A 42,613-nucleotide genomic window follows, 5' to 3' on the forward strand; every position below is an offset into this window, starting at 1 on the left:
AATAGATTTGACTAAGTTTAATTGCAATTTCATGGTTGATACCTTTATTTTTAAGTTGACTGGAAGCAGGTTTTTTTTCTTCACATATTCAATCTAAACGGAAACACAAGTTAATGCAAGTAGTTTTGATAAAGATTCGATGAAGATTCAGGATAGGCTGATGGGATTGAGGCAAAACGCCTAAATTGATGAGTTCTAGCTAGCTATTTCCTATGGCGTGCATCAAAAAATAGGGGTGATTCCACCCGGATTTTATTCCTGACTTTTCTCTATTTCAAAAAGCTATAACCCAGCTTCCTTACCAGGGTTTTCACACAGCATAATTACTGATAAAAGTGTTTCAAAGCTCTAATTTATGCCCTTGAAAAGATTTTGATCCGTTAATGTACGGTATAAAAGTTTAAGTGATAGCTTGATTGCTGGGTAAAAATAGGTAAAAACCGATGGTGACATTTGAAGCTGCGGAATGTGGGCTATAACTCAGGAGACAATCTTGCAGCATATTCGGTGCGTCGATTCTCGCTTTCGGATTCAGCAATCAGCGCCATTTAGACTTATATGTTGCACCATTACCAAGAACCGGCTCTAGGGCCCGTTCCACAAAGAATGAGTTTTCTTGTGGGGAGTCGGGGTCGGGCAGGAGAGGGCGCCCAAAACAGGCTTATTGATGATGGTGCAACATTTCAGTTTGGAGAGGAATGGTTTCGGTGCTCGTTATTATCTGTGATGCCGGAACTTTGACCGACTAAAGGGACGACTCGACTTTCTGGGACATAGTTTTCGGAACGCCTCTACCGTCAGGGCTGTTTCATTCTCAGGAAAACGAGCCTTTTGTACGGGTCGTGCCAAGAAGGCCGACCCGACCCATCCACGATTTGTTAGGCGTTTCATGGATTGGGGCAGCCACGGGGGGCCGTCCCTACAAGAGAATGAAACAGCCCTGCGTCTACAGAAGGCGCGGTGGTCGTTATCTAAAAATGTTGGGACTAATAATTCTATTTCTGGGTCTGCTTTCCCTAAAAATTTGTTAATATTATTTTTCCGAAAAAGCTCTATTCCAAGATTTAACGGGCGATCGGCAAGTAGAAATAGTTGACGCAGTAAGGGTTTGAGTAGCTTGCGATCAAAAGAAGGTGTGCGTGCGATCGCTACTTTTGAGACTTTCTACACGGTCGAATGAAGATCGTTGGCGATCGCTACCATCAAAATTGTCAATAGACTTCTGATAATTGCTACTCTCTTGAGGGAGGTTCAAGAGCCTAAACCCTATAAATATCAAGGTTTCAGTGGCATTGTCACCCCGTCAATTCCCAAATGCAATTTGGCACTGTTTGAGGACAGCAGGAGGAACCGCCGCAGTCAGCAAAAATTTTCCCAGCCGTTGATTGAAGGTTCTCCGAGACGATCGACTCATTTGACATCTAAATTATCAGCGATCATCTGAAAACACGATGATCAGCAACAACTCAGCTAAAACATCTCGCGCTAAACTGTTAGAGAACTGACAAGCTTACCCAGCAAAAGTTCAAGTGGATTTGATTATGGGCAACCGTTTTGCTCAATCCCAAAGCCTTTTTCTGCGAAAACACCCTGAAAATCCGATCTACTGGTGGGCCTGGTGCGACGAAGCCTGAGAAAGGGCCTGGAGGGAAAATAAACTGATTTTTCTGTCAATTCGCTACTCTAGCTGCCACTCGTGTAGGGTGATGGAAGGGGAAGCATTTTGCGATCGCGCGCTCGCAAGCTGTAAAATACCTTGAGCATCCTCTGAACCGTAAACTTGACTTATGTGAGTTTCATGAGTTGCCATAACGAGTTTTCGATAATTTCCGAAATTATTTCTCTCATACATATAACCGCAGTTAAACCGTAGGTAGGAATAGGTGGCGGATTTCAACACCCTTTTAAGAACAGGCAAGATGCCTGTTCCACAATAAGTAGACTCTGTTGTGGAACAGGCATCTTGCCTGTTCCCGATCCAGGTACAAAATACAAATAACTAACCCAAAGTATACATCCAGCCATCCCTCGCGCAAATCCTCACAATTCCGTCCCAAACTACAGGCGTCGCTTCAAATGACAAACCCGGCTTAAATCTCCCTGATTCTATTACTTTCAAACGGTAAAACTCCCCTTTAGCATTTTTCAAAGCATTCCGAGCCCCCGGCTTCGCTCGTTCCCAATTCAAATTGAACAAATAAACACCGTTGTATCCCGCACTGATCAGTTTATTGCCATCAGTAAAAATCGGAGTCGAAATTGAAGAGCCAATGGCTTTTTTAAATACTATTATCGGAGTATCGTAAGACTGGTTTCGCCAAGGCACAGAAGTTTTTTGGCCTGTAATCATATCTTGTGAACCGATGTACAAATTGCCGTCGATCGCATTTGTGGCAAACAGCGCCGGAAACTCGCCTGAATTGTACTCGTCATTCAACGCCACAGAGCCGATTATCCCGCCTTCCCAGCTAGAAAGTCGGCGATTTCCGGTAGGTAAAAACCATTCGACGCTGGCATTCGGTTCCTTGTTGGGATTCAGCTTCAATACTCCACCGTTGCCCTGAATGTATTGTTTTTCAATGGCACAAAACAGTTTCCCTGATTTAGAAATTACAGCACTTCCATCCAAATCTGAACCAGTATAAAAATCCCAAACTATCTTTTTAGTTTCAATACTAATACCGTAAATATGACCGGAACCAGCAGCTATAAATATTCTATCTTTCAGCCTTGATGGCGATGACTCCGCTACCAAGTTTCCGCCGTGTTTGCTGATATCTCCGGCAGCATAAAGCTGTACTTCCGACAAGATACTTGGCTGCTTGATGCCTTGTTTGGTTTTTGTCTGGCTTGTGGAACTATCGAGAAAATAGCCGATCGCATTTTCCCCCGCATTGAACAAAACGCCACCGCCGATGTCCAAAGCGCTGCTGTCATTATCGCGGCTGTAGCTGGGCGTTTTCCTGATGTCCAATTTCCAAAGTTCCTTGCCAGTTCTAAAAGATATTGCCCTAAAACTCGGCACTACTTTTTTGCCACCACCGCCACTGCGGCTTCCCTGCAAAATTACAATTCTGTTTTCGGCGCTCGCTTTTTCATCGATATAAATTGTTGAGGAGCCTTTGATTATATCATCAAATTTATAGCGCCAAACTTCTTTATTAGTAGCAATATCTATTTTTCGCAAATTGTGGTCATAAGCACCTATAATTAAATAAGTTTTTCCCCCATCTCTGGTAATTGTTGGCTGTCCTGTCCAACCGGCACCGCTCCAAACTACAGACCGCCTTCCCAGAACAGTCCGGCCACTGCCGAGTTGAAATTTGTCGATTAACTTCAAGCTTTTCGGAACACCTCTGCCGTAGAACCGACGCTTGTCGTTACCTAAAAATGTCGGGACTAATAATTCTATTTCTGGGTCTGCTTTAGCCAGGTAATTGTTAAGATTAGTTTCTAATAAAGCTTGCTCCGAGGATTCTGTTTGGATCAGTTTGATAACAGCAGGAGGAACAGCAGCACTCAGCAAAAATTGTCCGAGCTGTTGATTGAAGGTTCTCCGAGATGATAAGCTCATATTGGATCGAGATAATCAGCCTTAATATTAAAACATAATTATCAGCGACAACTCAACTAAAACATCTCGCGCTAAACTGCTAGAGAACTGACAAGCTTACTCAGCACGAGTTAAAGTGGATTTGATTATGGTCAACCGTCTTGCTCAATCCCAAAGCCTTTACCTGCGGAAACACGCCGAAAATCCGATCGACTGGTGGCCTTGGTGCGAAGAAGCTTTGGAAACGGCCCGAAGCGAAAATAAACCGATTTTCCTGTCAATTGGCTACTCTAGCTGCCACTGGTGTACGGTGATGGAAGGGGAAGCATTTTCCGATCGCGCGATCGCCCAATACATGAATTCGCATTTTATACCGATAAAAGTCGATCGCGAAGAACGCCCGGATATCGACAGCATTTATATGCAAACCTTGCAAATGATGACCGGTCAAGGCGGTTGGCCGCTCAACGTTTTTCTGACTCCAGACGAGCGAGTTCCCTTCTACGGAGGCACTTATTTCCCTGTAGAACCGCGCTACGGACGGCCGGGATTTTTAGAAGTTTTGCAAGCAATTCGCCGCTTTTACGACACAGAAAAAGGCAAAGTAGAAGCCTTCAAAGCAGAGATTTTAGGCAACCTCCAACAGTCGGCAGCGCTTTCAGGAGTGACCGTCGCATTAAATCGCGACATCTTTCAAAAAGGCTTAGAACTCAACACCGGAATTATTGCCGGTAGCAACCCCGGCCCCAGTTTTCCGATGATACCTTATGCTGAGCTAGCACTGCGGGGAACGCGATTTAATTTTGAATCAAAATACGACAGCAAACAAGTCTGCACTCAGCGCGGATTAGACTTAGCATTGGGCGGCATTTACGACCACGTAGGCGGCGGATTTCACCGCTATACAGTTGATGCGACTTGGACTGTACCACACTTTGAAAAAATGCTCTACGACAACGGTCAAATTGTTGAGTATTTAGCAAATTTGTGGAGCGCGGGAATACAAGAACCAGCTTTTGAAAGTGCGATCGCGGGGACAGTAGAATGGTTGAAGCGAGAAATGACCGCGCCAACAGGCTATTTTTATGCCGCACAGGATGCTGACAGCTTTAACACTTCTGAAGAACTTGAACCGGAAGAAGGAGCATTTTATGTCTGGACTTATGCCGAACTGGAACAACTGTTAACTGCTGAGGAATTAACAGAAATTAAAGCACAGTTTACTGTTAGTCGCAGCGGCAATTTTGAAGGTCAAAATGTATTGCAGCGCCGCCATCCAGGAAAACTGAGCGACACGGTAGAATCGGCTTTGGCTAAACTATTTCAAGTTCGCTACGGTGGCAATCCCGATACTGTAAAAACCTTTCCGCCCGCCCGCAACAATCAGGAAGCTAAAAACGACAGTTGGCCGGGCAGAATTCCCGCCGTTACTGACACGAAAATGATTGCTGCTTGGAATAGCTTAATGATTTCGGGTTTAGCCCGCGCTGCGGCGGTTTTTGGAAATTGGGAATATCTGGAATTAGCTGTGACTACTGCTAATTTTATTTTAGACAATCAGTGGACGGATGGGCGGTTTCAGCGGTTGAATTATGACGGACAATCTGCTGTAACCGCGCAGTCGGAAGATTATGCTTTGTTTGTGAAAGCTTTGTTGGATTTGCACCAAGCGAGTTTGACTTTAGGCAAGGGGGAAGAGGCGAAACAGTTGCCGAATTCTCAGTTTTGGTTGGAGAAAGCTGTGCAGGTGCAAGAAGAGTTTGATGAGTTTTTGTGGAGCGTGGAATTGGGAGGATATTACAATACTGCTAAGGATGCTAGCGAAGATTTGTTGGTGCGGGAACGCAGCTATATCGACAATGCAACTCCGGCGGCGAATGGAATTGCGATCGCCTCTTTGGTTCGTCTCGCACTGCTGGGGCAGAATTTGGAATATCTCGATCGCGCCCAGCAAGGTTTGCAAGCTTTCAGCAGTATTGTACAAGATGCTCCGCAAGCTTGTCCGAGTCTACTTTCGGCGATCGATTGGTATCAGCATTCTACCCTGATTCGCACGACTCCCGATCGAATTTCTGGCTTGATTTCCCAGTATTATCCGACTGCTGTCTGTCAGATTGAGGCTGATTTGCCTGAAGGTGTTATCGGGTTAGTTTGCGAGTGTTTAACTTGCAAGGAACCTGCGAAAAGTCAAGAGCGGCTGTTGGAGGAAATTTTGCAAAGTCAAACACGGGTTTAGTACCAATACTGTCTATATTATTGAACCGCGAAGACGCGTTAGGCGAAGTCGCGCGTAAGCGCTAGAACGCGAAGGAAGAAGGGGGAAGCAGAAGGAAGAAGTAGATTATCTTCTACCGGGAAGGAATCGCATTTTCAGTCTGCCCCTCAATCTTCCAAAACCTCAGCTAAGTCTTCCATTGTCAAGTCGCTTGGACTTAGCTTTACTGGTTAGACGGTGCTTGATGACGGTAGCGATAGTTAGACTTTGGACACTACCTAATCTCACTCTGTCGGCTGAATCTCAGTGGCTTCAGCCCGCTTGAGTGTCAAAAAATGCAAATACTTTCCGGCGGCAGTGTAACTCGAACGCTGTCGCCGACTTGGTATCGCTGCAAGTCATCTCTGTGCAAGTTTTGTCGGCGAAGGGCGATCGAACTTTTAGCAGTCAACCGCACCGTATAGCGCGTATCAGTGCCAATATAAATAGCCTCTTCTACTATTCCCGGCCAGCTATTTTCATCGTCATAATTAGCCGGATAAATCGCAGCTTTTTCTGGACGCAACACCAGGGTGACAAATTTCCCAGCGGGCATATCTTCTGCTGTCGTAACTAACACGGGCAACTGCTGGTCAACCAACACGATTATTTGACCGTTTTGTTTTTCTACTACTTGCCCGCTTAAAAAATTGCTGTCGCCAATAAAATCAGCAACAAACCGCGTTTTAGGATATTCATAAATATCAACCGGTGTACCGACTTGTTGCAGTTTCCCTCCATCCATCACTGCAATTCTGTCCGACATTGTTAGTGCTTCTTCCTGATCGTGAGTTACATAAATAAACGTAATTCCCAATTTTCGCTGCATTTTTTTTAATTCTAACTGCATCTCTTTACGCAATTTTAAATCCAGCGCTCCCAGGGGTTCATCTAACAGTAAAACAGACGGCTGTTTGACTAATGCTCTTGCTAGTGCTACTCGCTGCTGCTGTCCCCCTGACAGTTGGCGGGGATAGCGTTTTCCTACATCGGTTAACTGTACTAATGCTAAGGCTTCAGCAACACGATCGCGAATTGTTTTCTGAGGCAAATTCTCCATTTCCAACCCAAAAGCGGCATTTTGTGCTACTGTCATGTGCGGAAATAAAGCATAGTTTTGAAATACCGTATTTACTGGGCGGTGAAATGGCGGGCGATTTTGCATCGGTTGGCCGTGAATGTAAATTTCGCCCGCTGTGGGAATTTCAAAACCAGCGATCATTCGCAAAGTTGTAGTTTTGCCGCAGCCAGAAGGGCCGAGTAAAGAAAAGAATTCTCGATCGTAAATTTGCAGGTTGATGTTGTCTACAGCTAAAAAATCGTGACTGCGGACACTTTTAAATACTTTGGAAACTTCTAAAACTTCGACAGCGTGCATTGTGTTAGTATGTCTTAGTTATGACTAATAAAAATTTGAACTCGATTCCGGTTAAATAAACATAAATTATCTAGGGGCTGGTTCATCAAAATCTCTAATACAAACTAAAAATTTAAGTAAACCCGCCCCGGCGGAAACCTCTGTGATAGCGTTTCTCAAGCGTGCTGAGGTATGCCCTATGCCTTATGCGAGATAGTACCTCATATTACTGACAAAGGTTATATATCTACTTTCCAGCCCCCGCTTTAACTTCCGTCCAAGCTCGATCGTACAATGCAGTTGCTTTCCCGACATCCTCCAATAATTTCATTTTGCCAAAGACTTCAGCCGGCGGGTAAATTTGAGGATTTTTCAAATCTTTCGCGTCGATTAAACCTCGATCAATTGCTGCTTTATTTGGCGATCCGAAGTGGGTAAAATTGGAAATTTGGGCGCCTACTTCTGGCTGCAAAATATAGTTAATAAATTTCTCCGCTAACTCTTTATGGGGTGCACCTTTGGGAATTGCCATGTTGTCAGAGAAGATAATTGTTCCTTCTTTGGGAATAGCGTAGCGGAGATTGGGATTTTCTTTCATAACTTGGAAAACATCGCCACTCCATTCCATTGTCAGATTTACTTCTCCTTGATCGAGCAGATTTTGACCAGTATCCGGGACAAAAGCAGCAATGATATTTTTACTTTTAATCAGCAAATCGCGGGCTTTGTTAATTTCTTCGGGATTGGTTGTATTGGGGTCAAATCCTAAATACATTAAAACTCCTGCAAATGTGTATCTTGCATCGTCTTGCCACGCGACTTTTCCGGTATATTTCGGGTCGAACATCGCCGCCCAACTGTTGATATCGCCCTTGGTTGTTTTGACGTTGTAGCCAATTCCCATTGTTCCCCACAGGTAGGGCAGGGAATATTTGTTTCCCGGATCAAAATTTTGATTGACAAACTTAGGTTCTAGGTTTTTTTGATTGGGAATATTATTTAAATTCAGCGGTTCAATTATATTTTCTGCGATCATGATTTTCACCATGTAATCGGCGGGAAATATTAAGTCGTAACCGGGGTTTCCCTGTTTGAGTTTGGCGTAGAGTGCGTCGCTGTTCTCAAATGTGTCGTATTGAATTTTCACATTGTTCTCTTTCTCGAATTGGGCGATCGCTTCTGGGGCGATATAACTGGCATAGTTGTAAATGCTGAGGACTTGCTGCTGGTTAGCACCTGTGGGGCTACAGCCCAAAGCCACCGTTGCACTCATCACAAACAAAATTAGGAAAGTCAGCAGGCGTTTCATAGGTTGTGTTAGTTGCAGATGACAATGATTATGACACAAAAAGAAAAATTTTTAAGTTTTCTGAACTTTTAACGATGATAAAACCAGGAATAAGGAAGTGAACAACATCAAAGTTGAAATAGCATTAATCGCTGGCGTTACTGCAAACTTTATCATGCCGTAAACAAATAGCGGCAGCGTCACCGAACCGACGCCGGTGGTAAAGAAGGTGACGACAAAATCGTCCAGAGACAGAGTAAAAGCCAACAGTGCCGCACTGAAAATAGCGGGCCAAATCAGAGGGAGGGTGATGCGCCAAAAAGTCCGCCATTCGTTAGCGCCTAAGTCAAAAGCTGCTTGTTCTAATATCGGATCGAGTTCTGCCAAACGTGCCCTGATAGTAATAGTCACAAAGGAAATATTAAAGACAACATGACCGATAATTACGGTAGGTAAGCCGAGATTGAGGCGAATTCCCGTGAGATTTTCTAGGATCCGAAATACTAGGGTAAAGAAAACTAGCAGCGAAATGCCGATCGTAATTTCGGGCATGATAATCGGCAAAAACACTAAAGCCTCTACTGCTTTGCGTCCTGGGAAATAAAAGCGTTCGAGTGCTAGCGCGATCATTGTACCAAAAATTGTGGCTAACACAGTCGAAATAGCTGCAATTAGCAAGCTGTTGTTGAGGGCTGTCAAGATTCCGGCGCTGCTACTTGTAGCAATAGTCGCGCCTGCATTGCTAAACAAACTGCGGTACCAATCGAGAGTAAAGCCCCGCCAAACGGCATTGAATCGGGAGGCATTAAAGGAGTAAATAATTAAGATGAGAATTGGCAAGTAAAGAAAGGCAAATGCTAGTGCAGCTTGTACCCAAAGCCACTTTTTGCCGATCGCCCGCACGAGCAAGTCTAGTTTTGTTTTAGTCATCAGTCATTAATAATTAGCACATTTTAACCTAAATGCAGAGTGCACCGATTAATTTACACCTTACCTTATTGAGGTTCGTCAGACACGCGGAAGTAAATTAACACAGGAATCAATATGATTACCGTCAACAGCATAGAAAGCGCCGATCCAAAAGGCCAGTCGCGGGCTTTCATAAACTGATTTTGAATCAAATTTCCCACCATAACTGTTTTAGAACCACCCAATATATCCGGTGTGATGAAAGCGCCGACGGCGGGAACAAAAACTAGAATCGAACCTGCCACAATGCCACGAGTTGTTAATGGTAAAAATACGCGCCAAAAAGTGCGAATATCGTTTGCCCCTAAATCATGAGCAGCTTCTACCAATGAAAAATTGAAGCGTTCTATGCTAGAATATAAAGGCAAAACCATGAAAGGTAAATAGCCGTAAATAAGACCGATCGCCACAGCGAAAGGCGTAAAAAGCAAGTTTAACGGTTCGCTAATAATTTGCAGGCTTTGCAAGGCTGTGTTAACGACTCCTTCGCTGCGTAAGAGTATGATCCAGGCGTAAGTTCTCACTAAAAAATTAGTCCAAAATGGAATAATTACCAGCAAAAGCAAAGCATTTCGCCAGCGGGGAGAACGGGTGGCGATGAAAAATGCTAGGGGATAGCCAACTAACAAGCAAGCGGCCGTTGTCAAAAAAGCCAGCCAGAGCGATCGCCCAATTACTCCTAAGAACAGTCCGCTGAACAAACGCTGGTAGTTGCTGAGAGTAAATATCCAAGTAACGCCCCCGTAAGTACCGCGTTCTAAGAAACTGTACAACAGTACAATTAACACGGGCAAAATGAAGAAAACCATCAGCCATGCCGTAGCGGGAAATAAGAGCAGCAACAGGTTAGTTTGCTGGCGGTTTTTGACACTCATTATTCACTCAAGCGAAATTTAGCACATAATCCAACACATTTTATATCAAATCCGGATTTTATGAATTATGTCATCATTAATAAATTATCAAGAGGTACGCAATGTCAGCAGAATCGTCAACCCCAAAAATAGTCATCGTCGGTGCAGGATGGGCCGGTTTAGGCGCTACCTATCACCTAGCCCAGCAAGGCTATGATGTCACCCTGCTAGAAGCAGGCCCTTATCCGGGTGGGTTAGTTGCGGGGTGGAAAACCGCCGGCGGCCGTTCCGTAGAAGCAGGTATTCATGGCTTCTGGTATCCCTACAAAAATATCTTTTCCTTAGTCAAGGAGTTAGGCCTCGATCCCTTCACGCCTTGGACTCGTTCTTGTCAGTATTCACCCGCCGGATTGGAAGTAGAATCGCCGATTTTTCAGGACGAACCGCGGCTTCCCACACCGTTAGGAACCTTTCTTTACACGCGATTTAAAAGGCTGCCATTAGTCGATCGGCTTTCAGCCTTACCCTTACTCTACGCCGTCCTAGATTTCGACAATTCAGACGAAGCTTGGCACAGGTACGATCGCGTCACAGCCCGCGAATTGTTCAAACAGTTTGGTGTTTCTGCAAGGCTATACCGCGATGCTTTTGAACCGATGTTATTAGTAGGTTTATTTGCACCAGGAGAACAGTGTTCTGCTGCCGCCGCTTTGGGAATGCTCTATTATTTCATATTAGCCCACCAACCGGATTTTGATGTAGTTTGGTGTCGCGGAACAGTCGGAGAAAAAATCTTTCGTCCCTGGGTCGAACGCTTGGAAAAACTAGGCGCAAAAGTATTGACACAGCAGCGAGTTACTGACTTAATAGTTGACAGCCACAACCGAGCAACAGGCGTTGTTTGCGGCGAAGAAACCTTCGATGCAGATGCAGTTATTTTTGCAGTTGGCGTCACGGGAATGCAAAAAATTATCGGCAGCAGTCCAGCTTTGCAAACTCGCCAAGAGTTTCGGGAAGTGATGAATTTGGGTGCTGTTGACGTGTTAGCTGTTCGCCTGTGGTTTGATAAGAAAATTGACATTCGCCTGCCTTCTAATGCCTGTTTTGGATTTAGTTCAACCACAGGTTGGACGTTTTTTGATTTAAATGCTTTGCACGACGAATTTCGAGACGAACCGGGAACAGTGGTTGAAGCTGACTTTTATCACGCAAATCAATTAATTCCCCTCAAAGATGAGGAAATTGTTTCCCTAGTTCAGCGGGATTTAGCTACTTGCCTCCCCGCTTTTCGGGAGGCAAAAGTAATTGACAGGAGCGTGATTCGGCTGTCGCGGGCGGTGACGCATTTTGCCCCTGGCAGCTATCAATATTTGTTGCCTGCGGTAACAAGTTATGATAATGTATTCATGAGCGGCGATTGGGTTGTGACCCGCCACGGTTCTTGGTCGCAAGAAAAAGCTTATGTTACTGGTTTGGAGGCTGCAAATTTGGTTATTTCGCGTTTCGGAATCGGAAACAAAGCGGCAATTATTCCCGTGGAAGCTGACGAACCGCACATTCAAATGGGGAGAAAGATTAATCAGTTTACTCGCAGTTTGACTAAAACATTTATTCCAGATTTTTGGCTGCCATAAGAATAAGGAAGTTCGGCAAAGGATTCGGTAACGGATTTAACTGATGTCAGAAAGAAGGAAGAAGGAATTTCTTGCTTGAAGCGGTAAGGTGCGCACTGCGCACCCTACATATAGACTAATAACCAATGATCGATGACTCATGATACTCTTTTCACAAAAAAATGCAACTGTAGACAAGCTCGAAACCCGAATCTTCATCAGTCATAGCCAATCTAAAATCTAAAATCTAAAATGGCATGACTATCGCCAATAAGGCCGGCCCTTCCAAAAAACTCCCACCGTAATTCCTATTAGTGCAGTTTCTGATAAACTTGCTAAAGAAGCAGGTATGGGTAGGAATGATTTTAAAACCAAACCCAAGAGCAGGCACAAAACTAAAACCCACAAACTAATTCGGTTGAGCAAAAATTGTTGTTGCCAATATTCTAAAAAGTACACTGCTAAAGCCCCCATTCCCACTGCTGCTGCAAAAGGTATCAATATCCCGAGGGAGGAACTGTAGAGAAGCGTCAACCCGTTGCGGATTGCCCGCGATTGCGTGAAACCCCAGGCTAAAAATAGCTCCAGTGCAATCACGATTGAGTTGACAAGGGCGGCAATTTGCAGCATTTCTCGCCAAGGTAAAAATTTTAAGCGCCGCAGAAAATTACTCACGATCGGCAGATTAGGTAGGTTGCTTTGATTTTATAACAGTTTTGCCCTTGCGATCGACCTTTGATGACAATTTGTGAAGTAAAATAAAGATATAGAGCAGTCTCTTGACAAATTCACCCAGAGTACCTGCCTATTAGTTGTTGGAACCGTGAAAGGAAAAAAGTTATGGTGGAGAACACTGTCGATTGTGCTGTAGCCTGCGTCAATGGCTGCGTTCTGGGCGACAAGTGCCCGAAGCGGGAATACGCAGAAGCAACGTCCAACTTTATTGAAAATACTTCTCTGGATAAAATGCTAGAAATAGCAGAGGAAGCAGTGAGAAGGAAACGGATGGAACCCCCCAAATGGGTAATTCCTGACTTTCCCGAATAGAATTAGCCTCCCTATTAAAAAGCGATCGCCCTTTTCAAACGGGCGATCGCTTTTTGTATTCCCAATGAAATAGCTGAGCCGAATCAATATATTTCCTGGGATAGAAGCTAAAAGTTTAAATAGCAACTACGATACCAAGTAATTATAGCCATCGACAATTACTAAAAACAATTCAGTTAAAGGCAAATTCGGACATTTTAAATTTAATTGAATAAAAAAACAGGAGCAAGTATCGTGGCACAACAAAAAAAAATCAACGCAAAAAAAACAAAAGAACGCAATAATTTGGGTGACTTACCTCAAGAAATTACCGAATCTTACGGTACCGGCGTCATCGATCAACCGGGGGTGAGCCAAGACGACATAACAACCCTGCAGGACAGCAGTTCGGACTACTCCACCAGTTCCCAAATCGGCGGCGAGGATGGCGATCCGGCTGCGGAACAGGAAAGTGCCACTGGCGAGCAATCGGTGGGCGGAACCGCGCCTACTCCAGACCTGGATATTGTTGACGAACTCGGAGCCGCTGCGGGCATAGAGATAGCCGATGGCGCTATTTTGAACACAACAAATATGCTTGAACATCGAGATGAAAGTCGCTGGGAATTAGACCCTAGTTCTGCAGAAGATTATCAGGAACGACCGGATTTCTAGGTCTATTTGGTATAAAAAATAGGGAGTATAATAGGAGCGGATTCACCAGTATTTATACTTTATACGCCAAGTATTTGTCAATTCGCCCCTCATCACTTTTGGTCTTGCCACACATATCCCAATCCCCGAACAGTATGCAGCACGCGTTTTGACTTACTTGCTCAAAAATTAATTTGTAACTAACGAATATATAGTAGTTAAATAATGTTTGACTCGCCATAAAATTGCAAACGCAGACTTTTTCTCCAACCCCGTCTTCGGTCAGGAATTGACGGCCATTTTACAGCATAAATCATAAGAAATTAAACTCTTTTGCACTGGATTCAATTAGTTAATTACCTCGCTAAATTTTAGTGATTAAAACGTTCAAAATTATATATTCAAATTATAACTTATCGGGGTTGTTTGTTTGAGTTTGGCGCAGATGTGTTTTCACACTCGCTAGGAGTTTTTCAATACTGAAAGGCTAGTAACATATAGGCTCAAAGTGATGCAGGGAATTAGTGGCTAACCGGCACCGACATTACCGCCAGCAGTTTTCATTTCCCTGAAAACAAGGTAACTGTAATTCTTCCATTGCATAATTGAGAAAGTTGTACCTCGCGCAATAGACAAATGCTATAGCAATCCTTGCAGGAGCCGTAATTTTTTGACCCCACCCCAAGCCTCCCCTTATCAAGGGGAGGGAGTAAGAAATTCACAAATGATGCGAGGATGGCTATATATCTTCTGATTTATCAAAATTTCCGGTGAGTTACCCTTCATAAAGCGTGTTTGTAGTCAGGGCTTCTATTCTCTCTATGGAGGCGAATAATCGCTATTAGTCCTGGCTACAAACTTACTGTGCTTAGATCGCCGGGTATGATATTATGTATCGCAAAAACCGGGTTGATGAAGCCAACCCTCTTCAACAAAAAGGTGCTGTATGGAATTTAAAGATTTTCTGGCTTTGCTGCATCCTATTTTAGCTGTAGCGATTGTTTTTCCTATGATTGGTGTTGTTCTCAATATGGCGTGGCAAACTATGCAGCGTCGCAAGCAAATTGCGATCGACACCAAGAGCAAAATTCCACCTGTAGTCGCTTCAGAACACGTCAAAGCAGGTCGAATTCTGTCAGGTTCTGTGGTAGGAGTGACTTTGTTGGGTCTAGCCTACCCGATTTTTGAGCATATTTTGAGCAAGGATGTTTGGAGCAAAAACTCGTTTCAGGTCATTTTCATTCTGCTGATGTTTGTTGCAACTATCGCCTCTTTGGTGATGCTATATCGAGCGACACCCGCTTTATGGCGCGGCATATTTGCGACGCTAACAGGTACTGGTTTGGTAATTCTTGGCACTCAAGATGGCGTTTATCGGCGAACCAATGAATGGTATTGGTCTCACTACTACATTGGCATCGCCGCTGCGCTAATTATGGTTTTCTCCCTTGCCATCATTCAAGACATTTACAAAGACCGCTCAAATCGCTGGCGCACTATCCATGTGATCTTGAACTCGATCGCCGTGCTGCTCTTTCTGGGACAGGGAATGACCGGAACCAGGGATTTATTAGAAATTCCTCTGAACTGGCAGAAACCCTATATTTATAGCTGTGATTTCGCCAATAAGACCTGCCCAAAGCCGTGAGCGATCGCATTACTTCGAGGTTCCAGTCTAAAATTAGTCTAAATTAGAGCAGTAAACCTGGTTTCTGAATGTAACAAAGCCCTGGTAATCGCAGGAATGAGAACGAGAAACCTAGTTTATGATGCCCGGATTGCGTCAGCCCTAATCAGCCACCAATCTTAATCATTGCGAGTCAAACCCTGAAGGCTAACTTGCAAAATCGACAAACCCAAAATTAGCAAAAACAAAACCAGCCCGATCGTACAAGCATAGCCAATTTCCAAATCCTTAAAAGCCCGTTCGTAAAGATAATAAACCACAGTCTTAGAACTATTGCGAGGCCCGCCCTGAGTCATAATATAAACTTCTTCAAAAACCTTAGTAGCAGAAATCGCCGAAATTACGGCAACTAAAACTAAATAAGGCTTCATCAGCGGCACAGTAATATCCCAGTGCTTTACCAAACCATCAGAACCATCAATAGCAGCCGCCTCATAAAGTTCTGCCGGAATAGCTTGCAGCCCTGCCAAATAAATCACCATGTAATAACCCAATCCTTTCCAGATAGTAACCGCCATGACGCTAAAGATTGCTAACTTCGGATTAGCCAGCCAAGAAACAGGAGGTAAACCCAACAATTCCCCCAACTGATTCAGCAGTCCAGTCTCAGCAAACAGCCACTTCCAAGCAATCCCGGCGACAACCATGGAAATCACCGCCGGCGTGTAGTATGCTGCTCGAAACCAGTTCATCCCCTTAAGTTTTTGGTTGCACAAAATCGCCATTCCCAACGGCACAACAACCAATACAGGCACAACGCAGGTGAGATACAGCAGCGTATTCGTCAAAGTTTGCCAGAATGTGCGATCGCCCCACAACCTGTTAAAATTCTTCAAACCCACCCACTGCGGCATTTGAGTTAAATCATATTCGTAATTAGTAAAACTCAAATAAAAAGCTTGCACCGCCGGCCACAAAACAGTCAAACTCAAAATAAATAAAGCGGGAAGCAAAAACAAATAAGGCGTCAAGGAGCGTCGGGAAAAAGTTACAGACATAAATTAGTTATTAGTTATTAGTTATTGGTTGTTAGTTATTAGTTATTAGTTATTGGTTATTACTGGTTCCCAGGTCAAGCCTGGGAACCAGTTATCTCGCTTGTCTGCGGAGGCAGACTTCGTTTGACAAGAAGCGGTTTAAACCCCCGACTAATAAGGGTAAGAAACTAATCAGCCCCTAGAAAAAATTGTTATTTAACTCCCGAAAACAAAGCCTGCCAGTCTCCGGGAGAACTGCCATTTTCCCCCTCTTTCACCTCAAAAGTAACGTTGCAAGCTTGCGGTTGTTCCAAAGCCTGCACACACAATTCTGCAATATCTTCCCGACTAACTTGGCCCCTAATATTGTCTCCTTGCTCAAATATTAAAGCTTTGCCTCCCGGTTCTTCAGTCAAAGCGCAAGGTCTGACAATAGTATAAGGTATGCCGCTCGATCGCACACAATCTTCCCCTTTCAACTTCCAAGTCAAAATCCCCCCCAACATATCATTCATCCTGACAGCAGGCGGTTCTTCTTCCAAGTTAATCCCCGGGCGCCCGGGGCGGGTAACTCCTGCCGAACTCACCATCACAAATCGCGGCAAAGTCTGTCCCCCATAAGCTTTAATAGATTCTAGCTCGATTTGAAAAATACCCGGTGTAAATTTCGGGTTGAGCGCGCCATCATACTCAAATTTGCTCAACATTAACTGAAAAGAAAAAATACTGCTGGCATCAAATTTGGAGCCATCTTTGACAGTTTTGGCGCGAAATACTGGAATTAACTCATCAAAGGGAATGGTGACAGTAATCCAGATATTGTAAACAGTATCAAAGGAATAGCAATAGCCAATTCCATCCCATTTAGATTCGCTGCGAACAATTAATTTGTAGCGCTTACCGTCCCCTTTGACGCGCAGGTAGAGGCCGCTAAATCCTGCGAGATTAAGCGGAGGATCGAAGTTGCGGGTACGCACCGAAGCAAAGCCACCCGAGTTGGCGGTAGAAACATTGCCTGTGAATATAGCAGTATTGTCTGTCAGCCGAATCGAACTTTCGCTGGTGCCACCCATCACGATGTCGTCGAGGGTTCCCCAAGTTTCTTTTAAATCTTGGCTGGGTTTTGTGAAGTCAAAAATTGTTTTTTCGCCTGCTTGAATTAGCTGGCGGCGAACAGCTTGCACTAAATTATTGATGCCTTTGTATTCGACAATTTCGGGAACATCGACAACTTCCGGCATATAAAATTTGATGCCTTGATAGTATTTTTCCCTGGTTGGGGTGTCTCCTTCTATAGGTTGAACTTTAGTGCCGGTACAGCAGATAACTGCTTCCACGCCCTCGGTTACTAACGGTGTAAGCGTCTCTGGCAGAGTAATATCTCCTTCGACTAATTCGAGATTATTGTCGAGAATTTCTGTTGCTCTTTTAGCATCTCTGACGAGGCAGCGTACTTTATATCCGCGCTGTTGCAGCCGCTTGACAACTCGCTTCCCGACGCCGCCGGTGGCACCGGCTACCAGTATCAGTTTAGGTTTGTCTTTTTTACTGTTGCTGCTGCTTCCAAAGAGTTGTTGCAGCCAGCTAATGCTGCCAATGAAGGGAATGACGCCGAAATAAGCCAAGGTTTTGAGAAACCGGCCGGCATCCCATTGGGCGGTTTTTTTTTCAGTCATACTAGCTTCCTCTGAATTGGCTCAAATCTACTTAGCTGCTTTTGTATTTTAATCGAATTTTCGATTTGTGAATTGGGTCGATTTCCTAATTTCGGGATAGCTTCGCTAGCGCGGATTTTTTTTCACTTGACAATGGGTGTGGGATGAGTTTGGCTCAATGGAATCTCAATAATCAACTCAGTTCCCTCTCCGGGGGCAGAAATGCAAGTCAATTTGCCGCCGTGTTGTTCTACGACAATTTCATGGCTAATCGCCAAACCTATCCCCGCACCTTTGCCCACCGGTTTTGTGGTAAAAAACGGCTCAAAAATTTTCTGGCGAACTTTTTCTTCCATGCCCCAACCGTTGTCCTCGATCCGAACTGCTACGGCTTTTTCTCCGGGACAAAGTTCAGTCACAATCCGAATTTGTCCGTACTTAACTGGCTCTTCGCCGCCGCCCTGCGGCGATAAATTATTGTTGACAAAAGCCTCTTCGAGAGCATCAATTGCATTTGCCAGTACATTCATAAATACTTGGTTGATTTGAACTGCGTAACACTCAACCAAAGGCAGAGATCCATATTTTTTGATGAGATGAATTGCTGGGCGATCGGGCTTCGGTTTGAGTCGGTTGCTCAAAATCAGCAAAGCGCTGTCTAATCCGTCGTGAATGTCAACTGGTTTAATCTCTGCTTCGTCAATTCTAGAGAAATTTCGCAGCGACTGAACTATCTCGCGGATGCGGTTAGCTCCTACTTTCATTGAACCCAGCAACTTGGGCAAGTCTTCAACTATAAACTCTAATTCTACTGCTTCTATTTGGGCTTGAATTTCTGGCGAAGGTGAAGGATAGTGCTGCTCGTAAAGCTGCAATAAATTCAGCATTTTGTGACTGTATTCGTTGGCATAACTAAGATTTCCATAGATAAAGTTAATCGGGTTAGTGACTTCATAAGCTACCGCCGCCACCAACTGTCCCAAACTTGACATTCTTTCGCTTTGCACCAATTGAGTTTGCGCCCGCTTAAGCTCGGACATTGCTGTTTTTAAATTAGCAGTTTTTTCGCGTTCTCGGGCGACTGATGCTTCTAATGCTGTATTTAATTTTTCGAGTTTGTCAACTTGGCGCAGCACTATATTAATCATTGCTTTTTTCAGTTCCAATGCAGCGTCTATTTCGCATTGTTTCCAAGGCAACGATTTGTACCTCACATTTTCTTTCCACAGCTCGAAGGATTTCCGAGGAGACAGTCGAGGGTTGCCATCTTCATCGGTTTCAACTGGTTTGTTAGGGTTGCCCGCCCAATTTACTGTCTTAATTACTTCGGGGCGAAACCACAAAATGTATATTTTCTGCGTCGGCGATATTGCTATAGCCAAACACCCGCTAGCCGTGTCTTTAAATTCCTCAGCTTCAGGATAGCATTTGGTCAGCGAGTCTGTATAAAAAATTTCTTTATTTAAATGCTTTTGCACCCACTGAGTTAAGTATTTGAGGGATTCTCCTTGAGGTGTTTGCCCGACTCGATAGCAATTGTCCCCAAATACTATTGCGGCTCCCTGGGCGTTGACTGCTTCTAGCAAATTATGCTGACATTTAACTAACACTTGTGACAAGTTTTCGGACGTGGATATGTCTTCAAAAATCTTGGTCTGAATCGATTTCAAGTGTAATTTGTAGTCGTAGTCTTCGTTTCCTTCTTTTGATTGGAGTTCTAAGGACATTACTTGCCCGATAAATTCGCAAGCTGCGCGCAATTCATAGTTGAGGTGTCTTGGTGTATAGTTGTGGCAAGCAATCAATCCCCACAGTTTTTTGTCTTTGATTAATGAGATTGACATCGAAGCTGCAACGCCCATATTTTGCAGGTATTCTATGTGAATGGGAGAAACGCTTCTCAACACGCTGAAACTGAGGTTTTGAGACTGGGTGGTAAGAGCATTGTTTCCTGAAACAAGGGGGACGGGTTGATAATTAACATCGGGGATCAACCTCAGCCAATTTAACGTATACAGTTGTCGGGCTTGTTTGGGAATATCTGAGCTGGGGTAGTTTAATCCCAAGAAAGGACTTAGGTTTTCTGCTTTAGCTTCAGCGATCACAGCGCCGTTGCCTTCGCAGTCAAATTGATAGAGCATAACTCGATCAAAACCAGATATTTTTCTGACTTCTTCTACAGTTATTTGAGATAATTCTTTGAGATTTGGGGCGCTTTGAATTTTACTGACAGTGGCTCTCACTGAATGATAAAAACTAAAAACAGAAATATTTTCTGGGTTTGTGGCTAATTCTAACTCGACAATCAATACTTCTTCTACTCGGTGGAGGATGCAATCAAATTCTAAATATTGACCTTTGTTTGTGACAGAGAGTTTAATTGGATTAACAGTTTTTAAGTTTTCATTACGCAAACAAAGATTGAGTTTTTTTAGTTGAACTCGATTGAATAATACGCTCAAATTTTTACCGATCGCACTTTCTGCATCAATTCCCAACAAATCTTGCGTATTTTCGCTGACTTGCAGTATTTCTAGTTCAGGTTCTTGTACCACAAGTAGCACCCCGTGTGGCTGAATGTGCCCCGATATATGAATGGGTTCTCTGTCGCAGTTTGTCAAGTCAATTTCTTCGAGTGCGGGAATTGTGATTTGTTGATCCATTTGCTTTGTCTTCCGCTGTAAAATTTGGAGAGAGTTCTATTGATTTGAAATTTGAGAGCAAATTGGCTTTTCCATAATAATCTCATATTGTTCGATCGCATAACGGCTCGATCCCTTAATGGACGGTGAGAATCAATCATCCGATACTCAGCGAATCAAAAATGATTTAGTCGAAAACCAGCCTGCAGTATTTGTTGCTGTTATACCAGCCTCAGCATTCTAGAAATTTTACCGACTTGGCTCTTCTATACTATCGCTTCCCGATGTTAATTATCATAGCAATTGTTGCCATTCTTCAAGTATGTTTAATAATTTCCCAAAAGTTTAATATTTGTGGTAAAATTTTGCCTGCTGGAAAAGGGAGAGAGAAATGCGTCTCCAGAGCGGCCTAGTTACTGAAATATTAAGTTAAGGTAATGGTGACAAGATCTGAAAGTCAAGTCACGCTAAGCTCTTTAAGTATACCCAACAGGCCCGACAATTAGACTGATGATCGACTTCAATACAGTTACTGAATTTTCTCATACCTACTGCATAGCTATCTGTGCCTTTTTAGTTCCGGCAAACTTGCTGACTACTTTGCAAACAGCGATTTTGATAGGACTAAACCGACCTCGAATCCAAATTTGGGCGTCTGTGGTTGTTGCCAGCCTTTGGGCTACAGCAATGATATTTCACGTTTTCACCTGGTTCGCGATCGGGGTAGTCATGCCTCCGACATACATCTTGCTAGTTATGGCAATCACTTGTCTGACAATTAATGTCTGGGCGATCGCTCATCCTGCAAGCATGATGCAATTAATTCGAGTTGGGGTATCAGTGGTTAGGGGAGGTTTCACAAGGAAGAAGGATTTAGTTATCTAAAAGACAAAGATCTAATTATCTAGGAACTCAAAAAGAATTTGGCAGGGGGGTAGTGTGAAATGTTTCAGGGAAAATATTGGTTTCAGAAGAAAGTTTTTCGGGTGGCAAATCGTGCTTCCGAGGGCTGAGTTTTCAGCGGTTATTCCGGTTCGCGATCGCGACAATCTTCTGTTTCCGGGCCGCGGGGATGGATCGTGCAATTGAGCAGGTAGCCACCGTCGCTTCTGCCGTAATAATAGCGGCATCCGATGCAAATTGCGGGAGGTTCGATCGCACTTTGGTAAACCGGATAATCCGCAGTCGCCAGCAGCGAAAAGTCTCGCTGCGTCTGAACATTTCCGATAATAGCGCCGGAGAGTTCGACAGCTTGGCGGATGTTTTCGATCCTGGTGTAAGGCGGCAGATAAATGTCAATACAAAGGCGTATGCCCTGGCTATCCCGATCGTGGCGGGTAATAGTGCCTCCGAGCAAACCGACGCGCGAAGCAATAGCCGAGGAAAATTCGCTCAAAGAGGTGCAGTAACCGGAGAAAACGTGAATGTGTTCGTCCGTAGTAGCTCTCACAGTCAGGCGAGTGGGAATTCGCAATCTCAGGTAAGCGTCGAGTTCGTCAAAAACCGGTTCGGCGAGGGAGAGCATTTGGTTTGCGTCTTCGTGGTTGAGCCCAAAACCCTTAGAAACCTTTGACACGAGGCCTGCTAAAATATCAAAAACTTCGGTTAAGAGCGATTGTAGCCTGCTATCAATGGCGATCGGACATTCTCGGAGCAGCTTTAAATAATCCTCCAACCGATGAGAAATTCGCTGAATGCTGCTAAATCCGAGCATAGCTGCTCCCCCCTTAATCGAGTGCGAGGCTCGGATGAGCTGGTGTATTCTTTGGGGAGCTGGCAGGGTATTTTGCAGATCTTGCAAGCCTTGTTCGATAATTTGGATCTGTTCTGTGGCTTCTTCGATAAAGTAGCCGATGATCCGCTGTAGTTGTTCTGGCAACATAATTTTATTCTCCGAAAGGCACCCGAATATCATTAGTCCATTAGTCATTAGTGATTAGTCAGACATTTGATAGTTTGGAACCAATATTTAAGCGACGAGTTATTTTTGTTTTTAAGCCCTAATCTGTTTTATTCTGACTCACGGCAACGGTAGTGGCAATGTTGAAAAATGTTAACTCTTAACTGTTGACAGTGATTTTTTTTGCTCCGACGGTAGCGGTTGCTACCCCCAACAGCAGCACCGCAGCACCTGCGAGTACCGCCGGCGCCGGCACTTCCCCAAACAGCAAATAACCCAACCAACTCGCCCCAACCGGTTCAAACAAGATGGCAAGAGTTACCAGAGTTGGGGAAATCTGCACTACGGCCCAGTTCAAAATGGTGTGGCCGACTAACTGAGGCAAAGCGGCCGTTAGCAAAATATAAAAATATACAATGTCTGGGTAGTTAGTATAAGTAGTGCCGAAGGCGAAGGGGAGAGGCAGCAAAACGATCGCAGCAACAGTATAGGCGATCGCGATATAGCCACCAATTCCCAGTCCCCGCCGCTGAGCTTCCCGGCCCAGCAGCAAATACAAGCTGACAGCCCAAGAACCAGCCATAGCCAGGAAATCGCCAAGCAGTTGGCTGCTGCCAGCATGGGCTGCGCCCGTGCTTCCGAGGGCGATCGCCATTCCCCCAGTCAGGGCTACAGTAATGCCAGCGATCGACATTTTGCTGAGTTTTTCCCCGAACCAGAAGCGCGACAACAGCGCTACCCACACAGGATTAGTGGTGACGAGGGCAGTCGAGGCGGCGATCGAAGTATAAGAAAGTGAGGTAATCCACAGCGCAAAGTGCAGGGCGAGACACAAACCCGCAGCAGCAGCATAGCGCCGAGCTCCCGGTTGCAAAGCGTTCCACTGAATTTTCCGCCAAGCAGGAAGCAGAATTACAGCAGATAAAGTCAGACGAGAAGCCGCGAGTACCAGACTGAAACCCAAACCGCCCGCGCCTGCTTTTAAGTTAGCCAGCCGAATTAAGATTGAGGAAGTTGAGACGGCTAAAACGCCGATAATTAACACTAGGGCGATCGACCAATTAGGCGTTTGTTTCGGAAGATTCATTATTTAGGCATTGGGCATTGGGCATTGGGCATTGGGCATTGGGAAAATTTACAAAGCAATTTTCTCACAAATTATGAATAATTTCTATTCTCTTCTTCTCCTCTCCTCTCTTCCTTCGCCCCTTCGCGGTTCGTAAAAAAAAAACCATTCCCGAAGCACAAATAATTTTTATACTCAATAATTATTAATATAGACCGCCCCTAAAATTACCTAACCTCTGTTATAGTTTCAATATCGTAAAAAACAAATTACAAACTTACAATTTATAACTATCTATGGCTCCTACAGTTTTGATTACAGGCGCTTCTCAAGGAAGTGGCAAAGCAACAGCAATTTTATTTGCAAGTAAAGGTTACGATGTAGTGATGGTAGCTCGCCAGCCAGAGAGATTGGCAGCAGCAGCGGCTCAAGTGCAGCGAGAAGGCACTTCCGCTGTAGCTATTCCGGGGGATGTTGGCGATATTCATCAAGTGCGCGCGATCGTCCAAAAAGCCCTAGATACCTGCGGCAACATCGATGTTGTGGTTAACAATGCCGGCATTTGTGTCACGGGGGCGACCGAGCACACTACCTCCGAAGACTGGCAGCAATTAATGAATACCAATTTTTGGGGCTGCGTTAACACAATTCAAGAAATTTTGCCACATTTTCTGCAACAAAAAACTGGCACAATAGTCAATGTTGGTTCTATTGGTGGCAAAATGCCTTTGCCTCAAATGACTGCTTATTGTGCCAGCAAATATGCAGTAACCGGTTTAACAGAAAGTTTGCGATTGGAATTAGCGCCTCAAGGTATTCACGTTTGCGCCGTGCATCCGGGCCTGATTAACAGCGATTTTTTAGAAAGAGCTCAATTTCGCGATCGAGACGAACCCGCAGTCGAATCGCGCCGCCAGCAAATGAGCAAAATGCTGAAATCTGAGTGGGCAACTCAGCCAGAAGATATTGCTAAAGCTATCTGGGATGCTGTGAAAAATCAGCGTGCAGAAGTTACCGTCGGCCCTGCTTTTTTGGCATCGGAAGCTTATCGTTTGTTCCCCGGTTTGATGCAGTGGGCAATGGAAAAGGGCAAGTTATAATCCTAAGTGGTAATGGATAATGGGTAATTGGTAAGGTACCCAGGGCGCACCAGACAAATTATTAGTAACGCGCCTGAGTCCTAGTGCCAGATTCCCTTGAATATATACAACTAAAGAAAGAGAGTGTTAAACCCGGCCCGAACACTATAATGGCAAACAAACCAGGAAACACCACCATGCAAATCAAAGCACTAGCAGCTAAAAAAACAGGGGGATTGCTTGAAGAATACAAATTCGATGTGGAACCTCCCAAAGTACATGAATGTCTGATAAAAGTGTTAACTTGCGGCATCTGTCACTCAGACTTGCACATGATTGACAACGATTGGGGTCAATCAAAATATCCTCTCGTTCCCGGCCACGAAGTTATCGGAGAAGTGGCAGAAATAGGGCCCCAAGTGACTCATTTAAAAGTGGGCGATCGCGTTGGTGTGGGCTGGCAAAGGTCGTCTTGTTTGCAGTGCCGCGACTGCTTGCGCGGTAACGAAAATCTCTGCGATGAAAACCAGGGATTAATTGTTACAGGCCCGGGCGGTTTTGCCGATTATTTGATGGTAGATTCCCGCTTTGCTTTTCCTATTCCCAAAGGCATCGATTCCAAAATAGCGGGGCCGCTGTTGTGCGGCGGAATTACGGTTTATGCAGGTTTGCGGAATGCGGGGATGAGTTCGGGGCAAGAAATTGGCATTCTCGGCATCGGCGGTTTGGGACACATGGCGGTGCAATTTGCGAAAAAATTAGGCAACCGCGTTACAGTTTTTACTACTTCCCAAGATAAGGCAGAATTTGCACAGAAAATGGGGGCGGACGAAGCTATTGTAGTAGGAAAAGGCGAAATTCCTCAAGCGCCCAGCAGCAAATTAGATATTTTGTTGAGCACTGTTCCTGCTGCTTTAGATTGGGTTCCATACATTGATTTTCTCGATTCTGACGGTGCGCTTGCTTTTGTGGGGGTTCCGGACGCACCGTTGAGCATTCCCTTGTTTCCGTTGCTGACAAAGCGGCGCCGAATTATGGCTTCGCCGATCGGCGGTCGCGCTATGATTAATGAAATGCTGTCAATTGCAGAGAGGTTTGGGATTGAGCCGATTGTCGAAGTTTTTGCGATCGCACAAGCGAATGAAGCAATGCAAAAAGTACGGGACAATCAAGTGCGCTATCGCGCAGTTTTGACGGTGAGTTAGATAATGCGTAATGGGTAAGGTGCGCTAGGCGCACCCTACTAGGGATATATAACCCACGAATTAAAGCAAAGAATTAGCATTAATAAAACGACCGTTTAAATCGGCTGGGGTCACATTCAAAACAGTACCCAACAAAGCATTCGTAAAACCGAATCTAATATTAGTAGCTTCCACGCGGCCATTGCCATCGGGATCGAGACTTCGCTGCGAGATGCCACCCTTGGCTAACAAACTCGTTCCCCCCGTTATAGTTGAAGGATCGATCAGCAGCAGTCTCGGATCGTTCAAGCTATAACTTACCTCTTCCAAGGAGATATTGCTGCTGGTAAATGGCACACTAATGCCAATCGAATCGCTAGACTTATCAAAATCCACAATTACCGCGTCAGGAACTTCAATTCCCACTACTCTGCTTCCCGCTTGATCGACTCTCAAAACAAATACATCGCTACCTGCACCACCTTGGTAAATATCTACCTCTCTGTCGCCAATTAAAGTATCATTACCGTCACCGCCCACTAACAAATCAACACCTTGTCCTCCGCGCAGCAAATCATTTCCCCCACCCCCATTAAGGAAATCGCTATTTCTATCTCCTGTCAACAAATCCTCGCCAGTTTCTCCTAACACATCGTCATCATCTTTGCCACCGTAAATAGAATCACTGCCGACACCGCCTAACAGGCTGTCTTTACCATCGTTGCCAAAAATCCGTTCTGCATCTGACGATCCCGTGACAGTATCATTCCCGCCCAGCATCCAAAGTCCCCCAGGAAAACTAGCAAGTTGTCCTGGTGCAAGTGTAATATTTTCAGAAGAATTGTCTCCTAACAAACGAGAGATGTCTGAATTATCTGGTGTGAGTACCATATTTGTAAACTTTGTGCAATGTCAGCATGGATATTGTTCAATATTCTACCGTTTAGTAGGGTGCGCCCGAACACCGTTACTTTCTCACTCGCGAGCGAGCAATAGTTGGCGAACCCTACTAGAGATATCGATCGCTCCATCTTGGCACAAGCCTGATGGAAATACCCTAGATTAAAATAAAAGTTAAAATTTGAGCCGATGCCAATTATCTTAGTTGAAGACTTGAGCAAAGTTTATCCAGTAGCGATTAAAGAACCGGGACTTAAAGGAACAGTGCGACACTTTTTTAGTCGCACTTACCGCAATATTAAAGCAGTTGAGGGCGTCTCTTTCAGTATTGAACCGGGGGAATTCGTGGGGTTTCTCGGTGCTAACGGTGCGGGCAAAACTACTACGCTGAAAATGCTGACGGGTTTGATTTATCCGTCTGCGGGTACGGTGAGTGTGTGCGATCGTACTCCTTTCCGCCGCGAAGCAGATTTTCTGCAAAGAATCACCTTAGTCATGGGGCAGAAACAGCAGTTAATTTGGGATTTACCTGTGCTTGACTCTCTGCGAATCAATGCCGCGGTCTACGGCATTCCCGATACAGATTATCGGCGGCGAGTCGGAGAATTGACAGAGATGCTGTCACTAGAAGGCAAGTTAAATCAGGCGGTACGAAAGCTTTCTTTAGGCGAACGAATGAAAGCTGAATTAATGGCGGCGCTGCTGCACCAGCCGGAAGTATTATTTTTAGATGAACCGACTTTAGGTTTGGATATAAACGCACAGTTTAGCGTCAGGCAATTTCTGCGAGAATATAACGAGCGCTATCAAGCAACGGTGCTGTTGACGAGCCATTACATGGCGGACATTACTGCTTTGTGCAAGCGCGTTTTGTTAATCCATGAAGGGCAATTAGTTTATGATGGTAGTTTAGACGGATTGCTCGACAGGTTTGCACCTTATCGGGAAGTTCAGGTAAAATTAGCTAAGCCGCTGGCAAAAGATAGTGCTTTTGCTTACGGGGAGGTAGAATCTATTGAGGGACAATCGGTGCGTTTTTTAGTGAAAAGGGAAGAGCTGACGGTGAGCGTGGCGAAGATTTTGGCGGAGTTGGAAGTGATAGATTTGACTGTTACCGACCCGCCAATTGAAGAGGTAATCGGTCGCGTTTTCCGCACGGGAAAAGTGTAATATTTTTGGCTGGGTTCATTCTCCATAAAAGACAAGATATCTGTTCCGCGAGAGTTTCAATGTTTTGTGCAGCGGGCATCTAGCCCGTTGCTAACACCGAAAAATTAAATCTAAAATTGATATGACAAAATTAATCAAAATTGCTAAAACTTTATTATTTACCTACTACGCTTATATGCTCGAATACCGGGCAGAATTGTTTTTGTGGGCCCTGTCGGGAGCTTTGCCATTTATCTTGATGGGTGTTTGGATGCAGGCGGCCAAGACTGGTCAATTTGGGCTGAATTCCCTCGACTTTGCCCGTTATTTTTTAGCCACTTTCATTGTCAGGCAAGTAAATGTAGTTTGGGTAATTTGGGAGTTTGAAAAGGAAGTAGTGCAAGGCAAGCTATCTAATAGATTGTTGCAGCCTCTCGATCCCGTATGGCACCACTTCGTATCTCACGTTTCCGAAAGGTTTGCAAGGCTGCCCTTTGTATTCGGATTAGTGCTGCTATTTTTTGCAATTTGCCCGCAGTCTTTTTGGCTGCCGAGTTTGGGCAGGTTTTTGCTATTTTTGTTGGTTATCGTCTTGACTTTTTGTTTGCGGTTTCTGATACAGTATACTTTTGCGCTGTTTGCTTTTTGGCTGGAGAGGGCAAGTGCGATCGAGCAATTCTGGTCTTTAATTTACCTGTTTTTATCGGGAATTACCGCGCCACTAGAAGTGTTTCCCGCGCCCGTGCGCGAAGTAGTTTTGTGGACCCCTTTTCCTTATTTGATTCATTTTCCCGCTTCAATCTTGATCGGATTGCCCGTAGATGTAGGGCGCAGTTTGTTGGTGATGCTGGGTTGGAGTGCAGTGTTTTTTGTGTGGAATCGCTGGCTTTGGCGACAGGGCTTGAAGCAGTATTCGAGCATGGGAGCTTAAATAATAATTAAAAATTATAAAACTGTAAGGTGCGTCACACTAAAAATGTCAATCGTTTTGTCAAAAACACTTAGATGACGCACCATTTTTAACTGTGAAGAAAATCTAAAATCTAAAATCCACTGATGCGCCTACTTAAGTCGATCGCACACATCATGCAAAAATGCAATCGAAAGTATTCGACAATTGCATAAACACCCATTTTTTGTATATATAAGTACAAAAGTTTACAATAAAGTCTTATATTAATAAACCCAACTACTGATAAACGGGATAAAAAAGATTCTAATGACAGCCAAAAAAAACCTCATTGTAATCGGCAATGGCATGGTAGGTCACAAGTTCCTAGAGTTAATGGTCAGCTCGGATGCTGCCAAACACTGGAATTTAATTACTTTTTGTGAAGAACCGCGTGTTGCTTACGATCGCGTAAACCTCAGCGGATTTTTCTCTGGCAAAACAGCGGGAGATTTATCTTTAGTTGCACCGGGATTTTACCAAGAAAACGGCATTCAAATTTACATCGGCGACAAAGCAGTAGCCATTAACCGGGAACACAAAATAGTCTCTTCAGCCAACGGTTTAGAAGTTACCTACGACAAAATTGTTCTCGCCACCGGTTCCTATCCATTTGTGCCATCAATTAAAGGCAAAGACGCTACAGGGACTTTTGTTTACCGGACAATTGACGACCTAGAAGCGATGTCAGATTACGCTAAAAATTGCAAAAGTGGTGTAGTAATTGGCGGCGGCTTGTTAGGTCTAGAATGTGCAAACGCGCTCCAAAATATGGGTCTAAAAACTCACGTAGTTGAGTTTGCCTCGCGGCTGATGCCCGTGCAAGTTGACGAGATGGGCGGTGCAATTCTCCGCAGCAAAATAGAAGAGTTGGGGGTTTCGGTTCATACCAGCAAATCTACCACAGAAATTGTCAGCGAAGATGGCAAAGTTACTAAAATGCTGTTTGCTGACGGTTCGGAATTGGCAACAGATATGATTGTGTTTTCTGCTGGCATTCGCCCCCGCGACGAAATTGCCAGAAGTTGCGGTATAGAAGTAGGAGAACGCGGTGGTATCATCATAAATGATAGCTGCCAAACCTCCGATCCTGACATTTATGCGATCGGAGAATGTGCGCTTTATCAAAATCGCATCTACGGCTTAGTTGCGCCTGGGTATACAATGGCAAGCGTAGCAGCAGATACTTTGAGCCGTGCAGCCGATGGCCGGCAGGATTCCCCCGCTACAAGCACTTTTACAGGTGCGGATATGTCTACTAAACTCAAATTATTGGGGGTGGATGTCGCTAGTTTTGGAGATCCTTTTCCCAAGTCGGGCGATGCTAAAGAAATTGTTGTCACTGACACCTTTCAAGGCATTTACAAAAAATTAGTTTTAAATCGAGACGGCAGTCTAATTTTAGGCGGAATTCTCGTGGGAGATGCTTCTGCTTACGGCACTTTGCTGCAATTCATGCAAAATGAAATTGCTCTGCCGCCGCATCCCGAAGATTTGTTAATGCCACCGCGAGAAGGGGGAGCATCAGCGGGTTTTGGAGTAGACAGTTTGCCGGATTCTGCTCAAATTTGTTCTTGCAATAATGTTACCAAAGGTCAGATTTGTGCAGCGATTCGCGATCGCAATTTAATCGATGTTGCCAGCGTCAAGAAATGCACTCAAGCTGGTACTGGCTGCGGCGGCTGCGTGCCTTTGGTCACGGATATCTTTAAGTCGGAGATGAAAAAAGCTGGGTTTGCAGTCAAAAATAATCTCTGCGAACATTTTGAATATTCTCGTCAAGAATTGTACCATTTAGTGAGTTCTCAAGAGATTAAAACCTTTGAGGAGTTGATTGAAAGACATGGCAAAGGTAAGGGATGCGAAATTTGCAAGCCTGCTGTTGGTTCCATGCTGGCTTCTACTTGGAATGACCACATTTTAGAGAAGTCTCACGTCGGTTTGCAAGATACAAACGATTACTTTTTGGCAAACATTCAGCGCGACGGTACTTATTCGGTGGTGCCGCGAATACCGGGGGGAGAAATCACTCCTGATAAGTTGATTGTTTTGGGTGAAGTTGCCAGGGATTTTGGGCTTTATACTAAGATTACTGGCGGGCAACGGATTGATTTGTTTGGAGCTCGCGTGGATCAATTGCCGCATATTTGGCGTCGGTTGATTGATGCGGGATTTGAGTCGGGACACGCTTACGGTAAGGCTCTGCGTACTGTAAAATCTTGTGTTGGTAGCACTTGGTGCCGCTTTGGGGTGCAGGATTCAACGAGTTTGGCGATCGAGGTTGAATTGCGTTATCGCGGTTTGCGATCGCCCCACAAGCTCAAATCTGCTGTCTCTGGTTGCACTCGCGAATGCGCGGAAGCTCAAAGCAAGGATTTTGGGATCATTGCTACGGAAAACGGCTGGAATTTGTACGTGTGCGGCAATGGCGGCATTAAGCCACAACACGCGGTTTTGCTGGCGACGGATATCGATAAGGAAACGCTGATTAAATATATCGATCGATTCTTGGTTTTCTACATCCGCACGGCAGATAGATTGGAACGCACTGCTACTTGGTTGAATAAGCTTGAGGGCGGTATTGAATACTTGAAACAGGTAATAATTGAGGATTCTCTTGGCATTTGTGCTGAATTAGAAGCGCAGATGGAACATTTAGTTAACACTTATCAATGTGAGTGGAAAACGACGATTGAAGACCCACAAAAGGTGCAGCGGTTCCAGCATTTTGTGAATTCCGATTTGCCCGATCCGAGTATTGTTCGTGTTGCGGAACGGGGACAAGCGCGGCCTGCTAACGAACATGAAAAGGCTCTGGTTGGAGTTTCGGAATAACCCCTCCCCAGCCCTCCCCTTGAATCAGGGGAGGGAGCAAGATTTAATCTCGTTCCCAGGCTCTGCCTGGGAATGAAGTCCCGGAGGCTCTGCCTCCTCAAACCGTGAACCAGAGACTCCTTCGGGGAGGCAGAGCCTCGAAACCTACGTTCCCAGCCGGAGGCTGGGAATGAAATTAAAGTAAATTAACAGGAAAAGAAGATGGTTCAATCATTACAAGTTTCCGATACAGTAACAACTTGGGTAGATGTGTGTTCTCTCGATGCGATCGCCCCTTATACTGGAGTTTGCGCTTTAGTTAAAGGCGAACAAGTGGCGATTTTCCGAGTGGGAAACGGAGATGAAGTTTATGCGCTTAGCAATTACGACCCGTTTAGCAAAGCTTTTGTTTTGTCGCGGGGAATTGTGGGCGATCGCAACGGCACTCTCAAAGTTGCTTCTCCCATTTACAAACAAAACTTTAGTCTGGCTACCGGGCAATGTCTCGATGATGAAACGGTAAAAATTCCGACTTTTGCGGTTCGGGTTGCAGCCGATCGCGTCCAAGTAGCTATTAGCTAGATTCAGCGGCTTAATTGTTCGAGCGCCATCCGCCAACACCTAACATTTCTCTGGGTGGTGGCGGATTTTGCATTGGGACGCGACCCCGTAGTTGTGGTATAAAATGGAGTGAATCAGCGACCTACTCCAGGAAGGCTCACCAAACTCTAAACTAATACTGGATATGGTTTCGGATTTTGAATGCAAACAAACTTCACGGGCAGGGTATCGGTATGTTGTTAAAAAAACTTGTTTCCGAAAATAATCCCCAGACTGTAGCAGAGTTAATCCATGCCCAACTCAAAATCGGTCAACTGACTTGGGGGGAACTCAAGGCACAAGTTTTCGGCCAGCACTGGCGGGACGAATCTTTACACGAAGTCCTCGGAGAAATTTCAGCCAAGCTCGACAAAGAAACAGCAAGCGAAATTATAGAATATCTCACCGAGCAAAACGGTCAACCAGAAAAATTTATTAATTTATTTTTAGCTGCGCAATGCCTGTTAAAAAATAAAAATGATGTTAATAAAAAAACCGAAAAAAAACTGTTAAACGCTTTAAAAAAGTTATCGCAATACGGCACGGGTTTCCTGATTCTTTATCAAAGCGCTCAAGAATTGCAGGAAACTTATCAAATTCGCAATCGATCGATCGCGGCGATCGCCCAAACTTGGAAAAACGACCCGCAAACCCTGCCCTGGCTGAAAATACTCGCTCACTCCAGTGACTGCGGCGAAGTCCGAGCCACAGCAGTCGAAGCAATAGCCCGCGGTTGGCCAGAGCAGCCAGAAATTTACCTGATGCTCAAAAACCTCGCCAAATCCGATCAAAGCTGGGCAGTGCGATCGACCTGTGTGCGAGAAATGGCTTGTGGTTGGCCAGACACGAGCGATACATTGCCGCTGCTGGCTGCCTTGGCTCAGTTCGATCAAAGTCCCGCAGTCCGCACCGCAGCACTCGAACAGTTAGCCTCTAATTGGCCCGATCGCACAGATACCTTGCTGCTGCTGAGAACCGCCGCCGAATCCGACGAAAATTTGGGAGTGCGAGTCGCAGCGTGGCAAGAAATAGCCCGAGGTTGGCACAGCCTTTTAGGCACCGTCTCCCTGCTCAAAAACCTTGCCCAGACAGGAAGTTCTATCCTGCGAACAGTAGCGGTGCGGGAGTTGGCAGCGGGCTGGCCTGCAGCAGCCGACGTTTGCCTGCTGCTGAAAACCCTAGCCGAATCCGACAGCAGCAAAGAAGTACGGACAGCAGCTTTAGAAGAATTGGCTTCGCACTGGCCCGGCGAGCCCGACATTTACCCGCTGCTGAAAACCCTAGCCGAGTCCGACGCGAGTTCGAGCGTCCGGCGGGCAGCAGTGCAAGCAATTGCCTCTGGCTGGGCCGGGAACCCCGAAACTCTGACTTTTTTGAAAAATATAGCATTGGGCGATCGCGACGCCGACCTGCGCGAAATAGCCCTAAAACAGATAGCAGCAGGTTGGTCCGACCACCCAGAAACCCTGCCCCTGCTGCAAAAAATAGCTGATTCCGAAGATTACTGGACTGTGCGACAAGTAGTAGTGGAAGCTGTCGCCACACTGCCGTCACCCCGTCTCGAAGTCTTTACTTGGTTGCAAAATGTCGCCGAGTCAGACAGACACCTGAACGTCCGAGAAACTGCCGTGGAAGAGATCGCAAAACGCTGGTCTCACCGGGGCGAGACGCTGCCTTTCCTCAAAAGCCTGGTCGAGTCAGAGCAAGATTCTCACCTGCTGAGCGTGCTGGTGCGGGCGATCGTGCGGGGGTGGCCCGACGACCAGGAAACCTTGCCTTGGCTGAAAATTCAGCTCGATTCTAGCGATGCCCTGGTCCGCCCAACGGCGGTGCTTGAACTCGCTTACAACTGGCCTGACAACCCTGAAACTTGGATGCTGCTGGAGGCAAAAGCAGAGGGCGATGAGAGTCCGGCTGTCAGGCAAATGGCTTTGCAAAAGTTAGCCCGGGCGCGGACAAATCAGTCTCAAACTTTCGAGTGGCTCAAAAGTAGAGCTCAAAACGATGAAGATTCGCAGGTGCGGGCGATCGCCCTGGTAGAGTTAATGCGTGGATGGAAAGACGAGCCGGGAATGTTTGAGTTTTTGCGCGATCGGGCTTTGAGCGATGTTGACAATCAAAACGGTTCTTTTCCTTACAATCCTCGATTTACAGCGCTCGAAGCGATTATCGAACATTATCCCGAAAATCCCGGAGTTGTGCCGTTGTTGCGATCGCTTGCCGTTTCCGACGGCGACGAGCAAATCCGGGCCTTAGCGGGTCGCCGGCTACGCAGTCAAGATTGGTAACATCAAATCTGTTAGCATCGGAATTATTCCTATCTCTGTTCTCTATCTCTGCGTGAATCTGCGTCTATCTCTTGTCATCTGCGGCCCGATAAATTCTCTTTTTTTGACCGCAGATGAGGGCAAATTAACACAGATTAATGCAGATGAATTAGATGGATTCCGGTTGCACCATCTGTGATTTTTGCCTGTTGACTGGACTTTACTATTCCGATGCTACCGGAATTGATATAACTGGAAACAATCCTTTAGGCACTTCAGAAAATTAATCATACCTGCTCTTCCACCCTTGCTAAAGAGTTACCGTGCAATGCTCGCTTTTTAGCGCGGATTAATAAGACTCTGGCGACTTACGAACTGGTGGCAGTTGAGAAACAAGAGGGGCAGATTGCTCAGGCTGTGAATTCTCGCCCGCGGTCAGAGTGAATTGAGCCGGGTGGCGACATCTCGGCTTTGTTTGATATCTGCTGCGGTTATCCGGATGATATCAATTCCGGCTGTGCCGGAATGATCTAGCTATGGTTTTTTGCCACCCGTGAAAACAAGTGATCTCTTTAATCAAAGAAGGTTGCTTTAGAAGAACTTGGCAGCACTGAAATAATATGAATTGTAACAAGGAACTTTCGCGATATATCGAGTTACGACATTAGCTCGTGGTCGAAGCAAAATCTTCTGTAACTTGTCCGGTTGCCAAGAGTCAAATTATTTGGTAGTGCGTCCGTTCAATTGGAGGCGATGCTTGACGATAAAGTTTAGACAACTCTTCTTTCTGAAGTTTGAGGAGACTCCAACTTTAGACGTTTAGGCATAACTTGTCCTCGTTGCACTCTTAAGATTCTTTCAGAATATCATTCCGGCGCAGCCGGAAGAGAAATTAACAGTTAACACTGGGACTAACTCAAACGAGTGACACTCACATGAGTGACACTCCAAAAAGTGACTGTGCATTCACAAATCCCACCAGTTATACCTGAAATATCAAAGACTAAAACTTAAATGTTGAGAAAAACCACATTATGTACACCGAAGAAAGAAGCTTGAACAATGAAACTATGGCTCTCGTCGCCGATACTACTGCTCAATCAAATCTGGCATTTGCTGAAACCACTGGAGTAAACAAACCCACTTTACAAATGGGTTCAACAGGTCAAGCTGTCAAGGAACTACAACAGCTTCTATATCATTGGGGATTTTATTTCGGCCCGATTGACGGTATCTTCGGTGTGCAAGTTCAAAACGCGGTCAAAGGTTATCAACACCGCGTCTTTTTAAAAGAAGATGGGATTGTCGGCCCTATCACTTGGGAAACACTATACTCTGGTGCACCTGTGAATATGCCGATAGTCATGAAGGGCAGTTCTGGTAATGCTGTTAAAATTGTTCAGAATGTCTTAAAAATCAATGGATATTATTTCGGCTCCATTGACGGATTCTTCGGGACAATGACAGATGTAGCAGTGCGACAATTGCAACTCAGCAAGGCTTTACCGCAAGATGGAATTGTCGGCTATAGAACTTGGCACGCCCTGAGCAAGTTACCGCACTAACGACGGGTTGGATTCATATAAATTCCGGTTGCACGAGGGAAATAATTGTTGACTTTTGACTGTTGACTGGTTGCTCGAAAAATGTTTTTTTGACTGTTAACTGTTGACTCGATTTTATTATTTCGATGCAACCGGAAACCATATGATGACGTGGGCTGTTGGTATTTTAATGCTGTATAATTTTGTTTCATTTCACTTGATAATTTAAGCAATATCTAAAGGAGTAAATGTGATGGGTCCTAAATTCAAGAGAAGAATTCTATCAATTGATGGTGGTGGTATTCGGGGTATTATTCCTGCGATCCTTCTCAACTACATTGAAGAGCGCACAGGAAAACGCATAGCAGCAATGTTTGATTTTATTGCAGGCACTTCAACAGGAGGAATTTTAGCACTGGGTTTAACTAGAAAGAACTCAGACTCTAGCATCAATCGTGAGCCAGAGTATACCGCTGCCGAACTTGTAAATTTCTATCGCAAATATGGACAAAAAATTTTTAATGAGTATGTTCCACTGGATTTTGATGATTTGTTACAACCCAAGCACAACCCAAAAGGTAGGCAACAAGTTTTAAAGGATCTTTTAGGTGAAGCTAAGGTTGAAGAGGCATTACGAGAAATTTTTATTCCGAGCTATGATATCGAACTCAGAGCACCAATTTTTTTTACAAGCAATCGGGACGCAGAGGAAATCAAGAGTTTTGAGAGCCGGAAAGTATGTACGGGATTCAAAATGTGGGAAGCAGCAATGGCAACTTCTGCTGCACCGACATTCTTTCCACCCTACCAACTCGAAACGGGACATCATACCGATGAGGGATATTACGCTTTTGTAGACGGCGGAATTATTGCAAATAATCCTTCCTCACTTGCAATGATGGAGGCGATGATTTCTTACAAGAAAAAGACTGGTGAAGAACTACAACGTACTGAGACCCTTGTTGTTTCTTTAGGTACGGGCTCACTAACTAAGAAATATAAGTATAAAGAAGCAAAAAATTGGGGTCAACTAAAATGGGCTATTCCCTTAATTAACGTTGTTCTAGATGGCCAAAGCGAATCGGTTGCTTATGAACTCGATCAGCTAATGGTCACTAAAGGAGATAAAGAAAATAACCGAAACTACTATCGTTTTCAACTTCAATTGAGTAGCGATAATGGTCACGATCAAATCGACAACGCAAGTCCCAGTAATATTGAGTACCTAGAGAACCGAGGTGAAAAACTGATTGAACACAGTAAGAAAGATTTGGATGAGTTGTGTAAGCTTTTGAAGGAAGATACTGAACTATATTCTAATTAACCGCACAGTTAAATCGAGCTCTGGTTGGAAGATTTTTAATGGGGAGGCCCTTTTGTGTGTATTCATTCCCACAAAAGGGCCTCCCAAACCGCACCGCTTCCCCCATTACCTAACAACGATCGCACTCCGAAGCCGTTTTCTCCCACTTAAGCAAGTGTTCCCGAACCACCCGGTCTTGCTTTGCCCGCTGCACGATGCTTGCAGTTTCCGACGCAGAAGAGCAAGTGCGGGTATTAGCCGCTAGCCGCTCTCCGACTTCAAGTGTTAACAATTAACTGTTAATAATCGCTCAAAAGGGCGATCGCATACCGCACCGCTTCCCCCATCATCGAACCGCGAACGCGATCGGACGCCGTTTTCTCCCACGCGAGCAACTGTTCCCGAAAAGCCGGGTCTTGCTTGGCGCGCTGCACGATCGCCTGACTGATGACTTTCTTTTGAATCTGCTCTGTCGGGATACCTTGCTGCTTCAAATAATCCAACAGCCGCTGCACGCTTTCGGAGAATTTATCCGGCGTCTGAGACATCAAAATAAACGAAATTTGGCGCACCATTCGCTGGTAGATTTCCTGTCTTCTGAGCAGTATTTCTTTGTGACTCGGCTCCGCCGGCTCCGCATTGTTACTAGGAACAGCCAAGTCGAGCAAACTCAAAATCTCCGCGTCCTTGGCTAAAACCTTTTCCAACATATCTGGATAAAGATCCAAAATGCGATCGCCCAAAATCTTGCCGTTCACCAAACGGTTCGCGCTCAGCCTCAGTAAATTTTGTTCTCCCGCAGACTCAAAAAATTGAACATTCAATTTGAGTTCGCGGCTTTCCAACTCCACCCGACGCAGCGTAAAAACCAAAGCCTCCCAATTAGGAGCTTCCTCAAAAGACACCTTGACAATAGAACTGTCCTCTTGATGCTGCCGCCCCAATTCCCCCGACTCAAAATCGCGATCGACCGGAAAGCGATTTGCCGCAACTTTCGCAGTATAATCAAACTGAGTAAAAACATAGCTGCAGTCAACTCTCGACAGATCGACATCTTGAACTTGCCAATTTTGAATGCAGCAACCCGTAAGCTGCGCCCCCTCCAAATTCGTCCGAATCAAACGGCACTCAATCAAACAAGCTTCTCTTAAATCCGCCTCACCCAACATCGCATCCATCAAATAAGCGCCACTCAAATCAGCTTTCCGCAAATCAGCACTTCGCAAATTAGCTTCGCTCAAATCAGCTCGCAGTAAATACACTCCTTGCAGGTTAGCTCGCAGCAAAAGTGCCTTCTTAAAACTCGCTTTCAATAAATAAGAACCCGCCAGATTAGCTCGACTCAAATCAGCGTTATCCAGCACCGCCTCAGTCAAATCCGCCCCCGCCAGCACAGCTCGGTGCAAGTCAGCGCCCGTCAGATTTGCCGATCGCATTTGAGCGCCATTCAAGTCAGATTCAATCAAATTTACACCGATTAAAATTGCCGATCGCAAATTCGCTTCCACCAAATGCGCTTCCCGCAAATTAGCACCCGTTAAATTAGCACCAACAAGACTGGCGCGGTTGAGATTCGCCTCCATCAATTCCGCCGCCATCAACTTCGCGCCGTCGAGTTTAGCCCCAGCCAAATTAATCTGATCAGATTTAACTCCTTGAAGATTAGCACCGCCCAAATCCGCTTCGGGGAACGCGGCCCAATTGAGTTCTGCTGCTTCCAAACAAGCAAGGCGCAAATCCGCTTTAGCCAGATTTGCCCCGCTCAAATTTGCCCCGCTCAGATTCGCCCCAGCTAGCCCCGCACTGCGGAGATCCGCGCGGCGCAAACAAGCCCCTATCAACTTGGCATTGCTCAAAAAAGACCAGCTTAAATTAGCGCCGGTCAAGTTAGCACCAGTGAGGTCTATATCTCGCAGGTTAACACCGCTTAAACTAGCGCCGCTGAGGTCAATGTGACCAAAGTTGCGCTCTCCCTGTTGATAGCGCTGTAAAAATTCTTGTGTTTGCATTCCGCAGATTGGGGGGCTGGCAATTTAGCTGTTTTAGGACGCGCTGGTCAATAACTTTAACTGTAAGGTACGCACGGAACACGAGCGGGCTAGGCACGGGGACACTACTCCTACTACATTACTGCAAGAACTCATGTCCTCCGGGTGATCCGTGGGTACTTTACCCCTATAGATGGCACTTCAAAGGATTTGTTGCGTAAGTTCTATTTCTACTACCAGTTTTACAGAATTTTGTAACTTCAAGTAGCCGATTTCATATGTGATACGCTCCCCCGCCGGAGACTGTTTTTACCTAAAGCGCTGCAATTCTTGCTGCAAGTGTTTTCCCCATTTAGTCGCTAGAGGAATTTCTGTAAAAGGAACCTGCACCGCAGCAGCATCTTTCAACAAAAATTCGAGGGCTATTGGACTTCCAGAACTTGGGGGCGACTCTAAATCAACTGCCTGAGAGTTGACTAACAACCGCAGCGACTGCACGTCTTTTAAAGAAAAAGTTTGCAAATTCACAGGCCCGCTGCGAGTAGGTTTTCCCCAAGTTAAACTGTCTTCTTGCTGACCGAGTACAGCATAAATATCGTACTTGGCTTTAGCGAATTGTTCTGCCCAGACGCGATACGCTTCCAGCTTTTGATACTCGTTCCATCCAGCCCAAGCCAGCCCGATAAAGATTGCCAGCAGCGGCAGCCACATTAAACCTCTTTCCATGCAATACCCTTGTTGAAAATAGTCCAGGTTCTGTTTCTCATCTTCTCTAATGATACAATTAATTGAAGTCGTAAAACTTGCTCTGCAATTTAAACTAGAAATTAGAGCAATTTTTGATTGAGCAACAGCCACCGCCGAAAAATACCAAACGCCCGCGTGCGAGATCCCCACAAGTCGCAGCAAGGAAAACTGGCGCTGGCGGTGAAAATTGGGTTATTGTGGTGAACAAGCCTTCCCTAAACGGACGATCGGCCATGAAAAAGTTTTTCCTTCTGTGCTTATTTTTAATCGGGCTCGGCTGGGCGATTTCTAATTTCCCAGGACTTTCTACTCAAGGCACTTACGACTCGATTGTGCTGGATTTCCGCGAAGATTTGGGTGCTGCTGAGATTGCGAAAGAAGTAAATGCGATCGCCCAACAGTACCAAGTCGCACCCCAACTCAACAGCGAATTCTCAGCAGGCGACAATGTATATGTAGTTAAGGGCGATCGCACTTTGCTAAACGCCCTGAGAAAATCAAATTTGGCTAAAGATACCGAATACATTGAACCGAACTACGTCTACAGCGCTTTCGAGATTCCCAACGACCCCATGTATACCAAGCAGTGGAATCTCCGCAGTATCAACGTAGAATCTGCCTGGAACGAAACCAAAGGCAGCGGCACAACAGTAGCGATAATTGACACGGGTATTACTCCAGTCGCTGACTTAAAAGAAACCAAATTTGTACCGGGCTACGACTTTGTAAACGATCGCGCCGAAGCCTACGATGACAACGGCCACGGTACTCACGTCGCAGGTACAGTCGCCCAATCAACTAACAACAATTACGGCGTTGCAGGCATTGCCTACGAAGCAGCTTTAATGCCGCTAAAAGTGTTAGGCGGCAGCGGTGGTGGCACGGTTTCCGACATCGCCGAAGCGATCAAATTTGCTGCTGACAACGGCGCAGATGTCATCAACATGAGTTTAGGTGGCGGTGGCGAAAGTCAGTTAATGGAAGAGGCGATCGACTACGCCCACTCTAAAGGTGTTGTCATCATCGCAGCCGCCGGCAACTCCGGCGACAGTTCCGCTTCCTATCCAGCCCGCTATCCCCACGTCATCGGCGTTTCCGCCCTCGGCCCCGACGACGAAAAAGCCTCTTACTCCAATTTCGGCGCAGGGGTTGACATTGCAGCCCCCGGCGGTTCTGAAATGGGCAAAATCCTGCAAAGTACGATCGACCCGGAAACCGGCGCCGAAGTCTTTGAAGGCTACCAAGGCACTAGCATGGCTTCTCCCCACGTTGCAGCAGTTGCAGCCCTTGTCAAGGCTTCCGGCATCACAGAACCAGACGAAATTCGCAGCGTACTCTTGCAGTCCTCGCGAACTGTCACTGAAGATCCGTTAAACCATTTTGGTTCAGGACACCTAGACGCAGCCGCAGCAGTTCAGCTAGCCCAGCGCGGACAAATCAACTTCCGCGATTTCTTCCGCTGGCTGCGCGATAACGGGTATCTCAACCCCCGCTTTTGGATTGACGGCGGTGCAGTCGCCCTCTTGCCTAAAATTGCAATGGTGCTCGGTTCTTACCTGCTGGCTTTCTTTTTGCGGAATTATTTTCCGTTCCAGTGGACTTGGGGCTTTTCCGGCGGCTTGATGGCTGGGAGTTCTGGGTTCTTTTTCCTGCGGAACTTGTTTGTATTTGACTTGCCGCAGTGGCCGATGCGGGTGATGGGCAGTTCTATTCCCGAACTCGGCGGCGCAATTAATGGCAGCAGTATGCTGAATCCCTTTTTTGCTAGCGTTTTGATTCCTGGGATTTTGATTGCTTTGCTGTTGGGACATCAACAGTGGAAGTGGATCGCGATCGCAATTTCGATCGGTTTTGCCAGCAGTTTAGCGGTGAATGCTTTTGTGTCTCCCGCAGTCTGGGGATTGGGCACAGGTTTGGTATCACAAACATTCTTGATTGTCAATGCTTTACTGTGTTTTGGATTGGCACGTTTAGCAATTAAAACAGAGGTGCGATCGGCATGAGTATTACTGTCAAAGGTGTAATTGAACGCAAAGGATTGGGTCCCGGTACTTGGGCTTTGGTCGGCGAAGATGGGGAAACTTACGAACTTAAGGATGCTCCTTCTGATTTGAAAAAAGCTGGTTTGAAAGTCAGTGTTAAAGGTGAAGTCCGCAAGGATGTGATGACTTTTGCCATGATCGGCCCGGTTCTTGAGGTGCAGTCTTTTGAGGCGATTTAGCCTAATTGGTTAAGGCAGCTTTTGAGCTAAAAAAAACCCCGGCCAAAATTGGCTGGGGTTTATTAATCAGGGTGCATCTACTAATTTAATCTCCCGCCTCAAAACACCTCTTTCAGGACACTTTGGTAGAATTTGCGAACATTGGCGACGAGGGGGTGCGATCGGCAAAAAAAAACCCCAAACCAAAATTGGTCGGGAGTTAATTAATCAGGGTGCATCTACTAATTTAGTCTCCGGCTTTACACCACCTCTTTCAGGACACTTTGGTAGATTTTGCGGAAATTTGTGGCTCAGCTTGCGATCGGCAAAAAAAAACCCCAAACCAAAATTGGTCGGGAGTTAATTAATCAGGGTGCATCTACTAATTTAGTCT

The 42,613-nt window shown here is 45.4% G+C and carries 33 protein-coding genes and 1 pseudogene; 18 read left to right on the top strand and 16 right to left on the bottom strand.

What is annotated here, in order from left to right; all coding sequences use genetic code 11:
- Positions 1–1,541: 1,541 nt before the first annotated feature.
- Positions 1,542–1,742, top strand: a pseudogene (locus tag QUA45_RS29080) (DUF255 domain-containing protein); the annotation flags it as partial.
- On the opposite strand, the gene QUA45_RS04775 reads toward QUA45_RS29080, so the two are convergent.
- On the bottom strand, positions 1,679–1,810 hold the full coding sequence (locus QUA45_RS04775; RefSeq protein WP_333219735.1) for a hypothetical protein: 132 nt from the start codon (positions 1,808–1,810) through the stop codon (positions 1,679–1,681). The pseudogene QUA45_RS29080 and the gene QUA45_RS04775 overlap by 64 nt on opposite strands.
- Before the next feature lie 189 nt (positions 1,811–1,999).
- Positions 2,000–3,574, bottom strand: coding sequence for an outer membrane protein assembly factor BamB family protein (locus QUA45_RS04780; protein ID WP_333095632.1), 1,575 nt, complete (start codon positions 3,572–3,574; stop codon positions 2,000–2,002).
- A 127-nt stretch (positions 3,575–3,701) separates the two neighbouring features.
- Here QUA45_RS04780 and QUA45_RS04785 point away from each other — a divergent pair, with 127 nt between their 5' ends.
- Positions 3,702–5,789: a thioredoxin domain-containing protein gene (locus QUA45_RS04785; protein ID WP_333219736.1), complete on the top strand. Its 2,088-nt coding sequence runs from the start codon at positions 3,702–3,704 to the stop codon at positions 5,787–5,789.
- A 307-nt stretch (positions 5,790–6,096) separates the two neighbouring features.
- Here QUA45_RS04785 and QUA45_RS04790 read toward each other — a convergent pair whose 3' ends face one another.
- The 4 genes from QUA45_RS04790 to QUA45_RS04805 form a co-directional block, all read right to left on the bottom strand.
- Positions 6,097–7,185 carry an ABC transporter ATP-binding protein gene (locus QUA45_RS04790; RefSeq protein ID WP_333219739.1) on the bottom strand — a complete coding sequence of 363 codons (1,089 nt, stop codon included), beginning with the start codon at positions 7,183–7,185 and terminating at the stop codon, positions 6,097–6,099.
- A gap of 226 nt (positions 7,186–7,411) precedes the next feature.
- Positions 7,412–8,473 (bottom strand): spermidine/putrescine ABC transporter substrate-binding protein, encoded by a 1,062-nt coding sequence (locus QUA45_RS04795; protein WP_333095638.1) that lies wholly within the window; start codon positions 8,471–8,473, stop codon positions 7,412–7,414.
- Between the two features lie 51 nt (positions 8,474–8,524).
- Positions 8,525–9,382 carry an ABC transporter permease gene (locus QUA45_RS04800; RefSeq protein ID WP_333219741.1) on the bottom strand — a complete coding sequence of 286 codons (858 nt, stop codon included), beginning with the start codon at positions 9,380–9,382 and terminating at the stop codon, positions 8,525–8,527.
- Between the two features lie 65 nt (positions 9,383–9,447).
- The gene (locus QUA45_RS04805) at positions 9,448–10,296 is read right to left on the bottom strand and encodes an ABC transporter permease (protein ID WP_333095642.1); all 849 of its coding nucleotides are present in this window, start codon (positions 10,294–10,296) and stop codon (positions 9,448–9,450) included.
- A gap of 101 nt (positions 10,297–10,397) precedes the next feature.
- Between QUA45_RS04805 and QUA45_RS04810 the strand changes: the two genes are divergently transcribed.
- Entirely contained in the window at positions 10,398–11,909 is a 1,512-nt protein-coding gene (locus tag QUA45_RS04810; RefSeq protein ID WP_333219743.1) for an FAD-dependent oxidoreductase, read from the top strand.
- Between the two features lie 240 nt (positions 11,910–12,149).
- On the opposite strand, the gene QUA45_RS04815 is transcribed toward QUA45_RS04810, so the two are convergent.
- Positions 12,150–12,563 (bottom strand): peptide chain release factor 1, encoded by a 414-nt coding sequence (locus QUA45_RS04815; RefSeq protein WP_333095645.1) that lies wholly within the window; start codon positions 12,561–12,563, stop codon positions 12,150–12,152.
- 165 nt (positions 12,564–12,728) lie between these two features.
- On the opposite strand from QUA45_RS04815, the gene QUA45_RS04820 reads away from it, so the two are divergent.
- The 3 genes from QUA45_RS04820 (at position 12,729) to QUA45_RS04830 (ending at position 15,216) form a co-directional block, all read left to right on the top strand.
- A complete protein-coding gene (locus tag QUA45_RS04820) occupies positions 12,729–12,935 on the top strand; it encodes a hypothetical protein (protein ID WP_190734170.1) in 207 nt (68 codons plus the stop codon).
- Positions 12,936–13,169: 234 nt separating this feature from the next.
- A complete protein-coding gene (locus QUA45_RS04825) occupies positions 13,170–13,589 on the top strand; it encodes a DUF6335 family protein (protein WP_333095647.1) in 420 nt (139 codons plus the stop codon).
- 925 nt (positions 13,590–14,514) lie between these two features.
- Positions 14,515–15,216: a DUF4079 domain-containing protein gene (locus tag QUA45_RS04830; protein ID WP_333095648.1), complete on the top strand. Its 702-nt coding sequence runs from the start codon at positions 14,515–14,517 to the stop codon at positions 15,214–15,216.
- Between the two features lie 158 nt (positions 15,217–15,374).
- On the opposite strand, the gene QUA45_RS04835 is transcribed toward QUA45_RS04830, so the two are convergent.
- The 3 genes from QUA45_RS04835 to QUA45_RS04845 form a co-directional block, all read right to left on the bottom strand.
- A complete protein-coding gene (locus QUA45_RS04835; protein ID WP_333219745.1) occupies positions 15,375–16,253 on the bottom strand; it encodes a sugar ABC transporter permease in 879 nt (292 codons plus the stop codon).
- 191 nt (positions 16,254–16,444) lie between these two features.
- On the bottom strand, positions 16,445–17,908 hold the full coding sequence (locus tag QUA45_RS04840; protein WP_333219747.1) for a CIA30 family protein: 1,464 nt from the start codon (positions 17,906–17,908) through the stop codon (positions 16,445–16,447).
- 122 nt (positions 17,909–18,030) lie between these two features.
- On the bottom strand, positions 18,031–20,550 hold the full coding sequence (locus tag QUA45_RS04845) for an ATP-binding protein (protein WP_333095652.1): 2,520 nt from the start codon (positions 20,548–20,550) through the stop codon (positions 18,031–18,033).
- 489 nt (positions 20,551–21,039) lie between these two features.
- Here QUA45_RS04845 and QUA45_RS04850 point away from each other — a divergent pair, with 489 nt between their 5' ends.
- The gene (locus QUA45_RS04850; RefSeq protein WP_333095653.1) at positions 21,040–21,414 is read left to right on the top strand and encodes a hypothetical protein; all 375 of its coding nucleotides are present in this window, start codon (positions 21,040–21,042) and stop codon (positions 21,412–21,414) included.
- Positions 21,415–21,553: 139 nt separating this feature from the next.
- On the opposite strand, the gene QUA45_RS04855 is transcribed toward QUA45_RS04850, so the two are convergent.
- The gene (locus QUA45_RS04855; protein WP_333095654.1) at positions 21,554–22,411 is read right to left on the bottom strand and encodes an Hpt domain-containing protein; all 858 of its coding nucleotides are present in this window, start codon (positions 22,409–22,411) and stop codon (positions 21,554–21,556) included.
- A 178-nt stretch (positions 22,412–22,589) separates the two neighbouring features.
- The gene (locus QUA45_RS04860; protein ID WP_333095655.1) at positions 22,590–23,516 is read right to left on the bottom strand and encodes a DMT family transporter; all 927 of its coding nucleotides are present in this window, start codon (positions 23,514–23,516) and stop codon (positions 22,590–22,592) included.
- Positions 23,517–23,791: 275 nt separating this feature from the next.
- Between QUA45_RS04860 and QUA45_RS04865 the strand changes: the two genes are divergently transcribed.
- Both QUA45_RS04865 and QUA45_RS04870 read left to right on the top strand, forming a co-directional pair.
- The gene (locus QUA45_RS04865) at positions 23,792–24,595 is read left to right on the top strand and encodes an SDR family oxidoreductase (protein WP_333095657.1); all 804 of its coding nucleotides are present in this window, start codon (positions 23,792–23,794) and stop codon (positions 24,593–24,595) included.
- 149 nt (positions 24,596–24,744) lie between these two features.
- Entirely contained in the window at positions 24,745–25,779 is a 1,035-nt protein-coding gene (locus QUA45_RS04870; RefSeq protein WP_333219749.1) for an NAD(P)-dependent alcohol dehydrogenase, read from the top strand.
- 60 nt (positions 25,780–25,839) lie between these two features.
- Here the strand turns inward: QUA45_RS04870 and QUA45_RS04875 are convergent, their stop codons facing one another.
- Positions 25,840–26,649 carry a calcium-binding protein gene (locus QUA45_RS04875; RefSeq protein WP_333219751.1) on the bottom strand — a complete coding sequence of 270 codons (810 nt, stop codon included), beginning with the start codon at positions 26,647–26,649 and terminating at the stop codon, positions 25,840–25,842.
- A gap of 198 nt (positions 26,650–26,847) precedes the next feature.
- Here QUA45_RS04875 and QUA45_RS04880 point away from each other — a divergent pair, with 198 nt between their 5' ends.
- The 7 genes from QUA45_RS04880 (at position 26,848) to QUA45_RS04910 (ending at position 37,305) form a co-directional block, all read left to right on the top strand.
- Positions 26,848–27,828 (top strand): ATP-binding cassette domain-containing protein, encoded by a 981-nt coding sequence (locus tag QUA45_RS04880; protein ID WP_333219753.1) that lies wholly within the window; start codon positions 26,848–26,850, stop codon positions 27,826–27,828.
- Positions 27,829–27,949: 121 nt separating this feature from the next.
- The gene (locus QUA45_RS04885) at positions 27,950–28,738 is read left to right on the top strand and encodes an ABC-2 family transporter protein (RefSeq protein ID WP_333219755.1); all 789 of its coding nucleotides are present in this window, start codon (positions 27,950–27,952) and stop codon (positions 28,736–28,738) included.
- Positions 28,739–29,026: 288 nt separating this feature from the next.
- Positions 29,027–31,591: a nitrite reductase large subunit NirB gene (nirB, locus tag QUA45_RS04890; RefSeq protein WP_333219757.1), complete on the top strand. Its 2,565-nt coding sequence runs from the start codon at positions 29,027–29,029 to the stop codon at positions 31,589–31,591.
- A gap of 201 nt (positions 31,592–31,792) precedes the next feature.
- Positions 31,793–32,152 carry a nitrite reductase small subunit NirD gene (gene nirD, locus QUA45_RS04895; protein WP_333095670.1) on the top strand — a complete coding sequence of 120 codons (360 nt, stop codon included), beginning with the start codon at positions 31,793–31,795 and terminating at the stop codon, positions 32,150–32,152.
- A gap of 212 nt (positions 32,153–32,364) precedes the next feature.
- Positions 32,365–34,458, top strand: a complete 2,094-nt coding sequence (locus QUA45_RS04900; RefSeq protein WP_333219759.1) for a HEAT repeat domain-containing protein — start codon at positions 32,365–32,367, stop codon at positions 34,456–34,458.
- Between the two features lie 1,013 nt (positions 34,459–35,471).
- On the top strand, positions 35,472–36,002 hold the full coding sequence (locus tag QUA45_RS04905; protein ID WP_333095674.1) for a peptidoglycan-binding protein: 531 nt from the start codon (positions 35,472–35,474) through the stop codon (positions 36,000–36,002).
- Positions 36,003–36,234: 232 nt separating this feature from the next.
- Complete coding sequence (locus QUA45_RS04910) at positions 36,235–37,305, top strand: patatin-like phospholipase family protein (RefSeq protein WP_333219760.1); 1,071 nt, start codon at positions 36,235–36,237, stop codon at positions 37,303–37,305.
- 109 nt (positions 37,306–37,414) lie between these two features.
- On the opposite strand, the gene QUA45_RS04915 is transcribed toward QUA45_RS04910, so the two are convergent.
- From QUA45_RS04915 to QUA45_RS04925, 3 genes are all read right to left on the bottom strand, one after another.
- Positions 37,415–37,576 carry a hypothetical protein gene (locus QUA45_RS04915; RefSeq protein ID WP_333219761.1) on the bottom strand — a complete coding sequence of 54 codons (162 nt, stop codon included), beginning with the start codon at positions 37,574–37,576 and terminating at the stop codon, positions 37,415–37,417.
- 7 nt (positions 37,577–37,583) lie between these two features.
- Positions 37,584–39,293, bottom strand: a complete 1,710-nt coding sequence (locus tag QUA45_RS04920) for a pentapeptide repeat-containing protein (protein WP_333219763.1) — start codon at positions 39,291–39,293, stop codon at positions 37,584–37,586.
- A gap of 288 nt (positions 39,294–39,581) precedes the next feature.
- Positions 39,582–39,998, bottom strand: a complete 417-nt coding sequence (locus tag QUA45_RS04925; RefSeq protein ID WP_333047263.1) for a hypothetical protein — start codon at positions 39,996–39,998, stop codon at positions 39,582–39,584.
- Positions 39,999–40,252: 254 nt separating this feature from the next.
- Here QUA45_RS04925 and QUA45_RS04930 point away from each other — a divergent pair, with 254 nt between their 5' ends.
- Positions 40,253–42,022 (top strand): S8 family peptidase, encoded by a 1,770-nt coding sequence (locus QUA45_RS04930; protein ID WP_333219770.1) that lies wholly within the window; start codon positions 40,253–40,255, stop codon positions 42,020–42,022.
- On the top strand, positions 42,019–42,240 hold the full coding sequence (locus QUA45_RS04935; protein WP_333035640.1) for a hypothetical protein: 222 nt from the start codon (positions 42,019–42,021) through the stop codon (positions 42,238–42,240). The genes QUA45_RS04930 and QUA45_RS04935 overlap by 4 nt, the downstream gene beginning before the upstream one ends.
- Positions 42,241–42,613 lie beyond the last annotated feature (373 nt).

It is taken from the genome of Microcoleus sp. Pol12A5, assembly GCF_036701435.1.
GTDB lineage: Bacteria > Cyanobacteriota > Cyanobacteriia > Cyanobacteriales > Microcoleaceae > Microcoleus.

Coding starts and splice junctions, on each gene's coding strand:
- QUA45_RS04885 (WP_333219755.1), top strand. CDS start 27,950: ATGACAAAATTAATCAAAATTGCTAAAACTTTATTATTTACCTACTAC.
- QUA45_RS04790 (WP_333219739.1), bottom strand. CDS start 7,185: ATGCACGCTGTCGAAGTTTTAGAAGTTTCCAAAGTATTTAAAAGTGTC.
- QUA45_RS04830 (WP_333095648.1), top strand. CDS start 14,515: ATGGAATTTAAAGATTTTCTGGCTTTGCTGCATCCTATTTTAGCTGTA.
- QUA45_RS04860 (WP_333095655.1), bottom strand. CDS start 23,516: ATGAATCTTCCGAAACAAACGCCTAATTGGTCGATCGCCCTAGTGTTA.
- QUA45_RS04920 (WP_333219763.1), bottom strand. CDS start 39,293: ATGCAAACACAAGAATTTTTACAGCGCTATCAACAGGGAGAGCGCAAC.
- QUA45_RS04805 (WP_333095642.1), bottom strand. CDS start 10,296: ATGAGTGTCAAAAACCGCCAGCAAACTAACCTGTTGCTGCTCTTATTT.
- QUA45_RS04795 (WP_333095638.1), bottom strand. CDS start 8,473: ATGAAACGCCTGCTGACTTTCCTAATTTTGTTTGTGATGAGTGCAACG.
- QUA45_RS04865 (WP_333095657.1), top strand. CDS start 23,792: ATGGCTCCTACAGTTTTGATTACAGGCGCTTCTCAAGGAAGTGGCAAA.
- QUA45_RS04925 (WP_333047263.1), bottom strand. CDS start 39,998: ATGGAAAGAGGTTTAATGTGGCTGCCGCTGCTGGCAATCTTTATCGGG.
- QUA45_RS04905 (WP_333095674.1), top strand. CDS start 35,472: ATGTACACCGAAGAAAGAAGCTTGAACAATGAAACTATGGCTCTCGTC.
- QUA45_RS04850 (WP_333095653.1), top strand. CDS start 21,040: ATGATCGACTTCAATACAGTTACTGAATTTTCTCATACCTACTGCATA.
- QUA45_RS04820 (WP_190734170.1), top strand. CDS start 12,729: ATGGTGGAGAACACTGTCGATTGTGCTGTAGCCTGCGTCAATGGCTGC.
- QUA45_RS04810 (WP_333219743.1), top strand. CDS start 10,398: ATGTCAGCAGAATCGTCAACCCCAAAAATAGTCATCGTCGGTGCAGGA.
- QUA45_RS04800 (WP_333219741.1), bottom strand. CDS start 9,382: ATGACTAAAACAAAACTAGACTTGCTCGTGCGGGCGATCGGCAAAAAG.
- QUA45_RS04785 (WP_333219736.1), top strand. CDS start 3,702: ATGGTCAACCGTCTTGCTCAATCCCAAAGCCTTTACCTGCGGAAACAC.
- QUA45_RS04900 (WP_333219759.1), top strand. CDS start 32,365: ATGTTGTTAAAAAAACTTGTTTCCGAAAATAATCCCCAGACTGTAGCA.
- QUA45_RS04835 (WP_333219745.1), bottom strand. CDS start 16,253: ATGTCTGTAACTTTTTCCCGACGCTCCTTGACGCCTTATTTGTTTTTG.
- nirB (WP_333219757.1), top strand. CDS start 29,027: ATGACAGCCAAAAAAAACCTCATTGTAATCGGCAATGGCATGGTAGGT.
- QUA45_RS04875 (WP_333219751.1), bottom strand. CDS start 26,649: ATGGTACTCACACCAGATAATTCAGACATCTCTCGTTTGTTAGGAGAC.
- QUA45_RS04870 (WP_333219749.1), top strand. CDS start 24,745: ATGGCAAACAAACCAGGAAACACCACCATGCAAATCAAAGCACTAGCA.
- nirD (WP_333095670.1), top strand. CDS start 31,793: ATGGTTCAATCATTACAAGTTTCCGATACAGTAACAACTTGGGTAGAT.
- QUA45_RS04845 (WP_333095652.1), bottom strand. CDS start 20,550: ATGGATCAACAAATCACAATTCCCGCACTCGAAGAAATTGACTTGACA.
- QUA45_RS04930 (WP_333219770.1), top strand. CDS start 40,253: ATGAAAAAGTTTTTCCTTCTGTGCTTATTTTTAATCGGGCTCGGCTGG.
- QUA45_RS04880 (WP_333219753.1), top strand. CDS start 26,848: ATGCCAATTATCTTAGTTGAAGACTTGAGCAAAGTTTATCCAGTAGCG.
- QUA45_RS04840 (WP_333219747.1), bottom strand. CDS start 17,908: ATGACTGAAAAAAAAACCGCCCAATGGGATGCCGGCCGGTTTCTCAAA.
- QUA45_RS04910 (WP_333219760.1), top strand. CDS start 36,235: ATGGGTCCTAAATTCAAGAGAAGAATTCTATCAATTGATGGTGGTGGT.
- QUA45_RS04855 (WP_333095654.1), bottom strand. CDS start 22,411: ATGTTGCCAGAACAACTACAGCGGATCATCGGCTACTTTATCGAAGAA.
- QUA45_RS04775 (WP_333219735.1), bottom strand. CDS start 1,810: ATGGCAACTCATGAAACTCACATAAGTCAAGTTTACGGTTCAGAGGAT.
- QUA45_RS04780 (WP_333095632.1), bottom strand. CDS start 3,574: ATGAGCTTATCATCTCGGAGAACCTTCAATCAACAGCTCGGACAATTT.
- QUA45_RS04935 (WP_333035640.1), top strand. CDS start 42,019: ATGAGTATTACTGTCAAAGGTGTAATTGAACGCAAAGGATTGGGTCCC.